Raw genomic sequence first — 57,671 nt, forward strand, 5'->3', positions numbered from 1 at the left:
ACCGCTCTCGGCATTCCGCTCACCAGCTTCGATACCTGGGCACAGCAACATCTTTCGCACCAATCGTGATCAACGACGGGTTTCGATCGTCAGTCCGCCCGCGGTGACCGCGCGGATATGGTCACCGGCGAGCAGGTCGTGCGGGTAGCCGAGGTCGATCGCGCTGGCCTCGTCGAGGCGCGCCAGTTGCGCGGCGGTGAGCTCGACCTCCAGCGCAGCAAGATTCCCCCTCAGCTGCGCTGGCGTGCGAGCACCGATCACGGGTGCGGTTACGCCGGGATTGCGCAGGTTCCAGGCCAGCGCGACCTGCGCGGGTGTGCGCTCCACCTCCTCGGCGACCTCCCGCACGACGTCGGCGATGGCGAGCGTGCGTTCGGTGACCATGCCCAAGTTCGCGTTGAAACTCTTGCGGGTGCTTTCGCCGGAGTCAGCACTCGTCGCGGCCAAGTCGACGCGGCTGTACTTGCCCGAAAGCACACCACCGCCCAGCGGTGAGAACGGGGTGACGCCCAGCCCCATCGCGCGTGCCATCGGAATCAGGTCGCGTTCCGCGCCCCGGTTGATCAGGCTGTATTCGACCTGCAACGCGACAAGCGGTGACCAGCCGCGCAGGTCGGCGATCGCCTGCATGCGCGAGATCTCCCAAGCCGGGGCGCTGGAGATCCCCACATAGAGCACCTTGCCCTGCCGCACCAAGTCGTCGAGGCCGCGCAGGATCTCCTCGACCGGAGTCGTGAAGTCCCACACGTGCAGCAGGAGCAGGTCGAGGTAGTCCGTGTCCAGTTGGCGCAGACTGGATTCCACCGAAGCGAACAGGTTCTTACGGTGCGCGCCACCGGAATTCGGGTCACCCGGTCGACGTTGCGTCGTGTATTTCGTGGCCAGTACCAGGCTTTCACGCTTGCCACGAATCAGTTCGCCCAACATCTTTTCGGAACCGCCGTAGGCGCTGGCGGTATCGATGAAGTTGCCGCCGCGCTCGAGATAGCTGGCGAACAGCGTACGAGCGTCGTCTTGTGCTGCCCCCCAACCCAATTCGTTACCGAAGGTCGCGGTGCCGAGCGCCAGCGGAGAAACCCGCAGCCCCGAGCGGCCGAGCAATCGGTAGGAGTCGAGGGTGGTCGGCTTCGCGTCCTGCTGCTGGATTGTGGACATCCCACGGGTCCTTTCGATGGCGTGCGCGTCGGCTCGACCGAAGAAGAATTGACGGATACCGAGCGCGATTTATCGCTCGCGGTGCGCATCTCGTCGAGCTGTTTCACGGTATGTCCGGGGAAGAAGTCGAAGCAAAGACCAAAAATCAGCGGACGGTAGAGGAAATGCCTATACCGACGTCCCCATTCGATCGCCGCATGACCGTGCGCCGCGCACACCACCGGGTCACGGTGCCCGGCGAAGCCCCGCCGCACTGTGCGCTGCGATATTCGACGTATGCGTTCGTTCGAGGCCCGGAGTTTCACCGCCGATCGCCCGTGGGGCGCCCTCGACATCACCGAAATGGACACCGCCACGGTCCGTCCGCACTGGACCGACCACCCTTATGTCCGGCACGTCAACGACGGACCCGAGGTCTTCGTCGTGCTCGACGGCGCGGTCGATGTGCACTACCGCGAGCACGGCGAACAACGAGTAGAACGCCTCGTCCCCGGGCGTATCCGCTATGCGGAGGTGGGCGACGAGCACGTCGCCTACCCGGGTGCTCGAGGCGCGAATTCTAGTCATCGAACACCGAACACCGAACGCCTGAGACTCGGCTCGACGCGCGAGGACCGAGAACATCACTGCGGTGACGGCGTATCCCGTCCGACGATCGCTCGCGGCGCGATCGGCTCGTGGCAATGGCTGCACGCCAAGTACGGAACCGTGTCGTGATCGCATTCAGTATGCAGGAGAATAACCGGCGGTTCGCTCATCAGGTGAGCGTCACCCCAGCTCAACAGCGCGAGAATGACCGGGAGCAGATCCCGGCCCGCGGTCGTCAGATGATATTCGTAGCGCGGCGGTCGATCGCTGTAGCGGCGTTGTTCGACGATTCCGTGCTCGCGGAGCAGGCCGAGTCGGTCACTGAGGATGTTCTTCGCGATCCCGAGTTCGGTGCGCAGCTCGTCGAACCGATGCAGTCCCTTGAACGCGAACAGGGAACGCACGATCATCAACGTCCACCGGTCGCCGACGATCTCGACGGTCCGAGCGATCGAGCAATTCATCGTGGCCAAGCTCGTCTCACGCATTCGACCGGCTACCTCCGTTCCTCTCGTCTGTGATCTTGCCCGAGTCACACACTTCCAGTAGGTTTTGAATTGCAACCCACTCTACCGTTGCCGAACCTCGGCGATCCCGCCCGAGCCCGAACAATCCGATGTCACCGCGAAAGGACCACCCGTGCCCACCCCCCTTTGGCTGGACGACATCCACGTCGGAGACCGCTTCCGCACCGACACCTACGACCTCACCGCCGAAGCGATCATCGCCTTCGCCACCGACTGGGACCCCCAGCCCTTCCATCTCGGCGAGGACACCGCCCGCGACACCTTCTTCCAAGGACTCGCCGCCAGCGGCTGGCAGACCGCCGCCATCACCATGCGCCTGCTGGTCACCACCGGTTTCCCCCTGGCCACCGGCATCATCGGCGCCGCCATCGACCTCACCTGGCCCACCCCCACCCGCCCCGGCGACCAACTGCACGTCGAACTGGAAGTCACCGACGTGCGCGAATCCAAGTCCACCCCCGGCCGCGGCTTCATCACCACGAAATACGACACGGTGAACCAACACGGCGACGTCCGCCAACACACCACCGGACGACTGCTGGCCTTCACGAAGCCGCAGTGAGCTCCCCGAGTAGACCACTGAACACGGCACTCGCCCAACACATCTTGTCTGTGTGTGAGGGGAACACAGGGCCTACTCTTTAGCACGCGGCCGGACGCTGTCGTGCCCTAACCCTGACCATCCCCGCATGCGCGGGGAGCGCTGGATCATCGTCTCCACAGTGCGCCGCTGGATCGGCCCACCCCCGCGTGCGCGGGGAGCACCCATCACAGCTTGGTCAACCTTCGATCACGTGCGGCCCACCCCTGCGTGCGCGGGGAGCACTCGGTGACGGGCCGGTCGGGTGCGTCGGTGTGCGGCCCACCCCTGCGTGCGCGGGGAGCACACGGTGGAGCACCGTGTCGCCAGCGCGGACGGCGGCCCACCCCTGCGTGCGCGGGGAGCACGGGATCTTCCGCTCGCCCTTCTCCGCTAACTTCGGCCCACCCCTGCGTGCGCGGGGAGCACTAGTGGGCGCGGATACTGTTGCCACACAGCATGGGCCCACCCCTGCGTGCGCGGGGAGCACTCCAGACCGAATCGGTCAAGCTGGGCAACGACAGGCCCACCCCTGCGTGCGCGGGGAGCACCTCCGTGTTCTGCGGACGCGGAGCACCGACCCGGGCCCACCCCTGCGTGCGCGGGGCGCACAACCCCAACGCCCGCAACGCCGATAGGCCACGCGGCCCACCCCTGCGTGCGCGGGGCGCACACTTCTTGACCAGCACGTTTACAGCACAGATCAGCGTTTTACCTTCGGTTTGTTTCGACCCCCATTCAAGAAATCATAATGCCGGGAATCCATGACGGTGCGACGCGCATCGAGCTGACCCGGAGCGAGCGTGGTTGCGGCAATGCGTTTTCGGTCAATGCCCGCTGGCGTCGACTGACGAGTGCGCGGCCCCGAAGACGGCCCGAGCCGACTAAGTACGTGCTGCCGCCGCGACATCCTCCGGCGCGGAGGCGATTACCGCGTCGAGTGCCGTGCGCGAAGTGCGCATGTCTTCGATGGCGGCGGTGAGGCGGTCGCGTTCGTTGCGTAGGTCCGCGATCAGGTCGGGGCAGGTGGGGATGAGTCGGTCACCGTCGTCGCGCAGGCACGGGAGGATTGTGGCGATGGTTGCGGTGTTCAGGCCCGCGGCGAGCAGGGTGCGGATGCGGCGGACGACGGCGATGTCCGTGTCGGTGTATTCGCGGTAGCCGCTGGGGCGGCGGTCGGGGTGCAGCAGGCCCTGTTGTTCGTAGTAGCGCAGCAGTCGCTCGTGCACGCCGGTGCGGCGGGACAACTCGCCGATACGCATGGACCGTCCGGACTTTGACTCTGACATCAATGTCAGAGTTTACCGTAGCGGGCATGAGCCGAGCACACAGAGGAGACCGCTGATGGAGACCGGAATCTTCACCGCGGTCACCGACGAAACCATGGGCCCCGCCGAACTGGCGCAGGAGATCGAGACGCGCGGATTCGAATCGCTGTTCGTGCCGGAGCACACCCACATTCCCGCGACCGTCCGCACGCCGAATCCGGGTGGCGGTGCGATCCCGCACGACTACTACCGGGCCTTCGACCCGTTCATCACGTTGGCGGTGGCCGCGGGAGCCACCCGGCGCCTGCGCCTCGGCACGGCGGTCACGCTCCTCGTGCAACGCGATCCCATCCTCACCGCCAAGGAGATCGCGAGTCTGGATGTCGCCTCGGGCGGACGCGTCGAGGTCGGGTTCGGCGTCGGTTGGCTGCGCGAGGAAATGCGCAATCACGGCACCGACCCGCGCACCCGCGTAGCACTGCAACGCGAACGGATCCTCGCCATGCAGGCGATCTGGTCGCAGGATCGCGCCGAATTCCATGGCCGATTCACCGATTTCGACCCCCTGTATTCCTGGCCGAAACCGGAGCAACTCCCACACCCCCCGATCTGGCTGGGCGGCTGGGGCGCCTCCACGCACGAACGCATCCTCGACCATGCCGACGGCTGGCTGGCACCGGTCGGCATACCCTTCGACGAACTCGAGCGCGGCTTCACCGAGCTACAGAACTTGGCCCACCGCCATGACCGCGCCCCGATTCCCACCATCGCCACCGTCTTCGACCCCCAACCCGGAGACCTGAACCGCCTGGCGGACATCGGAATTCACCGCGCCCTGCTCGGCATAGTCCCGGTCCAGCCCCGCGACCGCACACTCCACCTGCTGGATCATCTCGCAGAACTGGCAGGCGCAGTGCGATGACGACCCGAATTCGCCGCGTCCAGCAGCAAGCGCAGAGATCGGAGGGGCAGAACCCCACCCGTAGTCGTGGCCCGTTACGTCGATCATCGACCCCGAGGTGGTCACGCGTCAGTCGTATCCGGCCCCTTACGCCGATCACCGACCCCCGAGGTGGTCACCCGTTGGCCGTATCCAGCCCTTCGCGCCGATAGCCTGCTCCGGGGTGGTCACCCGGCAGCAGCGGCCCGGCGCCGGTCAATCGCTCACGGAGCGTGGCGGTTTCGGTGTTCGACGGTACTCGACCGCGACGGCGCAGTTCCGGCACGACCAGTCGTGCGAAGTCCTCGAAGGTGCCCGGCGTGGTCACGTAAGCCAGGTTGAATCCGTCGATATCGGCTTCGTCGACCCACCGTTCCAATTCGTCGGCGATCTCGGTGGGCGAACCGGTCACCACCGGGCCACGGCCACCGATTCCGATGTCGGCGGCCAACTCTCGTGGCGTCCAGGCGCGGCCACCACCTTCGGAGGTGAACGCGGCCAAGGCCGAGCGGTTCGCGTCGGTCTCGACGTAGCGCAGCGGTTCATCCGGGTCGTATTCGGACAGGTCGACTCCGGTCCAGCCACCGAACAGCGCGAACGCACCTTCGACGCTCACCAACTCCTGATAGGACCGCAGCTTCTCCTGGGCGGCCTCGCTCGTTTCGGCGACCACCGGAGTCAACATCGTGAACACCTTGATAGAGCGCGGATCTCGGCCCGCCGCTTCGGCGGCCTCGCGCAGCGCACGCACCGGCCCGCGCACCACCTCCGGTGACGGTCCGGACACGAACACCGCCTCCGCATGACCTGCCGCGAACCGCACCCCGCGCGGGGATGCGCCGGCTTGAAAAAGCACCGGGGTGCGCTGGGGTGAAGGCTCGCACAGGAACGCGCCGGGCACCGTGAAGTACTTGCCCTTGTGCTCGATATCGTGCACCTTCGCCGGGTCGGTGTACACGCCACGTTCCTGGTCGCGCACCACGGCGTCGGACTCCCACGAACCTTCCCAGAGTTTGTAGCAGACTTCGAGGTACTCCTCGGCGATCTCGTAACGCTGGTCGTGCGGAATCTGCCTGTCCAAGCCGAGATTTCGCGCCGCGCTGTCCAGGTACGAGGTAACGATGTTCCAGGCGACCCGACCTTCGGTGAGATGGTCGAGGGTCGAGATCCTGCGGGCGAACGCATACGGCTGTTCATAGGTGAGCGACACCGTGACACCGAAACCGAGCTTCTCGGTCACCGCGGCCATGGCCGAGATCGCCAAGGTCGGGTCGTTCACCGGGAACTGCGCGGCATCGGCGACGGCCGCGTCCCGGGAGCCGCCGTACACGTCGTAGGTGCCGAGCACGTCGGCGAGGAACAGCGCGTCGAACCCGCCTTCCTCGAGCGTGCGCGCCAATTCGGTCCAGTAGCCGAGTGTGTTGTAGCGGTGACCCTGATCTTCCGGATGACGCCAGAGTCCGGCCGATTGGTGGCCGATACAGGCCATGTCGAAGGCGTTGAGGTAGATCCTGCTCATGGCGTGCCACCGATCTCGTCTCGAAATGTTTCCCTGGCCAGGCGTGCCGCGACGGCGGTCAGCGCCGAGAGCACCGCGAAATACACCACGATCAGCCAGGGACTTCCACCACCGGCGACCAGCAAAGCGGCGGCGATGAGCGGTGCGAACCCACCCGAAAGCACGGCGCCGATCTGGTAGCCGAGCGAGGCGCCGCTGTAGCGGACCCTGGTATCGAACAGTTCACCGAACCACGCGGCCTGCGGTCCATACATCGCGTCGTGCATGACATTCACGCCGAAAACAATCGAAAGCACCACGGCCACTTCTGATCCCGCTTCGGCCGCGAAGAAGAACAGGGCCAGCGCGACCAGGCCACCCAGCGCACCGAAGACATACGGTGGTCGGCGGCCGACGCGGTCGGACAGCCACGCCCACAACGGAGTACTCACCAACCCGATGGCCGAGGCGATCAACACGGCGACCAGTCCGACTTGACTGTCCTTGCCGAACTTGTCTTGCAGATACGTCAGCGAATACGTGGTGAGCAGTACGAACAACGCGATCTGCGAGAGCCGTAATCCGGTGGTGAGCACAACGTTTCGCGGCTGGCTGCGCAGCACTTCGACCACCGGCATGCGCGCGATCTCGCCGCGCTCCTTCACCCGCGCGAAGACCTCGGAGTCGTTGAGCCGCAAGCGAATCAGCAGACCAATCGCCACCAGAACCACGCTGAGCAGGAACGGGATCCGCCAGCCGACGTCGAGAAAAGCATCCTCGCCGAACGCCGCTCGCGTCAGGTAGAACACGCCCGTCGCCAGCAGCATCCCCGCAGGTGATCCGAGCTGCGTGAAACTACCGAACACACCGCGCCTGCCCGGCGGCGCGTGTTCCACCGACAACAGTGCCGCACCACCCCATTCCGCACCGACGGCCAATCCCTGCAACAACCGCAAGGTGGCGAGCAACGCGGGCGCGAGCAGCCCGACCTGAGAGTAGGTAGGCAGCAGCCCTATGGCCGCGGTGGCGACGCCCATCAGCAGTAACGCGCCGACGAGCACCGTTTTACGGCCGAGCCGGTCGCCCAGATGTCCGGCCACGATCGCCCCGATCGGTCGGGCGCCGAAGCCCGCCGCATAGGTGGCGAACGAGGCCAGGGTGCCCGCGGTGGAGGAGATATTCGGGAAGAACAGCGGTTTGAACACCAGCGCGGTGGCCGTGGCATACAGGTAGAAGTCGTACCACTCGATGGTCGTCCCGATCATGCTGCCCAGCACCACGGAACGTCGACTCGTTCGGGGTGCGTCACCCGCGTTGGTGACGGGCGGATCGGTGATAGTCACCGCGGTCAATATAGAGACCGACCAGAACGCCGAGGAGGGTTCGCATCGGGCAGATTACAAACCTGGTGACGCTGTGCCGCCATACTCGCGGACCCGCATCTCCGAGTTCAGGAAGCTCGCATACAGAAGGGGTGCCCGGCGGGACTCGCATAAACTCCAGACCCCGTGGCGGACAACGCCTTATCACCCAACGGCCGTAGTCGCCGGGCACCCGCCTCCACCGCCAGCCGATCGGCTGCGGCGAGGTCGTCGACGGACAGGTCGACATGCATTTGCTGCGAGCGCCCGTCCGGCCACTGCGGCGGAACATGTTCGGGTGCCTGCTGGATCACGACCACCGGTGAACCGGCGATCCGCAAGAAATGATGGGTAGGCGTCTTGTGAATGGTGCCGCCGAGTATCCGGTGCCAGAAGAAACTTTCGGACTCGAGGTCGGCGGCATCAACGATTACCGCGCTGAGGGTGATGGTCATGTTCGCCGAGCTCGACCGCAGTCTGCTTGGCCGGTTTGCCTGCCCGGACCGGGGCGGTCGCTCGGGTCCGGAACTCGGTGGGATAAGCGCGTGGCACGCGGGACAGCCTTTCGGTAAGGCTGTCAGTCAGCAACCGGAGTTGGAACCCAACCAGTGGGGCAGGTCACACTGGCACCTTCCCGTGCAGCATCCCCGGTTGTTTCGAGCGAAGCTGTGCGGTTGGTCGTATCGCAGCTCCGCGCAGGGCTTGCCGGGCAGACATCCCATCACTGTTCGGAGCCCGGCACGGTCGGTCTTCGATTCCTCGCGTCGACACGCAAGCGGCAATTTCGATCGTCTGCACACCGGAGACATCGCGCGCGCCGTCAGCACGTATCGAGCGAAATGTCCCCGATCCGTGCCGGATTGTCCTCCGAACCAACAGTTATTCGGGGTGGGTGGTGTCTATGGATTCGTTTTTGATGTCGTTGCCGCTCGCGTTCGCGGCGGTCGTGGATTCGGTTGAGGGCGTGGGTGAGTAGTTCAGCGGCGTGGTGGCGGTGGTTGATTTTTGGGGTTGCGGTGGGATCGATGTGAGCGGGTGCGATCCAGGCGGTGCGGCCGGGGTACTGGGAATGCTGGTCCATGGCCACGGTTTTCCAGCCGCCGGGGCCGTCGTGGATCAAGGCGTGGCAGGCGTCGCAGGCGAGGGTTTCGTTGGTGATGTCGGTGGGGCCGTCTTTGGCGTAGTCGCGGACGTGGTGGGTGGCGCAGAGGCTGGCTGGTGCGTCGCAGCCGGGGCGGGAGCAGCCTCGGAGGGTGGCGATCAAGGCCATGCGTTGTTCACGGGTAGCGAAGCGTTTGGTGAGTCCGAAATGCAGTGGGGCACCGGCGTGATCGAATACCGCGAGGAATGGTCGTGAGGTTTGGGCGAGTTCCAGTGCTTCGCTCATGGGGACGGTACCGCCGGTTGCCGTGGTGGCGACGCCGGCCGCTTTTTCTACATCGGCGACGTTCATCGTGAGGATGGTCGAGACCGGGACACCGCGGTGGGTTCCCCAGTGCTGACCGGTGTTGTCGGGGTGCAGGATGGCCAAGAGGGCGTCGTGGGTGCGTTGGGCTGCGCTGCGTCGGTCTCGGCGTGCGGCGGCTGCCAGTGCGTCGCGGTTGGTGGTCGTGTCGCCGATGACAGTGTTGCCGTTGACGATTCCCGGCGCACCGGGGTCGTCCGGGTTGTTCATTCCCGGCCTGGCGTGTTTCGCGACGAGTGGGTCCAGCAATGCGCGGAGGGTGGGGGTGATTTCTCCGGTGATCGGGGACATGCCGTCGGCGCGCTGGCGGCCGATGGTGATGCCTCGCATGCGTTGACGGTCGTGGTCGTCGGTGAGCGTGCCGTCGGGGTCGAGGTGAGCGCGGATCTCGGCGCCTACCTTCGGAATGTCGTCGGGGATGCTGGTGCGCGCGAAATCGCTGAGGATTTCTTCTGCCGCTTGCCTTTCAGCGATCGGGGTGAGTGCGGGTATACGCTTCATCTCCTGGGCGATCCGACGGGCGTGATCGGCGGAGATCGCACCATCGGCCAGGGCGATTGCGGTGTGCGGCAATTCGGGCTCACGGGGGCTGCCATCGAGAGCATGCCAGCTCCCCAAGGACTTCGCCGCCGCGACGCGTGCGCCAGCCTCGGCGTGAGACAGGCGCAAGGTCTGCATCAGCAGCTTCTTCACCGTTCCGGCACCGGCCTCGTCGGGTATCCCTCGATCGGAGACGTCGATGACAGACGCGACACTGATCGCCGCCACTATCCTTGCCGCGGTTTCGATATCGCACAGTAATTCCAGGGCCTGCTCATTCGACAAACTTGTACGGTCCACGTCGCGCAATGCGGTAATGGCAGCCAGCAATTCGGAACCTGCTCGGCGCGGTGTGTTGAATTGCTCCCCCATGCCGTTATATTACCCTTCGCTATCACTTTGCGCCAGGGAATTCTGTTGTGAATCAGTATGTTTCAGACTTGGATGCATTTCACACAAGAGCAAGCTGGTTCGACGATCGACAGTCACGCACAAAGCGGGCCACTCCCCCAGATCTCGGCACCGGTGTGCATTGAACTGAACCAGTGATCAATTGACCGCCGCACCTGAGGATACGACCGCTGGGCGACGGAGTAGTCCTCGTCGGTATCGGACAACCCAGCCGAGCCCAGACTGCCGCGATCGTCGGCCAGTTTCGCGGCAGCGCAGCGCTACGAGTACCTAGAGGTGTTGCCGAGCAACACAATTGGCTGCCCTCCGAGGGCCAATCCCGCAACCCACGCCACTCGCAGATCGCCTCTCGTAATAGTAAGTTTGCCGGGTGAGTTTCAGATTGGCCGCATACGCCGTTTGCATCGATGATGATCGAGTACTTCTCGCCCGACACATAGACCGGAGCGGTGAGTCCAGCTGGACCCTCCCCGGTGGCGGGGTAGAACACTTGGAGGATCCATTCGACACGGTCACACGGGAACTCGGCGAAGAGGCCGGATACCAGGGGGTTGTAGAGCGACTGCTCGGCGTGGATTCGCGGGGCATTCCGGCCGCGGCTGCGAGAGCCGGATTCGAGCACCAGAACGTGGGGATCTTCTACGAAGTGCGCATCACCGGTGGCGAGCTCCGACCCGAACCCAATGGTGAGACCGCAGAAGCGATCTGGACGCCGCTCGCCGAGGTAGCCGACCTGCGCCGCTCATCACTAGTCGACACCGGCCTCGCTCTCACCCAAACCCGTCCGCCGACCGGGCATGTCGCTCCGGTCGCCGTTGGCGGGCTGATCGTGCACTGACAGCGATGGGATACTGGACGCGAACTCCACTCCAGCCGCCCTGGAACGAGATGCTCGTCGGCCGCGTCGTTGAGAATTGATGTGGGAACGCATCATCGAGTTCGTTACCGAGAGACGCTCACCGATCAAACTCACCGAAAGACCCTGTCGCTCAGATGCTCCCCGGGAATCAAGGCGGCGGCCAGCTATCCGTGAACAGGCAACGAAACACGCGAGGTCGAGGCCATGTCAGTCAATGGCCGGTGATCGGTATGGTCCCGATCACCGTTTCTGGATGCGGTAGCACCGAGACGAGTTCGCGGAGCGTGTCTTCGGGGACAGAGGCGCATGAGTCACTTCCACCAGGGCACTCGGCGAGCCTATTGCAGGACAGGCCCTAGCTAGGCACGTGTTCGGGATGGCATCTCTGTGTGCTCGGTGTGGAACTCGAACATGTTCGCGCTGACCGTATTCTGCGGGAAACGGTCGCGGACGATGCCGATCCGCCGTACACCTTAGGACTCAGCGACAGGACCGCGATCGCCTACGCAACGATCGCGCGGACCCTGGCGCCACGCCCCCAGCGAGCTGCCAGCAGGGCCGTGCGGTCAGCTGCCGGATACAGTGACAGCAGGGGCCTTCCACGTTCCGTCGAGAATGAGGTCGTCAGGCCAATAAGCACGCAGGTAGAGCGTGAATTCTTCCGGGGGCGCCGGTAGCCAGTTGGTGAGCTGCTTCGGATCGCTTGGCCCGGCACCGCCGACAGTCAGGGTCAAAGACCCGTCGCCACCGTAGGTGAGATCTTGGTTCTTGGTGCCCAGCGAGAAGCGGTCGAGCTCGTTGGGGTGGAAGAAATGGTGCTTGTTGTAGACCGTCAGCGACCAGAAACCCCGGACCGGTGGGAGTTCGCCGGTCGGGAAGTGCACGGTGTAGGTGCGGGCCCCGTGCAGGCGTTGGCCGGTGTCGTCGAGATCCTGGTAGTAGTAGGCGGTTTCGTTCGCAGTGTTGACGAAGATGTTCGATTTGGCGATCGCGGTGCGCGAGAGATAGTCGGTGCCGAACGCGGCGCCGTTGCGCTGAGTGGTCCAGTGGCGGCCAACGGGCAGGCCGATATTGCGGAACTCGAACAGTTCGCTCACCACGTCGTTGGCCTCGATCGCCGTCTGCCGCAGTACGTCCGCGAGGGTTTCATCGTGCTCGGCTGCGGTCAGCACCGCGCGAAACCACGAGTACAGCGCTTCCTCGCCGGGGCGGGCAGGAACCTCGTCAAGCACCTCGGCCAGGGCGGGAAAGAATTTCTCGGGGTCGACCCACTGCGTTTCTTCCTGGTTCCCGGTCGCTTCGCCGCCGCCGTAGGACGGTGCCTGTGACCAGTCGACCACCTCGAAGTGACCGTCGAACTCCGACAGCGGGTACATGCCGATCCGGTCCACCAGCGCCGCGATCGCCGCACGATCCTGCGGGGTGTCGTCGAGAAAGACCCGCGGGATCACCACACCGCAGCGCGTGTCGAACCGGAACACTCCGGTGATTTCCTCGGGCACCGAGCCATCCCCGGATTCGGGGGCAAGCAGATAGAACCCAGGCGCGGTCCCATACATTTTGCCCAGCCGGACGAAGGAATCGGTGCGCTGATCGACCACCTGATACACCCAGAACCGGTCACCGAAATCGGGCACCTGCACCACAGACGGCCCACGCTCGGCGTCCAGGACACCGAAACCATAGACCACATCCTGGTTCGGGCACGCCACGATGCGTTCCTCAGGACGGACATAGTCCCGCAACATCCCGACCGTGCCGGGAGGACCGGCGGGCACGATCCCGGCCAGCAACCCAGGCGCCGGAAGCTGCTCCATGAACGCCCTCCGGTTGTGCAGATTCATCAACGGCCAACCCCACAGATACGCCACCCGACCCACCGCTCGTGCGTACTCCGCCGTCATCTGCTGGTCCCCGAGATCACTGGCACCGGCCACGGCTCACCCCTCTCCACAAAGCGTTCGCTGGCCTCTTACGGACCGACCGTAGAACGAGAACCGCCCGGCGCGGCTCACCCACACCGGGTGAACGACAGCTGGAGTCCCCTGCAAAACCCTGCACACAACCACGACCATTCGCCAGTGAACCCGCGCGACTCGGGCGAGCAAGATATGCAAAAACTCGGGGGGATCATCCCCGCACGCGCGGGGAGCACGGGTCACCTGCATGATTAGGCATTACAGTTCCCGGATCATCCCCGCACGCGCGGGGAGCACACCTGGCCGCGGTGCGGTATGTAGTTCGTGTTGGGATCATCCCCGCACGCGCGGGGAGCACAGGTTGTCGGCGCGGAGGTCAGCGGCGATGCTGGGATCATCCCCGCACGCGCGGGGAGCACCTCGAGCTGTCCAACCGGACCGCGCTCGGCGCCGGATCATCCCCGCACGCGCGGGGAGCACACCGGGCGCACGATCACCCTGGACCTGACCACCGGATCATCCCCGCACGCGCGGGGAGCACGACGGCCGCAATGGCAGTCGGATCACGAACTTCGGATCATCCCCGCACGCGCGGGGAGCACCGCAACGCCCGCAGCGGCGCTCGGTGCGAATGCGGATCATCCCCGCACGCGCGGGGAGCACTCGTACAGGGCGTCCCCGAGTTCGGCTCGCGCCGGATCATCCCCGCACGCGCGGGGAGCACGCCCACGGGGAGTTTGAGCCGTCCTCGGCGCGCGGATCATCCCCGCACGCGCGGGGAGCACCGGGCGGTACTCGACCGGGTAGGCCGTGATGCCGGATCATCCCCGCACGCGCGGGGAGCACACCGGGCGCACGATCACCCTGGACCTGACCACCGGATCATCCCCGCACGCGCGGGGAGCACGACGGCCGCAATGGCAGTCGGATCACGAACTTCGGATCATCCCCGCACGCGCGGGGAGCACGGGGGTGGCGGTGCCGGTGGGTCGGCGGGTGGAGGACCATCCCCGCACGCGCGGGGAGCACACCGCGACGGCGACATCGAGCCAGTTCGTGGAGGGACCATCCCCGCACGCGCGGGGAGCACCGTGCCCGCGCCCGATACCCAGTGACTTTCCCGGGACCATCCCCGCACGCGCGGGGAGCACACTTCTTGACCTGCGTGTTTGCAGCGCAGATTGCCGTTTTACAATCGGTTTGTTTCGGTCGACCGGGCGTGAAGGCTCAGGATTGCTTCGGTTTGAACTTTCGTCGGGTTTGGCGGCGGCGCCAGACTGTGTCGGACTGGTGTTCGGCGTTGGTCGAGGAGCGGGTCGTCGCGGTGGTGGGGGCTTGGGCTGACGGTATGTAGTCGAGGGCAGTTCGGCGGCGCATGAGGACGAGGCCGTCATGGTCTACCGGGGTCCAGTCGTGGCCGTGGACCTGGAAGGCGAGGCGTTGTTCGTTGCGTGCGGCGTAGACCATCAGGGCTCTGCCTTCGGCTACGAACTCGATGATGCGTTCCCACATCAGTTCTCGGATTCGTGGCGAGATATTACCGACGAACACACCCGGACTGATCTCGAGCAACCATCGTGTGAGGTGACCACGCAATCCGGGCGGCACGGCGGTCAGTACGACAATCGTCAAAATTCGTCTCCGTGCCCGGCGCCATACCCCACTCCGCCTGCCACGACACCTGTGCGGCCGTCCCAGAGTGAGAGGACGTCGAATTCGATCTCGTCGAAATCCGCGGTGTCCACTTCGCTTTCATCGCGCAGTAGGCGTTGGATATCGCGCGCGCAGCGCGACAGCAGTTTCCCGTCGTACACGGCGTCCCGAACGCGACGCCGTGCGACGGCACCGATGTCCTCGGTTTCTTCGACAGCGATATCGAAGGCGAGCGGAATACTGATCTCGGCCTTGTACAGGTCGGCGATGTCGTAGACGAACGACCGATGCTGGCCGGTGTGCACGAAACCGAGTGCTGGTGAGCAACCGAGCGCAACGATAACCGAGTGCACAATTCCGTACAGTGCGGAATTGGCTGCCGAGAGTGCTTGGTTCACGGGCTCACCGGATTCCCAATCGTCGACATCGTATTCACGGCGCTTCCATTCGACTCCGGTGCGCTCGGACTGCTCGCGATACACCGCACGCACTCGAGCGCCCTCCCGGCCGCGCAACTGCTGCATGAGTAGTCCTGACACGTCTTCGCCGGGAAACCGCATGGCGTACATCGCCCGCGCGACCCGCAGCCGCGATCGCGCATTGCTCACGGCTTCGGCTTGCGCCTCCAGCAGCCGCGACGACCGTGACAACGCGACACCGTGCGCGTAATAGCGGACGCCGCGCTCCCCCACCCACACAACACTCGACCCACTGTCGGACATCAATGAAATCGCCTGGTGGGTAACGGTTGTCCCCGGTCCGAGCATGAGCACACCCACAGACGCGGCGGGGATGTGGACCGTGCCGCGCTCGTCGGTGGCGGTGATCGCGTTGCTGTCCCGGTTCACCACGCACCGGTCCAGGTACAGGAACGAGACGCGATCGGAGATGCGAACGAGTTCTTTGGATTCCGATACGCGGCGACCGATCGTGCTCATTTCGAGTCGGTTACGTGGGCGAGAGTGAGCAACCCACAACCGTAGGATTTGGCACGGCCGAGACCGAAGGAGAGCGTATTACGCAGTGCGGCAGCGTCGGTCACTTCGAGGACACCTTCGAATGTCGCGGTGGACAAGGTCACGCGCCCACCGTCTCGGTGGAATCGCCGCACTCCCCTGTCGATGACGGCGAGTTCGAATTCTTCGTCGGTCGCGTCCTTTCCGCTTCGGGGCAGAATCCGAAACCCGTTGCGTTCGGCTCGGTCGAGCAACCATTTCTCCTGCTGACGCACGGTGACATGGCCTAGTGGTTTGGTGTCGGTCCACCCTTCGCGGCGCCCGGAACGCACCGGGTTGGCGGTCAGTCGGAATTGCCACCGCTGGCCGGGTGCGAGTCGTTGCAACAGCAGGTCGTAGGGCTTCGTGTCCCAGGTCTCGGTGGTCGGCCAACCCGCCTGCTCGACGATGTGGGTGAGATCGGGCTTGTCCGGGCTCGCGATGAACAGCACCACACGTGCCGACCCGTAGTTGTCGATGCGCCACAGAATTCGCCCCTCCTCGGTTGCCGTGGCGTCCGGAAAACCGCTGCACACCGCCGCGTGCAGCGCCTGCGGTGAGGACAGCAGCAGTCGTGCACCGCGACGACGAGGATTGATCGGCATTCGCGTCAGGAACATCTCAGCCCTCCACTGCCGGCATGGGGTCGTGCTCGACGGCAGCCGTTTCGGTGCCGAGCGGGTTGTCCACCTCGACGCTGCCTCTGGTGATCGCCCGCCATTCGTATTGCCGCCGATTGGGATCGAAACTCAACGGTGTGTCCCGAATCGTTTCGGTGACCGGCTCGTCGCTGCCGGCGTCCCGGATAGTCGCCAGGCGAACGGTTTTCGCGTGGGTGCGCCGCTGGGTGCGAGGACTCGCGAGCCACGGTCGCACAGCCAACGCGGTATCGAGGTCTTCCTCGAACACGCCCAGAGCTATCGGACCCGCCGGCGGGCAGGAGCGTCGACCGAGGTAGAGCGGGAACCGCGGGCTGCGAAGGGCGGCATCGATAGCGGCGAGGAGACTGTCCTCACCCTCGAGCAGCGCGAGATACACCGCATCGGACATGTAGTACCGATACGACAGCGGCAACGAACTCCAACTGAGGGAGCCGTCGCGTTCGCGTTTGCGCCGCTGCGCGGTATGGAAATCGCGTACGAGTTGGCCCGGCTGGTCGATGCGCACACCGAACCGCAAGCCGAGCAAGGTTTCCAAGGGGTCGCTGCGCCGAAGACCCTGTGCCGCCGCGACGAGTCCGATGATCCCGCTTTTGGTCGGCGCGGTCTCGGTGTCGCGGCGCACGAATCTACTTCCCGCACCCCATGATTGCAGTGGTCCTGCTAATCGCAGGGCGACAACACTCACGGACGTGCTCCGAGTCTTTCGTCGACCAGCGCGCCTACCAGCGAAACCAGCTGGTCGAATGCGACGTTCGTGCCGAGATCGTCGAGCCCCGAGGTGTCGGACCCGACTCGGGTCACCCAGCTCGCGACCGGAGTTTCACCGTAAGCGCGTTCGATCTCGCGTGCCTCGTCGCGCAGCGCGTCGACCGCACGCTTCACCCGGCCACCGGTATTCGCTTCTCGCACTGGGGTTTCGAATGCTCCGACCAGATTGATCGGTTGGCTGTCGCGCACGAGCACGAGCACGCCCTCTGGCAGGGTTCGGTTGGCGAAGGTGTTCTGCTTGCCGGTCGGCATCGACCGTGCGAACGCGGCGACGAACGCTTCCACGGCCTTACGTGTCGCCGCCGTGTCACCGAGGTTGTCCTGCAACCGATTCACGTCGACAGTCGCGTACCGGTACAGGGTGGATGAGTTGAATTCGACGGTGCCGATCATGCCCGCACCGGTTTCGTTCTCGCCGATGCGGTCGTCGACGGCAGTGAAGTAGTCGAATTCGGTTTCCACCGGGTGCACGCTGATGGCGTGCGCGACTTGCACAGCCGCGTCGACGTTCAGGTCGGCTTGGTCGGCGACCATCCGGCCGAACAGAGCGATGTCCACCGAGTGGTCGCGGTCGGCGAGTTCCTTGACCTTGGCTTCGCGCAACGCCTTTGGCACGTCGTCGGCGTCGGCCACGGCTACCGCGGCTTCGGCGAGCGCCTCGATCTGGTGCTTGCTGAAGAACACCAGGTACCCGGCCTCCTCCGTCGCGTCCTTCTTCGGGGCCTTGACGGTGATGCCGACCTCTTTCAGCACCTGCGACGCCAGCGTGAGCGATCGCTCTGCCAAATGCTCCGCTTTGTTGGTGATCTCAGCGGCAAGCAGTTCCACCACCCTGCGGGTGCGCACACCCAGGTCGGAGCCGTTCAAATGCCCTTCGAAGGCCACTCGTGTAGCGCGTTTCCATGCCTGACTCGACACCCTCGCGCGCCGCACACCACCGTAGATAGCCGTTTTAGGGCTGCCGGTGTCGTCGCGGTTGAGGTTGCTCGGTGGGACGGTCTGCAGGATGTGGAGTTCGATCAGAGTTCTCATCAGATTCCCTGTTCTTCGGTGGGTTCGATCGAGGCGGATTCGGGGTTCTTGGTGATGCGATAGAAGTCACGGCCCCAAGCCAGGCGCACTCGCTGCGCGCGTCCGGGGGTCAGCAGCGCGGAAAGGTCGTCGGCGAATCGCGCGTAGTCGAATCCTTTTTTGGCCGCACGTAATTGGGTGATCAAGCCGCGAATGTGTACCAGCACTTCATCGATCGACTGCGCCGTGGCCACCGCCATGAATCGAACGGCCACGGCGTCGGCGCTACGGCCTTCCTGCTGCGCGAGGATTCCGACCGCCCTGCCGAAGGACGTATCAGCTACGTGCGCACGCACCGACAACGATTGCTGGTGGGCGGCGAACAGCGTCAACGCCGCATGCGCTGCCTGCTCGGGGATGCTCGGCTCCCCGTCGTCGAACTCGTCCAGCGCGTGCAGTGACTTCGGCACTGCGGCAATCGTGAGATCCCAGATCTCCGGGACGCTTCCCGCGGGCTTGCCGAGACCTCGGCGTAGCTTCGCCAGCTCGGCGCGCGCCGAGGACGAACCGCGTAGGTATTCCTCTTGCATACGGTTCAGTCGCCAATCCAGCGCCGCACCGAGCGTGCCCAAGCGGCGGTAGGGCTTTGATTGCTGCTCGGTCGTCTGCTCCGCTGTGGTCATGCCACCTCTTTCTTTGCTGTCTCGGGCTCGGCCGGGACGTGTGCGAGCGGGAGTGCCTTGCGCAGTGCGGCGGCGAGCCACAATTCGGCGCGAGAAACGTTCATGAGGTGACCGCGAACCTCCCGACCGACCCAGGCCGAAGGCGGTGCCGCCGAAACCGATTGCGCGGTCACCGGATAGGTAGCCGCGCGGACGCGCCTCTGCCATTCGGTGCGTGCCACGTCGAGGTCGGTATCGGGGGTGAGCGCGGCAAGCCATTCGCGATATGGCGCGTCCAATGCCGCGTACAGGCCTTGCCTGGCCGTATCTCCCGCACCGGATTTCGGTGCCGCCCCCGCCGCCTGGGCGATGTTCTCGGCGAAGCTCCAGATGGCGAAGGCGGCCTGCTCGGCGTCGACTACGGCGTTCGTCGCGGTCTGAGCCGCGGCGGGGCGGTCGGTGCGCAGCAGGGTCACCGACATGGGCAGGAGGTCGTGGACGATCTCATCGAAGGTCGCACTTTGCGAACCGTATTCGACACCCATGATTCGGATTCGAGGCGTATACCGCTGTGGCAGTATCTCTTTCGCTGTCAGATCACCGATCCATTGGAGCACACCGGGCACAAGACGCGGTTGCGGATCGCTGCCTCGGGCGTTGCCGCGCCCCGCTGTCGCCGGGAGCATCGCGCCGATACCTCGCCACACCGATCGGTCAGGGTCGTGCAGCAGCGGCATGTACACCACCTGCTTGAATTTCTTCGACTGCGGTTCGCTGTAGCGCCACGCGGTGTGCGGGTCCATGTCGTGACGATTCTGCGGTTGGATCTTGTCACCGTTGGCCAGCACTACACCGGTGACGCCGTCGCGATCGCCGACCAATCGAATCCGACGTGTCTGCCAGGTGTACAGGTCGATGGCACCACGTGGGGGACGTTCTTCCCACCGTGCGGTGTCCCCACCTCGTTCCCACGGCGGGAGATCGTCGGTGCCGCCGAGGCGGACATAGGGGTTGTCCTCGTAGGCAACAAGATTCAGCAGCACGGTTTCGCGGATATTCCCGCCCTGCGGGAGCACTCCACCGATCTGTCCCGACCATCCCGTGCCGATCGGGTATCCCTTGCCGCTCTTCACCGACGGATCGCCCACAGCGCCCGATTTGATGCCTGATGGATCGAACGCGTGCGTATGAACCAACCAGCGCGCCGCCTCGGCCGCATCGATCCGACGCAGATTCGACGCCGACCGCGTCGTGAACAGCGGCCGCCCGTTCGGCACATCCGCGACGAGCTTGCTCAATGGCGACACCTCGTCCTTCGCTGTGCGCAGTTCAGGCACCTGGAAAAACGGACGTTCGGCGTCGAAGAGGTCGAATCGCTGCCGCATCGGCTCGACATAGGCGCGCACCTCGTCTACGGGCAGTGCGCCGGAATTCCACAGCCGTTCCCACTCGTCCACGTCGGCAGGACCGTCTAAGGCTCGATGCAGAATCGCCAGCAATAACCGCGTGATCGCGAAGGCCTGCGTCGCGACTTCACCGCCGATCGTCGTCAGATCTTCTGCGCTGTCGAATAATTCGAGGATCGAGACCTCCGTCTCACGCCCGTCGGCGCCGAGCGTGATGATCCAGGGGTCGTCGAGAAGGTTGAAACCGCGGTCGTCGTTCACGGATTGCTCGATTCTGTTGTCGAGGATGAGTCGCGCTGTACTTCCAGACCGGTTTTCGGGTCGTAACGAACGGCGCGGCCGGCGATCTCGCCGTTGCCGTTTTCGTCGATGACCAGGACGGGTAGGCGATAGATCAATGGCGAGAACTCCCACACCTCGGGGGTCACGGCCCAGAGAGCCGCCTCGGCGGATTCGTTGCTGAATTCCAGTGGCAGGCGCAGCGAGCAGGATGCGACGATCTTGGCGATGTCGTCAGTCGGTGTCGCGTCACGTGGGACAGGGCGAGCAGCCTCGCCACCGGAAAGCCAACCGGGAGTGAACCATTCACCGGATGTCGTTTCTACGACGACGATCACTTCCAAGCTCGGCGCGCCGTCACGGACCTGCCCCTGCCCTTGTGCTTGGTCATCAGCCTCACCGACACTCGCCGAGACCCACCCGATAATCGGATTTCCGTTCTTAGCAGGCTCTCTCAGCTGGAATTTCTCGGCGTTCGCGGTTCGTTTCGCCGAACTGCCGAGCCACTTCTGCCACGCGAGCAGCATCTGTTCCTGCCACGACTCCGGACCGATCGCGGCACTGGAATACGCATCCTGAACCAGGGGCGCGATGTCATCGGGCAGGTCGATGGTGTCACCCAGGTGCGGCAGTAAGACTGCGGCGGCGCGCAGCAACGCATGCTCGCCATACACGTACCGGCTGGCCGAAGCTTCCAGTTCGGGGAGATCGCCGAGCGCTATTCCAGAGATAAACGCCTGTGCGGCACGAAGTTTCCGAGGGCGTTCGCGGCCACCATGTCGATGCAGCCGCCCCATCCTTTGCAGCACGAGGTCGATGGGCGCCAGATCCGTGACGAGCAAATCGAAGTCGACGTCGAGCGATTGTTCGACTACCTGCGAGGCGACCACGATCTGACGCCTCGGCCGACGCGCACGCCCCGGTGGGCCGAAACGCTCGAGCAGTTCACCATCCTTGCGCATGCGGTCGACCGAGAGGAAACGCGAGTGCGCGACCGTGACTTCGCCGGGAAAGTGGCGCTCGAGCTCTGCGGCTGTGTCGAGCACCCTGCGCACCGTATTGCGCACGATCAGTGCGCATCCACCATCCGACAACGCATCACGCAGCAGTTCAACGAGACGGTCGTGGTCGTTGTCCACTTCTCCGCCGAGCACATCGACGCGCACAGTGGTGCCGCGCCCTGACGGTTCGACCACCCGACTGTGCACCGCCGTGCCGGAACACCACGACAGAATCGGATAGCCCGTGACCTCGGCGATTTCCGTGTCGATCGTACGGTCGACGCCGCGCCGGTACGCGTGGAGGAGTTCGCGACGGCGGTCGGACGGCAGCGTCGCCGACAGCGCGATCACCGGCACGCGGTACGCGCCGAGCCACGTAAGCACCCGCAGGAGGTAGGAATTCATGAACACGTCGTAGGCGTGCACCTCGTCCAGCAGCACCACCTTTCCCGCCAACGCGAGGTGACGCAACATCAGGTGGCGCGACTTCAAGCCGGCGAACAGCAACTGGTCGATGGTGCCCACCGAGAAGTTCGCGAGCTGAGCCTTTTTGCGCCCCGCCAGCCAGGAGTGCGCGACCACACTATGGCGGGCATGCCTGCGGCCTTTGTGCTCGTGCGGCACGGTTTCGTCGCACCCGATTTCCGCTGACCGGAAATGACCGTCGCGAACCAGACCTTGAAACAGCTTGTTGAATCGAGCTTTTCCGTGCCCGAGAGTAATCGCGCCATCCACCTGCTGCCCTTCGGAGCCCATGGCGTCGATCCAGTCCACCACACGGTCGAACATCGCGTCGCTGGTCGCCTGTGTGGGCAAGGCGACCATCAATCCGCCTGAACCCCAACGGTGTGCGAAGATCTCCGCAGCCGCCAACGCGGCTTCGGTTTTCCCCTCACCCATCGGCGCCTCGACGACCAGCAACCCCGGATCATCCATCGCTCGTGCGACCTCGCAAGCGGCCACCTGAACCGGGCGCGGCTTCGCACCTTCTGGCAACGAGAACCGCATCGCGAAAAGCTCATTGATCTCACTCGGCGGCTCGGACGGCGCCCAGGGGCGCGGCAATGCGAGTTCCCGCAGCACTCGGCGAGAACGTCGTGGGTCGACCACGACCTCGGGCAGGCCGGCCGGGTGAAACGGAAGCATCGCCTCGTTGCTGGCTATCCAGTCGGACATGATGACGATCGCGGTGGCCAGCACTTGGAATCGCTGCGAGAGCCTCAGCTCACGCCATTGCTCCAGCCTTTCAGCAGCACCCGTGCGTACTGCCATGCGGTGCAGCAGTTCTCGCTGCACCCGCAGCCACGCGCCGGTGCCGAACAACGCCGGATAGCTCTCCGGTAGCAAGCTGTCGTCCGCATCGGGTGGCGCTCCGTGATGGCCACCGAGCACCACACCCCACGCCGCCGCCCACCGCCGCGACCACCCCTGCTCAACCAACCACCGAATCAGGAGATGGTGTCCAGCAACCGTGTGGTGCGCCTCTTGTCGCTCGAGCAGTTCCCGCCGATTGGTCGGCATATACAGCCCGTGCTCACGCATCCGCTGCGCGAGTCCCTCGTTCTGAATGGCGAATGCGGGGGTCGCCTTGCCGAGGTCGTGCACCCCCGCCAGAAACCGCACAGCACAACGCGCCGACTCCACGTCGCTGAACTCTTGCTCGAACAGTCGAACCACGCTCGGCGCCAACCATTCATCGAACAAGAACCCCGCGATATCAGCCGAATCATCCATGTGCTGCCACAACGGAAGCCACCCGCCACCCTCATTCGGCGACTTGGCCCACACCGCTCTCGACGCCCCACACAACTCCACGTTTCCCCGTCGAATACTCAGCGCCCGCAGGCGATCCCAAGCACATCCGAGCCCCCCGACAGGCGCTGGTGCTTTACCCAGCAATAATGATCACAAAACCCCAGCTTGGCAACGATTTACGAACAATCACGAGCGACTTCTTTTATAGCGACTGCCCCAGAACACTCGGGCCTCAGCGGACGACTCGATGAAGGACGCAGACCGTGCGAAGAAACATCGGTCCCCCGCGGCGACGGCAGCCCATAGCGGCGCCAGCGACCCAGCCGCAGATCCCGTGCAGGCACCGACGATATACCAAGCCGGTAGCGCACCGAAGATGACCGTGATCGCTGCTGACACCGTGAGGATGATCAACGCCCTCGGGGAGAGAAGCGTCTCGCCCCCGGGAGCCCTGAAAGCCTGTGCGGCCCAGCTTGTTATGGGAGGATCATCCCCGCGTGCGGGGAGCACCTCCCGCACTGGCTGCGACACCTCAGCGCACCGGGATCATCCCCGCGTGCGCGGGGAGCACACGAGCAGACGGACGACCTCGGTCGTTTCGCGTGGATCATCCCCGCGTGCGCGGGGAGCACGGGGTGGTCGCACAAGAGATCTCGGTGATGACCGGATCATCCCCGCGTGCGCGGGGAGCACCACTCGCACTCCGAATGGATCGCACATGCGTGTGGATCATCCCCGCGTGCGCGGGGAGCACAGCGCGAGACGCGCGGAGTCGAGCGCTTCTTGCGGATCATCCCCGCGTGCGCGGGGAGCACTCCGGTTCGGTGACTCGCTGCGACTCCACCTTCGGATCATCCCCGCGTGCGCGGGGAGCACCGGCTGGTAGATCGCGATGTCCGATGCGGTTGCGGATCATCCCCGCGTGCGCGGGGAGCACCTGCTCGTTGGTGCGCCGTCGCTGGCGCCGCTGGGATCATCCCCGCGTGCGCGGGGAGCACACTTCTTGACCTGGTTGTTTAGAGCCGGAACCACCATTTCTCATTCGGTTTGTTTCGACCCCCTTCTCATTGGGCCGATCACGAATTCGGCGTCTACACCGTAGCGGATAGCTACGGCCGCAGGTCCCCGGAACGCGCTTCGACAATGTGCCGAGCACCTGAAACCGGCGCGCCGAAGCTTGCCGCGTAGGTGGCGAAGGACGCGAGAGCGCCTGCGGTGGACGAAATATTCGGGAAGAACAGCGGTTTGAACTACAACGCGGTGGCGGTGGCATCAAGGGAGAAGTCGTACCACTCGATGGTTGTCCCGACCATGCTGCCCAGCAACACGATTCGCCTGCTCGTTCGTAGTGCCTCGTCCAGAGTCGAGACGGGCGGATCGACGATAGTCACCGTGGAAGCTATCGCGGCCCGGTTCCGTCGCGAACCGGGAGTTCTCATCGGCCTGATCGCAACATTATCGACCGGGCTTCGTCGCGACATACTCTGCTCGCGCAAGTATTCGCGGACTTCCCGCGCCGTTCGGCGGCGGGCGCGCATCGGACGACCGCTTCGTCAGTCCGAGCCGTACAGAGGGTCGATCCAGTACTGGGTATCACGCCCATAGTGCGGCGTCGAATACGCTCGCTCCCATTGCGCGCCAGGAGCCATGAGCTCAGACCACGGCGCGACCTCGACGTAGATCACCCGCATCGAGTTCAACGACCCGGCATGCAGAGCCGGTCCGTCCGTCGTCACGGCGTTCGAGGCAACGGCGACCTCGAAATTTCGCTCCAGCGCCGCACGAACGGTGGCCTCCACGCACACGTTGGTTTGCACTCCGCACACGATCAGCCGCTCCGCACCGAGATCGCGCAAAACCGGTTCGAGTTCGGTGTAGGCGAAGAAACTATGCCTGGTCTTTTCCAAGACAAGGTCACCCGGAGCGGGGGCGACCGCATCCATGATCTGGGCGCGCCACTGTTTGTCCGCTCGCGACAACACCGGCACCCGGTCCGCGCGACTGGCACGATGCCGAGCTGATCTCGGTGTCTGCACGCGCGCCGGAACCTGCCGTGAATAGATCACCTGAACCTCACGCGCCCGCGCCGCACCGATCAACGAATGACACTCCGCCACAACCTCTTCCAGCCGCCACAGCGGCGGCCACCCGTAGGCGTCCCGAACATCCTGAACCAGATACGAGTTCTGCATATCCATGACGAGCAAAACCAACGACCCCACGCGCACCCCTCCAATACCGAAACACGCCCTACCCCACCCGCCCAGTATGAGCCGACCCCCCACCCCTCGCGCCACAATCGGGCAGGCCCGAACGGCTCACCAAGATCACCAGGGCCTGGTGGCGGCATCGGCCCGTAGGAACGCCGAGGTGTCCTGATGATCTTGGTTTCATTGGAAATGTATGGCTGCCGGAAGCATGCGGGACCGGGTTGACTGAGAGTTTTGATGCGCGGTTGCCTGGTCGGGATCATCCCCGCACGCACGGGGAGCACCTCCAGCGCGCCCGGCTGCCCGCGAAGCAGAGGGGATCATCCCCGCGCGCACGGGGAGCACGCTGGACGGGCGCACTGCACGCCCCCATCAAAGGATCGTCCCCGCGCACGGGGAGCACCCGAGGCGCCCGCCCCGCGCTACATCGCCGTCAGGATCATCCCCGCGCGTACGGGGAGCACGACCAGATGCAGGTCACTGTCACCCCGAGCAGCGGATCATCCCCGCGCGCACGGGGAGCACATCCGGCACCGGTATCGCCGGGCAGTCCGTCACGGATCATCCCCGCACGCGCGGGGAGCACATCGTGGTGGCTTTGCACTGGTGGCAGGACGGCGGATCATCCCCGCACGCGCGGGGAGCACATGCCGTCGCCGCCTTCGATCGCGGCGCGATGCGGATCATCCCCGCACGCGCGGGGAGCACATGTTGTCATCGTTGTAGGTGATGTCACCCGACGGATCATCCCCGCACGCGCGGGGAGCACGTCCGACGGGACACGCTCACGCAGCGCCAGCACGGATCATCCCCGCACGCGCGGGGAGCACAGCCACCTCCCGAAATACCTCCATCTCCTGCGCGGATCATCCCCGCACGCGCGGGGAGCACGTTCCCAAGTGCATCGTGCGAGTCCCGGTGTATGGATCATCCCCGCACGCGCGGGGAGCACATTCCTGAGGCAACTCCGGGTCACACTCCAGGCGGATCATCCCCGCACGCGCGGGGAGCACCCAACGCAGCAGATCAGCGGTGGTCGACCACAGGGATCATCCCCGCACGCGCGGGGAGCACTTGAGTTGCCGCCACTTCTCCATCGCGATGCCCGGATCATCCCCGCACGCGCGGGGAGCACACGAATCCAGCTCGGCGCCGATCTTGGTGGTCGGGATCATCCCCGCACGCGCGGGGAGCACGTTACGAACTTCTTAACATAGGCGATTGCTCGGGGATCATCCCCGCACGCGCGGGGAGCACCGCAGGGCGTCGCCGATGGCCTCCTTGATCGCGGGATCATCCCCGCACGCGCGGGGAGCACAACCGCGTTGTCACGCCCGGCCCGTAGATGAGCGGATCATCCCCGCACGCGCGGGGAGCACGTCTCCTCATGGCGGGTCGGGTCATTGCTGGTCGGATCATCCCCGCACGCGCGGGGAGCACCACTCGTGATCGCACCCGCTTCGTTGACGTTGAGGATCATCCCCGCACGCGCGGGGAGCACACTTCCTGACCAGCCGGTTTACAAACTGAATCACCGTTTCACATTCGGTTTGTTTTGACCGAAAAGGTCGGTTACACAGTGAAGCCCAACGCGCGCAGCTGTTCCCGGCCGTCTTCGGTGATCTTGTCTGGGCCCCACGGTGGAACCCAGACCCAGTTGATCTTCAAGTCTTCGGCTAGGCCGGAGCGGATCAGGGCGTTGCGGGACTGTTCCTCGATGACGTCGGTCAGCGGGCAGGCGGCCGAGGTCAGGGTCATGTCCAAGGTGACGATGTTCTCGGGGTCGACGCTCATGCCGTAGACCAGGCCGAGGTCAACGACGTTGATGCCGAGTTCGGGGTCGACGACGTCGCGCATCGCCTCCTCGAGGTTCTCGAGCTGCTCTACCTCTTCGGCGGAGAGTTCGACCTGGTCTGTGGTCGCTGTTTCGGAGGGTGTGTCAGTCATGCCGGTTTCCCATCGTTCGCTCGGCGTCTTCGGCCGACGTTATCCGCACCACCGCGTCCTTGAACGCCATCCAGCCCAGCAGCGCGCATTTCACGCGTGCGGGGTACTTGGCGACACCCGCGAACGCGATACCGTCGCCGATCATGTCTTCGTCACCTTCGACGGTGCCGCGGCTGGAGATCATCTCACTGAACGAATCGACCACCTTCAAAGCCTGCTGCACCGGCAGGCCGATGACCTGGTCGGTGAGGACCGAGGTCGCGGCCTGGCTGATCGAGCAGCCCTGGCCGTCGTAGGAGACATCGGTGACGTCACCGTTGTCGTCCAGGTTGACGCGCAAGGTGATTTCGTCACCGCAGGTGGGGTTCACGTGGTGCACTTCGGCACCGAACGGCTCCCGCAGCCCGCGATGATGCGGATGCTTGTAGTGGTCCAGGATCACTTCCTGGTACATCTGCTCCATACGCATGTCTTATGCAACCCCAAAGAACGTCTTGGCCTTCCGCACGGCCGCGACCAGTGCGTCCACCTCGTCGACGGTGTTGTAGACGGCGAACGACGCGCGCACGGTCGCGGTGATGCCGAGCCTGCGCATCAACGGCCACGCGCAATGGTGACCGACGCGAATCGCGACACCTTCGTCGTCCAGGATCTGGCCGACATCATGGGCGTGAATTCCGTCGACGACGAACGACACCGCGCCACCACGGTCCACGTTCTCGGTGGGCCCGACGATGCGCACACCGTCGATCGCGCCGAGACCTTCCAGCGCCGCGCCGACAAGCGTATGTTCGTGCGCCGCAACAGCATCCATGCCGATATTTTCGAGGTACCGCACGGCGGCACCCAATCCGACCACCTGCGAGGTCATCGGTACACCGGCCTCGAACCGCTGCGGCGGCGCCGCGTAGGTGGTGGCCTCCATGGTGACGGTTTCGATCATCGACCCGCCGGTAATGAACGGTGGTGTCTGCGCGAGCAATTCGCGCCGACCGAAGAGCACACCGACACCGGAGGGACCGAGCATCTTGTGTCCGGAGAACGCTGCGAAATCGATGCCGAGTTCTCGGAAGTTCACCGGCATATGCGGCACGGACTGGCAGGCGTCGAGCACGGTGAGCGCGCCGACCGCCCGTGCCCTGCGCACGATTTCGTCGACATCGGCCACAGCGCCGGTCACGTTCGACTGGTGGGTGAACGCGACAACCTTGGTGGCAGGCGACAATTCGAGCGAGTCGAGATCGATGCGACCGTCGTCGGTGATGCCGTACCACTTCAGGGTGGCGCCGGTCCTGCGCGCGAGTTCTTGCCACGGAACGAGATTCGCGTGATGCTCCAGTTCGGTGATCACGATCTCGTCGCCGGGCCCCACGTGGTACGGGAACCGGTCGTCACCGAAGGAGTAGGTCACCAGGTTCAGCGATTCGGTCGCGTTCTTGGTGAACACGATCTCGTCGGCCTCGACACCCACGAACCGCGCGACATCGGCGCGCGCGTCCTCGTAGGCGTCGGTGGCTTCCTCGGCGAGCTGGTGCGCGCCACGGTGCACCGCGGAGTTGTGGGTGATCAGGAAGTCCCGCTCGGCGTCGAGCACCTGTAGCGGTCGTTGCGAGGTCGCGCCGGAGTCCAGGTACACCAACGGTTTCCCGTCCCGAACCGTGCGGCTCAGGATCGGGAAGTCGGCCCGGATGCGGGCGACGTCGATGGTACGGACGGTCGCGGTCATATCAGGCTCCAGCGGTCGCGGACTGAGTGAAGCGCACGTAGCCGTTGGCGTCGAGTTCCTCGGCGAGTTCCGGGCCGCCCTCGGCGACGATGCGGCCACCGACGAACACGTGCACGAACTGTGGCTCGATGTAGCGCAGGATGCGGGTGTAGTGGGTGATCAGCAGCACGCCACCGTCTTCGCGCTCCTTGTATCGGTTGACGCCGTCGGACACCACGCGCAGCGCGTCGACGTCGAGGCCGGAGTCGGTCTCGTCGAGGATGGCGATCTTCGGCTTGAGCAGGCCCAATTGCAGGATCTCGTGGCGCTTCTTCTCGCCACCGGAGAAGCCTTCGTTCACGCTGCGGTCGGCGAAGGCGGAGTCGATCTCCAGCTCGCCCATCGAGGTCTTCACTTCCTTGACCCAGGTACGCAGCTTGGGTGCCTCGCCACGCACGGCGGTCGCCGCGGTGCGCAGGAAGTTCGACATCGAGACGCCGGGCACCTCGACGGGGTACTGCATGGCCAGGAACAGGCCGGCCCGCGCGCGCTCGTCGACGCTCATGGCGAGCACGTCTTCGCCGTCGAGGGTGATCGAGCCCTGGGTCACCGTGTACTTCGGGTGTCCCGCGATCGCGTAGGACAGCGTGGACTTGCCGGAGCCGTTGGGGCCCATGATGGCGTGCGTCTCACCGGACCGCACGGTCAGGTTCACACCGTTGAGGATCTTGATCGGCTCGCCGGACTCGTCCGGGTTGGCGACCTCGGCGTGCAGATCTTTGACTTCCAGGGTGGTCATCGATTCGAATTCCTTTGCGGAGTAAGCGGTTCGGGTGTCAGGAGCCGATCGCGGCGAGCTCGGCCTCGATGGCCGCCTCCAGCCGCTCTCGGATCTCGGGCACCGCGATCTTCTGGATCACTTCGTGGAAGAAGCCGCGCACCACCAGACGGCGGGCCGCATCCTCCGGGATACCGCGAGCACGCAGGTAGAACAGCTGCTCGTCATCGAAACGGCCGGTGGCGCTGGCGTGTCCGGCACCGATGATCTCGCCGGTCTCGATCTCCAGGTTCGGCACCGAATCAGCGCGCGCGCCATCGGTGAGTACCAGGTTGCGATTCAGCTCGAAGGTCTCGGTGTCTTCGGCGGCGGCACGGATGAGCACGTCACCGATCCACACGGTGCGCGCGTCACCCTTGTGCGACTGCGGATCACCTTGCAGCGCGCCCTTGTACACCACGTTCGACTTGCAGTTGGGTACCGTGTGATCGACGAGCAGACGCTGCTCGAAGTGCTGACCGGCGTCGGCGAAGTAGAGGCCGAGCAGTTCGGCGTCGCCGCCGGGGCCGTCGTAGCGAACCGTGGCGGTGAAGCGCACCAGCTCGCCACCGAGGGTGACCGCGATGTGGCGCAGCGTGGCGTCGCGACCCACCTTGACGTGGTGGGCTGCCGCGTTCAGCGCGTCGTCGGCCCAGTCCTGCACCGTGACGACGGTGAGCTTGGCGCTGTCACCGAGCACGAATTCCACGTTCTCGGCGTAGGTTCCGCTGCCGCGCTGATCGATGACGACCGTGGCGACCGCGAAGTTCGCCAGCCGAACCTGTGTGTGCCCGTAGGCGGTCTTGCCCTCGCCCGGTCCGGTCACCGTCACCACGATGGGTTCTGCGACCTCGGTTTCGGTGCCGACCGAAATCACGGTCGCCTTCTCGAAACCCGAATACGCTTGTGCCGCAACACGGTCGCTCGGAACACCGGCTGCACCGAGGCGAGCATCCGTGCGCTCTACGGTCTCGACCCGCACGCCCTCGACCGGCCGCACCTCGACCGTCGCGTCGCCGTCGCGCACCGCGGACCCGTCGTGCAGACCACGCATCCGGCGCAGCGGGGTGAACCGCCACGCCTCGTCGCGACCCGACGGCACCTCGAACGCGTCCACATCGAACGAGGAGAACACCTCGCCCTTGTTGATCGCGGCGCCCGCGCCAGGGTTCTGTACCGGGCTCTCGCCCTCGACAGCGCCCTTCACACCTGTCGCCATCAGCCGACGGCCCCTTCCATTTGCAGCTCGATGAGCCGGTTCAGTTCCAACGCGTATTCCATCGGCAGTTCCTTGGCGATGGGCTCGACGAAGCCACGCACCACCATCGCCATCGCCTCGTCCTCGCTCAGGCCGCGGCTCATCAGATAGAACAGCTGGTCGGCGGAAACCTTGGAAACGGTCGCCTCGTGACCCATCGTCACGTCGTCCTCACGGATGTCGACGTAGGGATAGGTGTCCGACCTACTCACCGTATCGACAAGCAGCGCATCACATTTCACCGACGACTTGGAGCCGTGCGCGCCCTTGTTCACCTGAACGAGCCCGCGATAGGAGGCGCGGCCACCGGCACGCGCCACCGACTTGCTGATGATCTCCGAGGAGGTGTGCGGCGCCAGGTGCAGCATCTTCGCACCCGTGTCCTGGTGCTGACCCGCTCCGGCGAACGCCACCGAAAGCACGGAGCCGCTCGCGTACTCGCCGGTCATCCAGACCGCCGGGTACTTCATGGTGACCTTGGAACCGATATTGCCGTCGACCCACTCCATGGTCGCGCCCGCCTCGGCCTTGGCCCGCTTGGTGACCAGGTTGTAGACGTTGTTCGACCAGTTCTGAATGGTGGTGTAGCGGCAGCGGCCGCCCTTCTTCACGATGATCTCGACCACCGCGGAGTGCAGCGAATCCGACTTGTAGATCGGCGCGGTGCAACCCTCGACGTAATGCACGTAGGCATCCTCGTCGACGATGATCAGCGTGCGCTCGAACTGACCCATGTTCTCGGTATTGATCCGGAAGTACGCCTGCAACGGGATGTCGACGTGCACGCCCGGCGGCACGTAGATGAACGAACCACCCGACCACACAGCGGTATTCAGCGCGGAGAACTTGTTGTCACCGGCGGGGATCACCGTGCCGAAGTACTTCTGGAAGATCTCCGGGTGCTCCTTGAGCGCGGTATCGGTGTCGAGGAAGATGACACCCTGCTGCTCCAGGTCCTCGCGGATCTGGTGGTAGACCACTTCGCTCTCGTACTGCGCGGCGACACCGGAGACCAGGCGCTGCTTCTCCGCTTCCGGGATACCCAGCTTGTCGTAGGTGTTCTTGATGTCGGCGGGCAGGTCGTCCCAGGTGGCGGCCTGCTGCTCGGTCGAGCGCACGAAGTACTTGATGTTGTCGAAGTCGATGCCGTCGAGGTTGGAACCCCAGTTCGGCATGGGCTTGCGATCGAAGATCCGTAGCGCCTTGAGCCGAACGTCGAGCATCCAGTCGGGCTCGCTCTTCTTGCCCGAGATGTCGCGGACGACCGCCTCGGACAGACCTCGCTGGGCGCTGGCGCCTGCCACGTCCGAGTCGGCCCAGCCGTAACCGTAGTTACCCAGCGAAGCGATGGTCTCTTCCTGGGTGAGCGGTTGCGCCTGATCGGTGGTCGTCGTCATTCGGCGCTCCTTCCGGAGTCGTTCGTACGTACCGCTGCGGGCTGTGCAGCGGCTGAGGGGGAGGTTCGCGCTGCCGTCGCGGTGGCCGACCGTGCGACCGCCGTCAACGGGACATGGGTGGTGCAGGCGCAATCGCCGTTGGCGATCGTCGCCAGCCGCTGCACATGGGTGCCGAGCAGCTCCTTGAACGCCTCGAGTTCCGCCTCGCACAGCTGCGGAAACTCTTCGGCCACATGGGAAACCGGGCAATGGTGCTGGCAGATCTGCACGCCGGCTCCGACCTTGCGGGTGGAGGCGGCGAATCCGGCTTCGGTGAACGCCTCGGCGATCTCCTCGGCCTTGTCGATGGTGTGACCGGCCTCGGTGCGCGCCGATTCGGCACTGTCGCGGTCGACCGGCGCGATCCCTGCGACCACGCGTTGCGCCCGCTTGCGCGCGAATTCGGCGATGGCCGCTTCGCCGCCGATCTCGCCGAGCTGCCGGATGGCGGCGCCGGCCAGATCGTCATAGGCGTGACCGAGCTGTCCGCGACCAGCAGCGGTGAGCTGGTACTGCTTGGCGGGGCGACCGCGTCCCTTCTGCTGCCACGGTGCCGAGCGACCGGCGCGGGCCTGACCAGAATCGATCAATGCGTCCAGGTGTCGGCGGACGCCCGCGGGTGCGAGACCGAGGGTGTCACCGATCGCCGTCGCGGTAATCGGGCCGCGTTCCAGCAGCAGCTGCACGATCGCCGCCCTGGTGTGGCCTTCCGCGGTCGCGGGTGCAGCACTCGACCCGGTGCCAGCCTTGCGACCAGCCCCTTCATCGTCGTTCCGCAAACCCACGGTTTTCACAACATCAGTGTGGCGGAATTCGTTCCCGAAATCTAATAAGGGTCCCCTGGCTAGCGGCGACTCTGTGACGTCCGCGTCGCCGAGGATCAACACCCGCGCGGCGCCCCGGTCAACCGAACGACGGCAACGCGGGCCGGGTAGTCGAGCGCCCAACGACCGGATCGCAGAGGCCCACCGATGCGCACGTCGACGCGCTGACCTGCGAAGCAAACGGTAGCGGCCCGGTGGCACACCCGCGCGGCATCCATCAACCGACCAGGCGCGACACACGAAAGAACAACTCAGCACACCTCCCGAATTTCGCTCAGTGCGATCGGTCACACCGCGCCCGAACTCGTCGGAAAATCGCGCACGCACCACGCGGTCGCGACCGGAGAACACCACGAACCCGCCGCGAACTAGGCTTCCTCGCGTGGCGGTACTGGACGGCGCGTGGCGCACGACACTGGCATTCGGGCGCCGGGCTCTGGGGTTGGAGGTGCCCGCCGCCGATCATTCGATCGCCGAACTGCACCGCGACGAGTCCGAGTTACCCGGCCTCAATCGCAAAGACCTGACCCAACTCGACCGAATTCGGCTGATGGGCGCCACCGGGACGGTGCTGATGGCGATCAGCGCGCTCGGCATCGGCGCGCAACCCGTGCATCAGAACCCCACCTCCGGTGTGCGCGTCCTCGGCATCTTCGCCAGGGCACACACGGGCTCGCTGGCCATGTGCATGGTCGGCACGGTGCTGGTGGTGCTCGGCTGGCTGTTGCTCGGCCGATTCGCGGTCGGCGGCATCGGCGGAGCACCGCTGCGGCGACTGACCCGTTCACAGATGGACCGCACGCTCCTGCTGTGGATCGTGCCGCTCAGCGTCGCGCCGCCGCTGTTCAGCAACGACGTGTACTCGTATCTGGCACAGAGCGAAATCGCCGCGCGCGGTATCGATCCGTACGTCGAAGGACCCGTGGCCGGGCTCGGCATCGACAATGTGCTGACCAACAACGTGCCGACCATCTGGCGCGACACCCCCGCCCCTTACGGACCACTGTTTCTGTGGCTCGGGCGCGGTATCGCCGAGCTGACCGGCGACAACATCATCGCGGGCGTCTGGGTGCACCGGATTCTGGCGCTGGTCGGCGTCGCGCTGTTCGTCTGGGCGTTGCCGCGCCTGTCCGCACGCTGCGGTGTCGCGCCGGTGAGCGCGCTGTGGCTCGGCGCGGCCAACCCGCTGGTGCTGTTCCACCTCGTCGGCGGCGTGCACAACGACGCGCTCATGCTCGGGCTGATGCTCGCCGGAATGGAGCTGTGCCTGCGCGCCATCGAGGACACCCGCCCCTTCGACAGACGTGCTTACGCACTGTTGATCGGAGGTGCCGTTGTCATCACCTTGTCGTCGTCGGTCAAATTGGTCTCCATCCTCGCCCTCGGCTTCGTCGGCATGGCACTGGCCAGACGCTGGGGCGCCACCCTGGCCTCGGTCGCGAAATCGGCCGCCCTGCTCGGCGTATTCGCCATCGCCACAACACTTCTCGTGAGTTGGATCAGCGGGCTCGGCTTCGGCTGGATCTACACCCTGAATACCGCCAGCGTCGTGCGGAGTTGGATGTCGATACCCACGGTGCTCGGCATCATCACCGGATTCGGCGGTGTCCTCCTCGGACTCGGCGACCACACCACCGCGCTGCTCAGCATCACTCGACCCATCGCCGCCGTCGTCGCGGCCTTCTTCATCGTGCGCATGCTGGTCGCGACCGGCACCGGGCGCTTGCACGCCGTCGGCGCGCTCGGCGTGGCATTCGGCGCGCTCGTGCTGCTGTTCCCCGTCGTGCAGCCCTGGTATCTGCTGTGGCCGATCGTGCCGCTGGCCGCATGGGCGACCCGGCCGACATTCCGCGTACCCGCGGTCGCGTTCTCCGCGGTGGTCAGCGTGATCCTGATGCCGCGCGGCGCCAACCTCGAGGTATTCCAGATCGTCGGGGCCGCGGTCGCCACCGTTATCGTCACCGCGCTGTTCATTGTGCTCACCCGGCATTCGCTGCCATGGCGCGGCCAGGAAGGGGTGTCGGCTCCGTCACAGACGCCCACGTCTTACGGTGTGACACCGTGACCGTTGCCTCCGGACCCGCCGTCAGAGTCGATGGCGTCGTCAAGCGATTCGGTGAGACCACCGCGGTGGACGGACTCGGCTTCGACGTCGAACGAGCCCAGGTCCTCGCGCTACTCGGACCCAATGGCGCCGGTAAGACCACCACCGTCGAGATGTGCGAAGGATTCGTCACCCCCGACGCGGGTTCGGTCCGCGTGCTCGGACTCGACCCGATCACCGATTCCGACCGGCTGCGCCCGCGAATCGGCGTGATGCTGCAAGGCGGCGGCGCCTACCCGGGCGCACGGGCGGGCGAGATGCTCGAACTGGTGGCCGCCTACTCCGCACACCCACTCGACCCCGAATGGCTGCTGCGCACCCTCGGCCTCCAGGACAATCGACGCACCCCGTATCGCCGCCTGTCCGGTGGGCAACAGCAACGCCTCGCCCTGGCGTGCGCACTGGTCGGCAAGCCGGAGATCGTGTTCCTCGACGAACCGACGGCGGGCCTGGACGCGCAGGCACGGCTGATCGTGTGGGAGCTGATCGACGCGCTGCGCCGCGACGGCGTCAGTGTGCTACTCACCACGCACATGATGGACGAGGCCGAACAACTCGCCGACCAACTGGTGATCATCGACCGAGGCCGCATCGTCGCCTCCGGCACACCCGCCGAGGTGACCGCGCACGGCGCTGCGGGCCAACTGCGGTTCTGCGCGTCCCCGCACCTCGACATCGCGCTGCTGCAAACCGCACTGCCCGAAGGGTTTTCGCCTCGCGAGACCGCACCGGGCAACTACCTCGTCGAGGGCGAGATCAATCCACAGGTGCTCGCGACCGTCACGGCGTGGTGTGCGCGGATGAACGTGCTCGCCACCGATATCAGGATCGACCAGCGTCGACTCGAGGACGTCTTCCTGGAACTCACCGGACGGGACCTGCGCGGATGACCACCGAATCGACCACCGAACGCTTCGCGCCCGGCACCTTCACCGCCGACCCGCGACCGAGTTCGCGCGCCGCGATGCTCGTCGCGCAGACCCGGCTCGAGCTGATCCTGTTGCTGCGCAACGGCGAACAGCTCCTGCTCACCATGCTCATCCCGATCACCCTGCTGGTGGGACTGAGCCTGCTGCCCTTCGGGGACCTCGGCACCGACCGAGTCGACAAGATCGTGCCCGCCGTGATGATGGTCGCGGTGATGTCGACCGCGTTCACCGGTCAGGCGATCGCGGTGGGATTCGATCGTCGTTACGGTGCGCTGAAACGCCTGGGCGCCACGGCTTTACCACGTTGGGGCATCATCACCGGCAAGTGTTCGGCGGTGCTGATCGTGGTCGTATTGCAGGCGGTGTTGCTCGGCGCGATCGGATTCGCGCTCGGCTGGCGGCCGGCATTCGTAGGGCTGGTCCTCGGAGCGGTGGTGATCGCGCTCGGCACAGCCACATTCGCCGCCATGGGATTGTTGCTCGGCGGGACGTTGAAGGCCGAAGTGGTGCTGGCGCTGGCGAACATTCTGTGGTTCGTCATGCTCGGCATCGCCAGTATCGTGTTCGCCTCGGACGATCTGCCTTCGGCGTTGAGTGTCATCGCGCGATTGGTGCCGTCGGGTGCATTGGCGGTGACGCTCGAGGAGGCGATGCGCAGCAGTATCGATTGGTTCGGGGTGATCGTGCTTGGCGTGTGGGGGCTGGTGACAGGATATCTGGCGACCCGGTTCTTCCGGTTCCACTGAGTTTTCTTTCGGTTCCACCGAGTTTTCGGCGGGTTGCGCTGAGGGTTCGGGGGATGGTTAGTCTCTCGCGGTAATGCGGGGGCTTGTGCGAGGACGCTCGAGGGTGGGTGCTGATGTGCGAGCGAGCGAGCTACACGACGCAGGGTGACGCGCGAGACGCGATTCATGTCCCGAGACCCCTGCAATCACTCGCCCAGTGAAACCCCACGATCCCAACAAAACCCAGCCACCCCCACGAGCCGCCCTAACACGTGTTCCGAGCGTCAGCGAGACCGGTACGGTAAGTTCGCGGCCGTCTCGCTGTTGAGTGCCCGTTTCGTAAGCGACGAAGGAGCAAGAAACGGGCACTCAACAGCGAGACTCTCAGGGCCGCGAACCACGCGGCGCCAGCCGCCAAAAACACAGCGAGGAAGCACTCGCCCCCGCGTATCACCCCGCCGCCTAACGCAGTGCTGGTTCCTCGCCCCCGCACATCACCCCCGCATACCGTCTCGCGTAGTCCCGCTTGTCGCCCCGCGCAGCCGACGTCGTGCAGAAACTTCGGGACCTGATGGTCGTGGATCAAACCATTCCTGTGGAAATACCGGCCAGGTCAGTCGGGCCAGCGGCGTGTAGTGGGACCGTTGCCGACGAGATCAGGCGAGCATCTCCCGTTTCTGGGACCTGGCGTTTCGGACCATGCGGCAACGACAGGGTGTAGTATTCCGGGTGTGAGCGCCTCGAAGCGCCGGGCTACCATCTTTGGCGTGCTGTATCGCGCGTTTCTTCGACTTGTCGACCGGCTGCCGCTGCCTTCGTTGCGCGCGCAGCGGCTCACCGCTTTCGCCGTCATCCTCACGCAGTCCGGTATCGCGGTTACCGGGGCGGTTGTGCGGGTCACGGCGTCGGGGCTCGGCTGTCCCACCTGGCCGCAGTGCTTTCCCGGCAGCTTCACGCCCATCGGCGTCTCCGAAGTGCCGGTACTGCATCAGTCCGTGGAATTCGGCAATCGGCTACTCACCTTCGGCGTCACCCTGTTCGCCGCGCTGATCGTGCTCGCCGTGACCCGCGCTCGACGACGGCGCGAGGTCATCGGTTGGGCGTGGCTGATGCCGGGCGGCACAGTTTTACAGGCCGTGATCGGCGGCATCACCGTGCGTACCGGACTGCTCTGGTGGACAGTATCGATTCACCTGCTCGCCTCCATGCTGATGGTGTGGCTCGCGGTCGTGCTCTACGCCAAGATCGACCAACCCGACGACGGCGTCGATACCGTCCAGGTGCCCGCTCCCCTGCGCTGGCTCACCGCGCTCAGCGGCGTCGTGATGACCGGTGTCCTCATCGCGGGCACCCTGGTGACCGGGGCTGGCCCGCACGCGGGCGACAAGAGCATCGAACGTCAGGTCGAGCGCCTCCAGGTGGAGATCGTCACCTTGGTACACATCCACGCCGAATTCCTCATCGCCTACCTTGCCCTCTTGGTCGGCCTCGCCTTCGCCCTCTTCGCCGTCGGCATCACCCCCGCCATCCGCGCCAGGCTGTTCGTTCTGCTCGCGGTGGTCTGTTCCCAAGGACTCGTCGGCGTCGTGCAGTACTTCACCGAAGTCCCCGCCGCCCTGGTAGTAATCCACGTAGGCGGCGCCACCGCCTGCGTGGCCGCCACCGCCGCCCTCTGGGCCGCCCTACGCATCAAAGAACCACTCCCCGTCCCCACATCCAACGCCCCCACCCACGCCGCCTGACCGCCGCCAGAAAATCGCGACATCCCCCACCCCCAACGCACGAACCCAGATGCGGCGAACCTTGCAGCTCCGAACCGAGCACAGAGCTGACCCCCACCACACGAACCCAACTCAGCCCTCCCGCTAGCCGCCGAAACACGTGTTCCGAGCGTCAGCGAGACCGGCACGGCAAGTTCACGGCCGCCTCGCCGCCCGAGTATCCGGTTTCGCAGGCGCGCACCCCCGGCTACCCGGCGAAACCGCCACCGTCCGTGCCTAACTCAACCCTCCCCACGAACCGCCGAAACACGCGTTCCCAGTGCCAGCGAGACCGACACAACAAGTTCACCGCCGCCTCGCTGCCCGAGCGCCCGGTTCGTAGGCGCGCACCCCGACTACCCGGTGAAACCACCACCGCCCGTGCCCAACTCAACCCACCCCACAAGCCGCCCAAACACGCGTTCCCAGTACCAGCGAGACCGACACGGCAAGTACACGACCGTCTCGCCGCCCGAGCGCCCGGTTCGTAGGCGCGCACCCCGACTACCCGGTGAAACCACCACCGCCCATACCGAACTCAACCCACCCCACAAGCCGCCCAAACACCTGTTCCGAGCGTCAGCGAGACCGACACGGCAAGTTCACGGCCGTCTCGCAGTCGAGTACCCGTTTCGAGACGCACCCCGGCTACCCGGTGAAACCACCACCGCCCACACCCAACTCAACCCACCCCACAAGCCGCCGAAACACGTGTTCCCAGTGCCAGCGAGACCGACACGGCAAGTGCACGGCCGTCTCGCGTTCAAGTACCCGTTTCGAGGCGCACCCCGGCTGCCCGGTGAAACCACCACCGCCCACACCCAACTCAACCCTCCCCACGAACCGCCCAAACACGTGTTCCGAGCGCAGCGAGACCGGCACGGTAAGTTCGCGGCCGTCTCGCTGTTGAGTGCCCGTTTCGTAAGCGACGAAGGAGCAAGAAACGGGTACTCAACAGCGAGACTCAGGGCCGCGAACCACGCGGCGCCAGCCGCCAAAAACACAGCGAGGAGATCCACGCCCCCGCGTATCACCCCGTGGAGCCTTGTGTCTGGCATGAACCACACCCCGTACCCCCCGGCTTCTCCCCGTCAAACCCAACCACCACCCCCAACCCCCACTGTCTGCCCTGTAGTCTCACCCCCTCCGGCCCATTCGCACCGAGTTGCGGCCTGATCATGCGACGACCAGCGCGAACCAAAGGGGGCCAACCATGAGCCCAGGCGAGTCGAAACCCGATGCGGCACAGAGTTTCCCAGAAGCAGATCCGTACGCAAGCGGATTGCTCGACGTCGGCGACGGGAATCGAATCTATTGGGAAACCAGCGGAAACCCGCACGGCAAACCGGCACTCGTCGTCCACGGCGGCCCGGGGAGCGGTGGTACACGAGGTTCCCGAAAGAACTTCGACCCCACTATGTTTCGGATTATCCTGTGGGATCAACGCGGCTGCGGCGAAAGCCTGCCGAATGCCGCCGACCCGTCGGTGTCACTCGCCGAAAACACCACCGCACACCTGATCGCCGATATGGAGCGCCTGCGCGAGCACCTCGGCATCGAGCAGTGGCTGCTCTACGGCGGATCATGGGGATCGACGCTGATTCTCGCCTACGCCGAACAGTATCCGGAGCGGGTGAGCGAGATTGTGCTGGTCGGCGTCACGATGACCCGACAGGAAGAGACCGACTGGCTATATCGTGGTGTCGGCCGCTTCCTGCCCGGGCCTTGGGAGGCGTTCCGTGACGGCGTACTGGAAGCCGAGCGCGACAACCTGGTCGCTGCCTACAGTCGCCTGTTCGACAACCCCGACCCGCAGGTCCGCCTCGACGCCGCGCGGCGGTGGTGCGCATGGGAAGACGCCGTCATCGCCCACGAAACACTGGGCAGCCCTGGCGCGTACAGCGCGAAGCCCGGTAACGCCCTGCTCGCCATGACCCGCATCTGTGCGCACTATTTCGCCAACAACGCCTTCCTGCCGGACGGGAAGCTGTTGGCCGACGCACATCGCCTCACCGGCATCCCCGGCGTTCTCATCCACGGCCGACTCGACCTCGGCAGCCCGCTCTACACGGCCTGGCAGTTGGCGACGGCGTGGCCGGACGCACGCTTGCAGGTCATCGACGATTCCGGGCACACCGGCAGTCCGAGGATGCGCGCCGCCGTCCTCGAGGCGGTCGCCGGTTTCGCACCCGTCGGTTGAGGCACCGAAGCCGCCGACCAGTTCGTTATGGCTTCGTGTCCCGCCGGGTTATGCCGCACAACGGCGGTCGATGGGCCACGACGCGCGGTCGAGCGGGCCGAGAAGATCCGTGCGAGGTTTCCGTGTCGATACCCGGGGTACGGCCGCAGGGCGCACAACCATCATCGAGGAAAGAAAGGCAGCCATGAAAAAGCTACTTGCAGTTCCTCTCACCGCCCTGGCACTGACCTTCGGCGGAGTCGCCACTGCCCAGGCCGACGTCACGCAGCCCACCCCCGCGTACGCGCAGACCTCGCAGACCACGACGACGATCGCCGCGAACGACAACGACGACAACGGCAGCGACAAGACCGGACTCTGGGGCTTGCTCGGCCTGCTCGGCCTGCTCGGTCTGATCCCGATCAAGCGCAAGCCGTCGGGGCCCGACACCACGAACTACGGAAACGTCGGCCGCACCACCAGGCCGTGATCGCCGACGGCTGCCCGGTCGGTCACCGCGGCCGACCGGGCACGCCGTTGCGTTGGGGGCGCGGGTGCACTCAGGCAGGTTCGGTCGCGTTCGGTCCGATCCATTGATCCAGTGACCGATCCAATGCGCCCGTGGCCATTCGAGTGGCCAGCCACGTATTCAACTCGGCGGCGAGCACCGGGGCGTCCTTGCGGATCAAGATCACCTTGCCGAACGAGTCGAAGGGCTGCTCGGGGTGCAGGACGCGCAGATCCGGGTGCTGACGAACACGGAAGCGCCCCTCGACGGAGTCGGTGACGAACACATCCGCCCTGCCCTGCTCGATCTCACCGAAGATGCTGAGATTGTCCGGCCACAACGTGAGCTGCGCGTTCGGGAAGTTCTTGCGTGCGAATTCCTCGTTGGTACCACCACGATTCGCGATCACCCGCACCTCGGGCCGGTTGATCTGCTCGACGGTCGAATAATCGGTGGGGTCGGAATGACGCGCGATGGGCGTCTTGCCGTCGGTGCCGTAGGTGAGGGAGAAGTCCGCGAACGCGCGTCGCGTCGGCTGATCGGAGATGCCGCCGACCGCGAGATCGCAGTCGAGCGCGGCGAAGTCGGTCTTCATTCCCGCCCAGGTCACCGGGACGAAGGTGATCGGCCGGTGGAGAACATCGGCGAAGCCACGGGCCAGATCGATATCCACGCCGCGGTATCCGCCGTCGGGATCGGCGATGGCGTACGGCGGGTAGTCACCCGGCGTGCAGACGCGTAATGCGTTCGGATCGGCCGCTTCCTGCGCTGAGGACGGAACCGCCAGGGCAAGCACGGTGGCCGCCGCGAACGCTGCGGCCGCGACCCTGCCGACGATGTGGGTCACGCGCGCGCTCAACGCTCGTTACGCGCTTTCGGGAAGCGCTTCTGGTGGGCGACCCAGCCCGCCATCTTCGCCCAGTGCCCCTTGCGCGGGGTGACGATCGAGACGAGTTCACGGTTCCACTCGTCGGCTTCGGTGAGGCCGTCGACACGGTTCACCAGTTCTTTGGCGGTCGCGAGGTCGGCGACGACGCGGTCGCCGAGGATGCCGTCTTCGCCGACCAGCGTGACTCGCACACCGAGCCGACCGATCGGCTGCAAGACGGCCGTGGCCGACTTGCCGTGGGCGGCGACGAACGCCTTGACGGACTGCACGATCGCGCCGGGAACCTGCACCGGGGCCGTGTCGGTCTGAGCACTCATGCACCGCAGTTTACCGACCGGTAGGCAACGGTCCAGCCCCAGCTGGGTGGTAGAACTGGGAACCATGCGCGCCATCCAGGTATCCGAGCACGGTGGTCCCGAGGTTTTGCGGTACGTCGAGCTGCCCGACCCGAGTATCGGGCCGGGCCAGTTGCTTGTCGATACCGAGGCGATCGGCATCAATTTCATCGATACCTATGTACGCACCGGCCGGTATCCACGCGCGGTGCCCTACGTTCCCGGCGCGGAGGCGACCGGTGTGGTCGCCGAGATCGGTTCGGGCGTCACCGATTTCGCGGTCGGCGACCGAGTGGTGTGGGGCACGGGTGGCGACAGCTACGCCGAGCGGGTCGCGGTGTCCTCGGCCAGCGCGATCAAGGTGCCCGACGGCGTCGAACCCGCGGTCGCGGCCTCGGCGCTGCTGCAAGGCATGACGGCGCACTACTTGCTCGAGTCGGTCCATACCCCGGATCGCGGGGAAAGCGTGCTGGTGCACGCGGGCGCGGGTGGTGTCGGACTGATCCTCACCCAACTGGCGGCCGCGAAGGGTGCCAGGGTGATCACGACAGTGTCGACCGACGAGAAGGAACAGCTCTCGCGCGCGGCGGGCGCCGCCGACGTGCTGCGCTACGGCGACGACCTCGCCGACCGGGTGCGCGAGCTCACCGACGGCGTTGGCGTCGCAGCGGTGTACGACGGTGTCGGCGCCGCCACCTTCGAGGCCAGCCTCGCGTCGTTGCGGGTGCGCGGCACGCTCGCCCTGTTCGGCGCCGCGAGCGGGCCGGTACCCGCGTTCGATCTGCAACGCCTCGGTGGGGCGGGTTCGCTGTTCGTCACGCGGCCGACCTTGGCGAATTACGCCCGGGATCGCGCCGAATTGACCTGGCGCGCAGGCGAGATCCTCGACGCCATCGCGAACGGCACGCTGCGGGTCCGAGTCGGCGCGACTTACCCCCTCGCCGAAGCCGAACGCGCACACCGTGATCTGGAAGGCAGGGCGACCACGGGCTCGATCGTGCTGCTGCCCTGACGAGGTACGTCGACCGGGGCTCCGCCGCGAACTCGGACGCCGCCGCGCACAGCGACTCGGCCTGCCTCAGGTGTCTCCGTAGTCCCGTCCGGTGAGGCCGCGGTAGACGAACCGCGTCAGCCCTTCGATCGCCGCCTCGTCATCGAGCTCGACCACACCTTCCTCCACGGCCTGGATCAGGCTGGTGACCAAGAGGAACATCATCGACAGGCTCGCGTCGGGCGTACTGGGCAGTCGAAGCCCCTTGGCCGCGAAGCCGTCGAGATGGTCGGCCAGTTCGTCACGTTGCCGCGCGCCGAAATCGGCTGCCTGCCTGGCGAAGTCGTCATCGACGAGCGCCGCTTGTTGAATCGAGCGGAAGACTGCCCAGTGCCGACGAGCCGCAGTCCAGTACGTGCTGATGTGGAAGCGAATCGCGTCCGGGTCGGTGAAGTCGGCGTTGTGTTCCTCGGTTCGCGCCGCGAGGTCCCCCTCCGCCGCCACATCGTCGAGCAGCGCCCTGAGCAGTTCCTCTTTGCTCGCGAAGTGGTTGTAGAACGACCCGGCCGCCCGGTTGGCCGTGGCGGTGATGTCGGCGATCTTGGTGTTCAGGAAACCACGCTCGGCGAACAGGCGCCTGGCCGCAGCCTTCAGCGCCAATTCGGTCTCGGCGGACTTCTCCTTGCGACTCAGCGACAACCAGCTCACCTCCTTGACAAGGAAAGGTATCAACTCCAATACTGAACTCGCATTCACTGAATATCAATTCATTTATGGAGACAGCTCATGGAACCACTGGTCCTCATCGCGGGAGCGGGCCCCACCGGCCTCACCCTCGCGCTCGATCTCGCCCGCAGAAGCCTCCCGGTGCGAATCGTCGAGCGCGCCCCCGCCCACCCCCGCGGCTCACGGGGCGACGGCATCCAACCGCGCACCCTCGAGGTGTTCGACGACCTCGGCGTGCTCGACGCCGTACACGCCGCAGGTCGACCACCAGCCCCGATGCGGGTATTCCTCGACGGCGAATTCGTCATGGAACGCACGATGGGCGACACCGTCGCGCCCACGCCGGACGTGCCGTATCCCAACGGGTGGGTGCTCGGCCAGGCCGACACCGAGGCGATACTGCGCGAGCGCCTCGCCGAACTCGGGGTCGCCGTCGAACTCGACACCGCACTGACCACCGTCGAACAAGACGCCGGTGGCGTGCGCGCCACCCTGGTACACGGCGCCGACGCCGAGGAAACCGTGCACGCCGCCTACCTGATCGGCGCCGACGGCGGCAAGAGCACCGTGCGCCGAGCCCTGGGCATCCCGTTCGAAGGCAGCACCGACGAGTCGATCCGCATGCTGCTCGGCGATGTGCGCGCCGACGGACTCGACCACGAACACGGCTACTGGTTCGCCGCCGCCGACAAACCGATGGCGGGAATCGCGTTGTCCCCTTTACCGGGCGGGCGCAGCTTCCAGTTCGCCGCGCCGCACAGCGGTACCGACGAACCGACCCTGACGAGCCTGCAACGCGCGGTCGACACCTACGCGGCGGGCATGGACATCACACTGACCGAACTCAGCTGGGCAACCACATGGCGGCCGAATATTCGTCTCGCGCAACGCTTCCGCGACGGACGGGTGCTACTGGCAGGGGACGCCGCGCACGCGCATCCGCCGACCGGCGGTCAGGGCATGAACACCGGCGTCCAGGACGCCTACAACCTGGGCTGGAAGCTGGCCGCCGCCCTCGACGGCGACGAAGCACCGCTGGCGACCTACGAATCCGAGCGCAGAACCGTTGCCGCACGCGTACTCGGCATCAGCAGCGCATTGCTGAACAAGCTGGTCGACGGCGACGAGGACGCGATGCGGCGCGGTCCGGAAACACAGCAACTCGACATCAGCTACCGCGACCCGGCCGAGCGGGGACCGCTGGTCTCCGGTGATCGCGCACCCGACGCACCGCTGAAGGACGCCGCTGGACGCCCGATTCGACTGTTCGATCTGTTCCGTGGGCCGCACTGGACCCTGTTGTGCTTCGGTGAACCAGCGCCACTACCCACCGCATCCGACGTGCACGCGTACGCGGTGCTGCGGCCGGGCACCACCGCCGAGGGCTCACATGTGTTCGACACCGACGGCCACGCGTTCACGGCCTACGCCGCGACGCCCGGCCGCGAAATCCTCATTCGACCCGACGGATACCTCGCCTACCTCGCCGGATGACACCGGCGCGGCCGGAAATTGGAGTTGGAGCGTGCCGTGGCGAATTTGTTGCAGGACGCGGACCGGTACGGCGGCGGTGTCGTCGCGGTGACCGCGGAACTCGTCGGTGACGAAGTATCGATCACCGTCGACGACGCGGGGCCCGGCGGGCCGGAGGCCGACCGTGCGCGCATCTTCGAACGCTGCACCGCTCAGCTGAACCAGCTGCCGATGGTGTCCCAGCCGAGCACCGAATCCACCGCGAGCCCGCAGAACACCACCGCGAGGTAGTTGTTCGATTGCAGGAACAGCCGCAGCGGCTTCACCGATTCGCCGCGGCGTACACCGGCATACAGCTGGTGGGCCATCAGCAGGAACCACGCTCCCGCCACCAGCGCCACGGCCGTGTAGATCACGCCGGTGGCGGGAGCGAGAGCCAAGGTGGTGAGCACGGTGAGCCAGGTGTAGATGACGATCTGCTTGGTGACCGTCTGCTCGGTGGCCACCACCGGCAGCATGGGAACACCCGCCGCGCGGTAGTCCTCCTTGTAGCGCATGGCCAACGCCCAGGTGTGCGGCGGCGTCCAGAAGAAGATGACACCGAACAGCGCGATCGCGGGCCAGCCGATGGTGCCGGTCACCGCCGACCAGCCGACCAGCGCGGGCATGCATCCGGCCGCACCGCCCCACACCACGTTCTGCGCGGTGCGCCGCTTGAGGCCGAGGGTGTACACGAACACGTAGAACAGGATGGTCGCGACGACCAGCACGCCGCTGAGCAGATTCGCCTGCCACCACAGCCACGCGAACGAGCCGATGCCGAGCGCCACCCCGAACACGAACGCCTGCCGCGTCGAGACCGCGTCCCTGGCCAGCGGACGCTTGGCCGTGCGCTTCATGACCTTGTCGATATCGGCGTCGGCCACGCAGTTGAGCGTGTTGGCGCTGGCCGCGCCCATCCAGCCGCCGAACAAGGTGACCAAGATCAGCCGAATGTCGACGGTGCCTCGATCGGCCAACAGCATCGTCGGAATCGTCGCGACGAGCAGCAGCTCGATGACCCTCGGCTTGGTGAGCGCGATGTAGGCGAGGCCGCGTCGCGTGAGCCTGGACGGCAGGCCGGGACCGGTGAATCGGTCGGCCAGCACCGTCGAGGAGGAGCCGTGCGCGCTGTCGCCGCCCGGCTTCTGCCCAATCCGCACTGTTTCTCCCTCACAACGCCGTGCACCGCATGAGTACTGGAACCGTATGGAACCGCAGCGCGCTCGATAACGCTGGTACGGGTGCACAGCTCCGTGCGGCGCGCCATCTACTACAGAGCATGGTAGACCCACGCGGATCGGCCACTCGCGCTCGCCCCGCGTGTAACGCGCGAGGTGTAAACGGCCACCATGCGGGTACCGCAGGTTCGCGGGCCGGGTAGAACACACGCGAGGGTTACCGCCATGTAGTTCGGTGGGCACCTCTACGCTAGGTGGGAAATCTCGGTGTGCAAGCCCGAATTACCGCGCGTACCAGGCGCGCACACCACAAACGCCGTCGACGAACCAATGTCAGGAGAACCACGGTCGTGTCAGTCACAGACGACATCCGCGCCCTCACTCAGCCGAACCATCCGGACGACTGGACTGATCTGGACACCAAGGCGGTCGACACTGTTCGGGTGCTCGCCGCGGACGCGGTGCAGAACGCCGGCAACGGCCACCCTGGCACCGCGATGAGCCTCGCACCGTTGGCCTACAGCCTCTACCAGCGCACGATGCGGCACGACCCCGCCGACCCCTCGTGGGTGGGCAGGGACCGGTTCGTGTTGTCGTGCGGCCACTCCAGCCTCACCCAGTACATCCAGCTGTACCTGGCCGGGTACGGGCTCGAGCTCGACGACCTGCGCAAGCTGCGGCAGTGGGGTTCGCTGACCCCCGGACACCCCGAGTTCCGGCACACCGACGGCGTCGAGATCACTACCGGCCCACTCGGTCAGGGCCTGGCGTCCTCGGTGGGTATGGCGATGGCGGCCCGCCGCGAGCGCGGCCTGTTCGACCCGAACGCCGCACCCGGCACCAGCCCGTTCGATCACTTCGTCTACGTGATCGGCTCCGACGGCGACTTCGAGGAAGGTGTCACCGCCGAAGCATCCTCGCTCGCGGGCACCCAGCAGCTCGGCAATCTGGTCGTGATCTACGACGACAACAAGATCTCCATCGAAGACGACACCACCATCGCCTTCACCGAGGACGTCGCCGCCCGCTACGTCGCGTACGGCTGGCACGTCCAGGTGGTAGAGGGTGGCGAGGATGTCGTCGCGATCGAGGCGGCACTGACCGCGGCACGCGCGGAGACCGGCAAGCCCTCGATCATCGTGCTGCGCACCATCATCGGCTACCCGGCGCCCGGCAAGATGAACACCGGCGCCGCGCACGGCGCCGCACTGGGTGCCGAGGAGGTCGCCGGTGCGAAGAAGGCGCTCGGCTTCGACCCGGAGCAGACCTTCCAGGTGGACGACGCGGTGATCGCGCACACCCGCAAGGCGCTCGAACGTGGCGCCGACGCGCACAAGCAGTGGCAGCAGAGCTTCGACGCGTGGGCACAGGCCAACCCGGAGAACAAGGCGCTGTTCGACCGCTTGCGCAACCGCGACCTGCCCGAGGGCTGGACGGCGAATCTGCCGACCTACGCACCGGACCCGAAGGGTGTGGCCACTCGCAAGGCCTCCGGCAAGACGCTGGCCGCGCTCGGCCCTGTCCTGCCGGAGCTGTGGGGCGGCTCGGCCGACCTGGCCGAGTCCAACAACACCACCATCCCGGACGCCGCGAGCTTCGGCCCCGAATCCATTTCGACCGGCATGTGGAAGGCCGACCCGTACGGCCGCACGCTGCACTTCGGTGTCCGCGAGCACGCCATGGGCGCGATCCTCAACGGCATCGCGCTGCACGGACCGACCCGCCCATACGGCGCGACGTTCCTGGTTTTCAGCGATTACATGCGTCCCGCGGTGCGGCTGGCCTCGCTGATGCGGGTGCCGGCGATCTACGTCTGGACCCACGACTCGATCGGTCTCGGCGAGGACGGACCGACCCACCAGCCGATCGAGCACCTCGCGGCACTGCGCGCCATCCCCGGCCTGAACGTGGTGCGTCCCGGTGACGCCAACGAGACGGTCTACGCCTGGCGCACGATCCTGGAACGCGACAGCAGCGAGCACTCCTCGCACTTCTCGGTCTCCGAGCCGCCGCACCAGGATGGACCTTCGGCGCTCGCACTGACCCGGCAGGATCTGCCGGTCCAGGAGGGAACCAGCTACGAGGGTGTCCGCAAGGGTGGCTACATCCTCGCCGAGGCCTCGTCGGGCGCCCCGCAGTTGATCCTCATCGCCACCGGCTCCGAGCTCCAACTCGCCGTCGCCGCGCGGATTACGCTGGAGGAGCAGGGCATCGCTACCCGCGTGGTCTCGATGCCGTGCGTGGAGTGGTTCGACGCACAGGACAAGGCATACCGGGACGAGGTCCTTCCGCCCTCGATCAAGGCTCGGGTCGCCGTCGAGGCGGGGATCGCGATGCCGTGGCACCGCTTCGCCGGTGACGCGGGCGAGATCGTCTCGATCGAGCACTTCGGTGCTTCGGCCCCCTACCAGACCCTGTTCCGCGAATTCGGCTTCACGCAGGAAGCTGTCGTCGCCGCGGCGCAGCGCACGCTCGACAACGTGAAGGGATAGTGCCCATGGCACAGAATGAGAATCTGGCGGCCCTCTCGGCCTCGGGTGTTTCGGTGTGGCTCGACGATTTGTCCAGGGACCGGATCCAATCCGGGAATCTGGCCGAGCTGATCGCCACCCGCAGCGTCGTCGGCGTCACCACCAATCCGACCATTTTCCAGGGCGCGCTGAGCAAGGGCACCGCCTACGACGCGCAGGTGAAAGACCTTGCCGCCCAGGGCGCCGACGTCGATTCCGCGATCCGCACGATCACCACCGATGACGTGCGCGCGGCCTGCGATGTTTTCGCCGAGACGTTCGCCGCCACCGACGGCGTCGACGGCAGGGTCTCCATCGAGGTCGATCCGCGCCTGGCCTTCGACGCGGACAAGACCACCGCGCAGGCGATCGAACTATGGAAGATCGTCGACCGGCCCAACCTGTTCATCAAGATCCCGGCGACCGAAGCGGCGTTGCCCTCGATCACCGCGGTGCTCGCCGAGGGCATCAGCGTGAACGTCACGCTGATCTTCTCCGTGCAGCGCTACCGCCAGGTGATGGGCGCCTACCTCGACGGCATCCGCAAGGCCGGGATCGCCGAGCACGACACGGCCAAGATCCATTCCGTCGCTTCGTTCTTCGTGTCCAGGGTGGACACCGAGATCGACAAGCGGCTCGAAGACATCGGCACGCCGGAAGCGCTCGCGCTGCGCGGCAAGGCCGGGGTCGCGAACGCGCGTTTGGCCTACGCCGAGTACCAGGACGTGTTCGACGGTGGTAAGCACACCTCCACCTACACGCACCTGTCGGCCTCGGGTGCGAATCGGCAACGGCCGCTGTGGGCTTCGACGGGCGTGAAGAACCCGGAGTACTCCGACACGCTGTATGTCGTTGATCTGGCCGCGCCCAACACGGTGAACACGGTGCCGGAGAAGACGCTCGAAGCGGTCGCCGACCATGGCGAGGTGCGCGGCGACGCCGTTACCGGCACCGCGCAGCAGGCGCAGGAGGTGTTCGACCAACTGGTCGCGGTCGGCATCGATCTCGACGACGTGTTCGCGGTGCTCGAGCGCGAGGGCGTGGACAAGTTCGAGAAGTCCTGGGAAGAGCTTCTTTCCGCGACGGCCGAAGAGTTGCGCACCACCGGGAGCAACTGAACCGATGGCAGGCACAGCGGCGACCGGAAAGACGGCCGAGACCGGGTGGCAGAACCCGCTTCGCGACGAGCAGGACAAACGGGTTCCGCATATCGCGGGACCGTGCAGCATGGTGATCTTCGGGGTCACCGGTGATCTTTCCAGGAAAAAGCTGATGCCCGCCATCTACGACCTGGCGAACCGGGGGTTGCTGCCCCCCGGTTTCGCCCTGGTCGGTTTCGCCAGACGGGATTACGCCGACCAGGATTTCGCCGACGTCGTGTTGGAGGCGGTGCGCGAGCATTCGCGCACACCTTTCCGTCAGGAGGTCTGGGACCATCTGGCGGAGGGAATCCGGTTCGTCCAGGGCAGTTTCGACGACAGCGCGGCCTTCGCGACGCTCGCCGACACCCTCGCACGGCTGGACGCCGAACGCGGCACCGGCGGCAATCACGCTTTCTACCTGTCGATTCCACCGAACATGTTCCCGGTGGTGCTCGACCAACTCTCCGCGCACGATCTCGCCAAACCCGCCACCCAGGACGCCGAGGGGCGTAAGCCGTGGCGGCGCGTGGTGATCGAAAAGCCCTTCGGGCACGACCTCGCCAGCGCGCAAGAGTTGAACGCACTGGTCAACGGCGTTTTCCCGGAAGAGACCGTGTTCCGCATCGACCACTATCTCGGCAAAGAGACGGTGCAGAACATCTTGGCGTTGCGCTTCGCCAACCAGCTCTACGATCCGATCTGGAACGCCAACTACGTCGACCATGTGCAGATCACCATGGCCGAAGACATCGGATTGGGCGGGCGCGCAGGCTATTACGACGGCATCGGCGCCGCGCGTGACGTCATCCAGAATCATCTGTTGCAGCTGCTCGCGTTGACCGCGATGGAGGAGCCGATCAGCTTCCAGCCGACGCAGTTGCAGCTGGAGAAGATCAAGGTGCTCTCGGCCACCAAACTGGTCGCGCCGCTGGACGAGACCACCGCACGTGGTCAGTACGCGCAGGGGTGGCAGGGTGGTCAGCCCGTGGTCGGCTTGCTCGACGAGGAGGGTTTCGACCCGAAGTCGACGACCGAGACCTACGCGGCGATCACCCTGGAGGTCGATACCAGGCGATGGGCGGGTGTGCCGTTCTACCTGCGCACCGGAAAACGTTTGGGGCGCAGGGTGACCGAGATCGCGGTGGTGTTCAAGCGGGCACCGCACCTGCCGTTCGACCAGACCATGACCGAGGAGCTCGGGCAGAACGCGCTGGTCATTCGCATCCAGCCGGACGAGGGCGTCACCACCCGATTCGGGTCGAAGGTGCCTGGGTCGGGCATGGAGGTACGCGATGTGAATATGGATTTCAGTTACGGCGAGGCGTTCACCGAGTCCTCCCCCGAGGCCTACGAACGCCTGATCCTGGACGTGCTGTTGGGGGTGCCGTCACTGTTCCCGGTGAACGCGGAGGTCGAATTGGCTTGGGAGATCCTCGATCCGGTGCTCGAACATTGGGCGGCCGAAGGTAAACCGGAATCCTATGAGGCGGGAACCTGGGGTCCTGCCTCCGCGGACGAGATGTTGGCCCGCACCGGTCGCACCTGGCGGCGCGCATGATCGTCGACATGCCGGAGACCAGTACCGGCGAGGTGACCAAGCGCATCGTGCACCTGCGCGAAGCCAATGGCGTCACCACCATGGGCCGGGTGCTCACCCTGGTGGTGTGCACGCTGGACAGTTCCGAGGCCGAAGACGCGATCGATGCCGCCAACGACGCGAGCCGGGAGCATCCGTGCCGGGTCGTGGTGCTGGCGCGCGGTGATCGCGACGCCGAAACTCGACTGGACGCGCAGATCAGGGTCGGCGGCGACGCGGGTGCCGCCGAGGTCATCGTGCTGCGATTGCAGGGCGATCTGATCAATCATGAGAGCAGCGTGGTGATCCCGTTCCTGCTGCCCGACACCCCGGTGGTCGCCTGGTGGCCGCGCGGTGCCCCGGAGTTTCCTTCGAAGGACTCGGTGGGGCGGCTGGCGACGCGACGGATCACCGACGCCACTTTCGCCCCCGACCCGCGCGCGACGATCGCCAGGCGCGTGGACTCCTACGCCGAAGGCGACACCGATCTGGCGTGGAGCCGGATCACCTACTGGCGCGCACTGTTGGCGGCCGCACTGGATGTGCCGCCGTTCGAGCAGGTGGAGTCGGTGTCGGTGTCGGGCCTGCGCGACGAGCCCGCGTTGGACATCCTGGCGGGCTGGCTGGCCGATCGATTGCACTGCCCGGTGTATCGCCGCGTCGGCGACCTTCGGGTGGAGTTGACGCGGGCGACGGTGTCGATCGCGATCGAACGCCCGCAGACCGGAGTCACCGCGACGTTGACGCGCACCGGCGATCCCGATCAGAAGATCGCGTTGGCGCGCAGGGACGCTCGCGATTGCTTGGTGGAGGAACTACGCAGGCTCGACGCCGACGAGATCTACGCCGCGGCGCTCACCGGAATCGAAAAGGTGATCTATGACTGAGCAGACGAGTCCAAGGGACGCGAGCGACACCGTCGAGGTGCACAGCGACACCGCGTCGTTGATCGAGGCCGCCGCCACCAGATTCGTGGATGTGGTGGTCGCGGCACAGCGTGCGCGCGGGTCGGCGTCGGTGGTCGTCACCGGCGGTGGTACCGGGATCGGCCTGCTGAAACGAGTCCGCGAGGCACCGGGCGACATCGATTTCGACAAGCTCGACGTGTTCTGGGGTGACGAACGATTCGTCCCCGCCGACGACGCCGAACGCAACGACAAACAAGCCCGCGAAGCACTGCTGGATCATGTCCCGGTCGATCCGGCGCGGATCCACCCGGTCGCGGCCTCCGACAGCGAATACCCCGATCCGGTGGAGGCGGCCGCCGAGTACTCCGCCGATGTGCACGCCTACCTGACCGAACACGGCGCCTTCGACCTACACCTGCTCGGCATGGGCGGCGAGGGCCACGTGAACTCACTGTTCCCCGACACCGACGCGGTCCGTGAAGACCACGAACTCGTTGTCGCGGTACTCAATTCACCCAAACCCCCACCGGTCCGCGTCACCCTCACCCTCCCCGCTGTCCGCAAGTCTCGACACGTGGTCCTGGTAGTCGGCGGTGCCGCGAAAGCCGACGCCGTCGCCGCCGCGGTAGCCGGAGCCGAACCGGTCGACATCCCCGCCGCCGGCGCGGCGGGCATCGAGTCCACCACCTGGCTCCTCGACCAGGACGCGGCTTCGGCCTTGGCCTTGGACTGACCCGCCGAGATCACCAGGACACCACGCCGGTCTCGTTTTCGCGGAGTCCGCATGTCCCGCGCCCGCACTGCACAACGCCGAGACCTCGCTACGCTCGAAACAGCACCGCGGTCGCCCGACGGAAGCCTGGAACAACCACCACCTGTCTGTCCCGGTTCCCTGAGTAGATCGTCAGCTGATCGAGCGGGACTCGCCGCAGACAGATTTCGCGGTTGCGGCCTTCGCTCGACACCCGCAAGTCCGGTAGCAACATCGGAGGATGCATGCACGCGAGTGAGAGAGCACCGGCCAGTGGTCACGCCCGGAGTAGCGCTTCCGGGTTCGCACAGGATTACGGGCGGTTCGCGCAGGCGCGAGGGACCGAGTCGCCAGCAGATTCGAGTCCGGCAGCGGGACCTTGCCGCAAGCGACCATGGTGGTGGCGATGACCGACGCAGGGCGCGAACTGGACCAACGGTTCCGCTGCGAGGTCGCGCTCGCGACGCCGGAGCCGCCGAGCGCCGAGCGCGAATTCCTCGCACCAGAACTCACCGGCGCGGACTGCCTCGACCTCTTCGACGCACAGGCGACAAGCCGCCACCTCGACCTCGCCGCGCGCCGACTCGGTGCCGCCAAACGCGGTTTCTACAGCATCGGTTCCTCGGGGCACGAGGGCAATGTCGCGCTGGCCTTCGCTCTTCGTGACACCGATCCTGTTCTGCCGCACTACCGTTCGGGCGCGTTGTATGTGCAGCGCACGCGCGGAGTTCCCGGCCTGAACCCGATCAGGGACGTCCTGCTCGGCGTGGTGGCCGCGGCGGCCGATCCGATCTCCGGCGGGCGGCACAAGGTGTTCGGCAGCAAGCGCGCGCACATCATTCCACAGACGTCCACGATCGCCTCGCAGCTGCCGCGCGCGGTGGGGTTGGCGTTCGCCGTCGATCGTGCGGCGCGGCTGGGGATCACGAACGAGTGGCCCTCGGATGCGGTGGTGCTGTGCGGCTTCGGTGACGCGTCCGCCAACCATTCCACGGCGGTCGGCGCGGTGAACACCGCGACGCACACCGCGCGGCAAGGGATCGGAATGCCGATCTTGTTCGTCTGCGAGGACAACGGCATCGGAATCAGCGTGCCGACCCCGCCGGGCTGGATCGAGGATGCCTACGGAAACCGCACGGGCCTACAGTATTTCGAAGCCGACGGCGGCGATCTGCGTGACGCGGTCACCACGGCGATCGCGGCGACACGATGGGTGCGTACCCGCCGAGCACCCGCATTCCTGCGGCTGCGCACGGTGCGCCTACTCGGTCACGCCGGTTCCGATATGGAGAGCGCCTACCGCCGCAGTACCGACATCGCCGCCGACCTGGGCCGGGACCCGGTGCTGGCGACAGCGCGGCTGCTGATCGCCGCGGGCGTGGCCACCCCACCAGGGGTGCTCGCGCGCTACGACGCGATCGCCCGCGAGGTCGCCGACACGGCCGAGACCGTCTCGTACGAAGCAACTCTGGGGTCCGCGATCGAGGTGATCGCACCGCTCGCACCCTCGCGCCCCGAGTTCGTGCGTGCCGACGTACTGGATACCACCCCCATGGCTTCGGCCGCAGCATCTGAAGTCGACGCCGCCTCCGAACCGACAACAGCGCGACCGTCGGCACCCGGGCTGAACACGCCACGCGCCGCATGGGACACGAAACCGGCAGCGCCCCAGGCTGGTTCCGACGCGGCATCGAAAACAACCACCACAAACATGGGCGACTCGGTACCCCTTACCAATGCTGATGCGCCAGCGGCGGCAGGCACGAAAAAGACAACGCACCCGACTGAAGCCGAGGCACCGCCGCAGTCAGCGATCACACAGGACGAGACAGCAGCACCCGCCACTGACCCCACTACGCCACCGGCACCAACGACCGCAGGCACGACACCCCCCACTGAAGCCGGTGTACCGGCGCAACCAGCGATCACAAACAAGAAGGCAGCAGCACCGATCACTGGTCCAAGTACGACATCGTCATCGCCCATCGCATCGACGAAACCATCAGCGCCGCTTGCGGATTACAGCACGCCGACGACTTCTACCGCCGCGCGCACGAAAACAGGGGCCTCTGTCGCTGATCCCGATGCGTCATCGACATCACCCACCGCGAGCGCGAAAAATGCGGCGCCCGCTACTGATTCCGCAGGAGCACCGCGCACTCTCGCCCAGGCGATCAATCACACGTTGGCGCTCATGCTCGAGCACTCCCCCGACCTTCTCGTCTTCGGCGAAGACGTCGGCCGCAAGGGTGGGGTCTACGGCGTCACCAAGACCCTGCGTCGGCGTTTCGGTGCGCGCAGGGTCTTCGACACCCTGCTGGACGAGCAGAGCGTGCTCGGTACCGCCCTGGGCGCGGGGCTCGCGGGGTTCGTGCCCGTGCCGGAGATCCAGTATCTGGCCTACGTGCACAATGCCGCCGACCAATTGCGTGGCGAGGCCGCCACACTGTCGTTCTTCTCGGCGGGGCAATACCGCAATCCGATGGTGGTGCGCATCGCGGGCTATGCCTATCAGAAGGGGTTCGGCGGGCATTTCCACAACGACAATTCCGTGGCCGCACTGCGTGATATACCCGGCCTCGTCGTCGCTTCCCCCGCACGCGCCGACGACGCGGCCGCGATGTTGCGCACGTGTGTGTCGGCGGCGCGGGTGGACGGACGAGTCTGCGTCTTCCTCGAGCCGATCGCCCTTTACCACACCCGTGACCTGCATGAAGACGGCGACGAAGGGTGGCTGGCCGCCACCGACACCGAGCATGTCGAGCTCGGCCGCGCCCGCGTCTACGGCGCGGGCACGGATCTGACGATCGTCAGCTTCGCCAATGGTGTGCCGATGAGTCTGCGTGTGGCCCAACGGCTTTCCGCACGCGGGGTGCGAGTCCGGGTGCTCGACCTACGCTGGCTGGCCCCGCTGCCGATCGACGATCTGCGCGAGCACGCCGAGGCCACCGGTCGAGTACTCGTCGCGGACGAGACCCGGCGCAGCGGCGGCGTGTCCGAGGCCGTGTGCACCGCCATGATCGACACCGGGTTCGCCGGCCGCATCGCGCGGGTCACCAGCGCGGACAGTTTCGTTCCCCTCGGACCGGCGGCCACGGCGGTGCTGCTGAACGAAACCATGATCGAAGAAGCCGCGCTGCGCCTGGTATCGGGCGCCCGGTAGCCCGAAGGTCAGTAGAAGAACCCGGCGATCCCCCGTCCAGGGCGCGCCTGCGCTTCCCGCACCCACGCCATGCACGATTCGATCGCCGCGAGCAGCTCATGGTCGATCCCGCCGCGCTGGTCGGGCGTGGTCGATTCCCATTGCACCAAGGCTTCAGCGCACCGTTCGGGACTCCACTCACCGTAGCCGGGCAGCTCGTCGGGTTGTGGGAGCGCCGAGGGCAGTGCGAGATACATGAACTCCTGCACGCTGATCGCCTTGATACCGAGGGCCGCCATCGCG

49 protein-coding genes, 1 pseudogene and 3 CRISPR repeat arrays (2 of these 53 running past the window's edge) are annotated in these 57,671 nt (G+C 65.9%); of the genes and pseudogenes, 20 read left to right on the forward strand and 30 right to left on the reverse strand.

Annotated features, from left to right (window positions below):
* Positions 1 to 69 carry the final stretch of an NmrA/HSCARG family protein gene (locus ABEA50_RS13565; protein WP_345495682.1) on the forward strand. It extends 855 nt beyond the left edge of the window, so the window shows 69 of its 924 coding nt (coding positions 856-924); the start codon falls outside the window, past its left edge; the stop codon is at positions 67 to 69.
* On the opposite strand, the gene ABEA50_RS13570 is transcribed toward ABEA50_RS13565, so the two are convergent.
* On the reverse strand, positions 70 to 1,155 hold the full coding sequence (locus ABEA50_RS13570) for an aldo/keto reductase (protein ID WP_345495684.1): 1,086 nt from the start codon (positions 1,153 to 1,155) through the stop codon (positions 70 to 72).
* A gap of 276 nt (positions 1,156 to 1,431) precedes the next feature.
* Here ABEA50_RS13570 and ABEA50_RS13575 point away from each other — a divergent pair, with 276 nt between their 5' ends.
* Positions 1,432 to 1,872, forward strand: coding sequence for a hypothetical protein (locus ABEA50_RS13575; RefSeq protein ID WP_345495685.1), 441 nt, complete (start codon positions 1,432 to 1,434; stop codon positions 1,870 to 1,872).
* Here ABEA50_RS13575 and ABEA50_RS13580 read toward each other — a convergent pair.
* A complete protein-coding gene (locus ABEA50_RS13580; protein WP_345495686.1) occupies positions 1,779 to 2,231 on the reverse strand; it encodes a winged helix-turn-helix transcriptional regulator in 453 nt (150 codons plus the stop codon). The two genes, ABEA50_RS13575 and ABEA50_RS13580, sit on opposite strands and share 94 nt — an antisense overlap.
* A gap of 151 nt (positions 2,232 to 2,382) precedes the next feature.
* Here ABEA50_RS13580 and ABEA50_RS13585 point away from each other — a divergent pair, with 151 nt between their 5' ends.
* Complete coding sequence (locus tag ABEA50_RS13585) at positions 2,383 to 2,832, forward strand: MaoC family dehydratase (protein WP_345495687.1); 450 nt, start codon at positions 2,383 to 2,385, stop codon at positions 2,830 to 2,832.
* 902 nt (positions 2,833 to 3,734) lie between these two features.
* Here ABEA50_RS13585 and ABEA50_RS13590 read toward each other — a convergent pair.
* Entirely contained in the window at positions 3,735 to 4,139 is a 405-nt protein-coding gene (locus ABEA50_RS13590) for a MerR family transcriptional regulator (protein ID WP_345495688.1), read from the reverse strand.
* 55 nt (positions 4,140 to 4,194) lie between these two features.
* Here ABEA50_RS13590 and ABEA50_RS13595 point away from each other — a divergent pair, with 55 nt between their 5' ends.
* A complete protein-coding gene (locus ABEA50_RS13595; RefSeq protein ID WP_345495689.1) occupies positions 4,195 to 5,040 on the forward strand; it encodes an LLM class F420-dependent oxidoreductase in 846 nt (281 codons plus the stop codon).
* Between the two features lie 154 nt (positions 5,041 to 5,194).
* Here ABEA50_RS13595 and ABEA50_RS13600 read toward each other — a convergent pair whose 3' ends face one another.
* From ABEA50_RS13600 to ABEA50_RS13615, 4 genes are all read right to left on the reverse strand, one after another.
* Positions 5,195 to 6,577: an LLM class flavin-dependent oxidoreductase gene (locus ABEA50_RS13600; protein ID WP_345495690.1), complete on the reverse strand. Its 1,383-nt coding sequence runs from the start codon at positions 6,575 to 6,577 to the stop codon at positions 5,195 to 5,197.
* Positions 6,574 to 7,821: an MFS transporter gene (locus ABEA50_RS13605; protein ID WP_345496551.1), complete on the reverse strand. Its 1,248-nt coding sequence runs from the start codon at positions 7,819 to 7,821 to the stop codon at positions 6,574 to 6,576. Before ABEA50_RS13605 ends, ABEA50_RS13600 begins: the two co-directional genes overlap by 4 nt.
* Positions 7,822 to 8,006: 185 nt before the next feature.
* Positions 8,007 to 8,372 (reverse strand): VOC family protein, encoded by a 366-nt coding sequence (locus tag ABEA50_RS13610; RefSeq protein ID WP_425577604.1) that lies wholly within the window; start codon positions 8,370 to 8,372, stop codon positions 8,007 to 8,009.
* Between the two features lie 365 nt (positions 8,373 to 8,737).
* On the reverse strand, positions 8,738 to 10,294 hold the full coding sequence (locus ABEA50_RS13615; protein ID WP_345495691.1) for an HNH endonuclease signature motif containing protein: 1,557 nt from the start codon (positions 10,292 to 10,294) through the stop codon (positions 8,738 to 8,740).
* Positions 10,295 to 10,703: 409 nt separating this feature from the next.
* Here ABEA50_RS13615 and ABEA50_RS13620 point away from each other — a divergent pair, with 409 nt between their 5' ends.
* Positions 10,704 to 11,171 carry an NUDIX hydrolase gene (locus ABEA50_RS13620; protein ID WP_345495692.1) on the forward strand — a complete coding sequence of 156 codons (468 nt, stop codon included), beginning with the start codon at positions 10,704 to 10,706 and terminating at the stop codon, positions 11,169 to 11,171.
* 587 nt (positions 11,172 to 11,758) lie between these two features.
* Here ABEA50_RS13620 and ABEA50_RS13625 read toward each other — a convergent pair.
* From ABEA50_RS13625 to ABEA50_RS13710, 18 genes and pseudogenes are all read right to left on the reverse strand, one after another.
* Positions 11,759 to 13,129 carry a DUF1214 domain-containing protein gene (locus ABEA50_RS13625; protein WP_345495694.1) on the reverse strand — a complete coding sequence of 457 codons (1,371 nt, stop codon included), beginning with the start codon at positions 13,127 to 13,129 and terminating at the stop codon, positions 11,759 to 11,761.
* A gap of 190 nt (positions 13,130 to 13,319) precedes the next feature.
* Positions 13,320 to 14,262: a CRISPR direct-repeat array (repeat unit 28 nt; unit sequence GGATCATCCCCGCACGCGCGGGGAGCAC).
* A 76-nt stretch (positions 14,263 to 14,338) separates the two neighbouring features.
* Positions 14,339 to 14,743, reverse strand: a complete 405-nt coding sequence (gene cas2e / locus ABEA50_RS13630; RefSeq protein WP_345495695.1) for a type I-E CRISPR-associated endoribonuclease Cas2e — start codon at positions 14,741 to 14,743, stop codon at positions 14,339 to 14,341.
* A complete protein-coding gene (cas1e, locus tag ABEA50_RS13635; RefSeq protein WP_345495696.1) occupies positions 14,740 to 15,702 on the reverse strand; it encodes a type I-E CRISPR-associated endonuclease Cas1e in 963 nt (320 codons plus the stop codon). The genes cas2e and cas1e overlap by 4 nt, the downstream gene beginning before the upstream one ends.
* Positions 15,699 to 16,379 carry a type I-E CRISPR-associated protein Cas6/Cse3/CasE gene (gene cas6e / locus ABEA50_RS13640; protein WP_345495697.1) on the reverse strand — a complete coding sequence of 227 codons (681 nt, stop codon included), beginning with the start codon at positions 16,377 to 16,379 and terminating at the stop codon, positions 15,699 to 15,701. The genes cas1e and cas6e overlap by 4 nt, the downstream gene beginning before the upstream one ends.
* 1 nt (position 16,380) lies before the next feature.
* On the reverse strand, positions 16,381 to 17,106 hold the full coding sequence (gene cas5e, locus ABEA50_RS13645) for a type I-E CRISPR-associated protein Cas5/CasD (RefSeq protein WP_345495698.1): 726 nt from the start codon (positions 17,104 to 17,106) through the stop codon (positions 16,381 to 16,383).
* Positions 17,103 to 18,221 (reverse strand): type I-E CRISPR-associated protein Cas7/Cse4/CasC, encoded by a 1,119-nt coding sequence (cas7e, locus tag ABEA50_RS13650; RefSeq protein ID WP_345495699.1) that lies wholly within the window; start codon positions 18,219 to 18,221, stop codon positions 17,103 to 17,105. Before cas7e ends, cas5e begins: the two co-directional genes overlap by 4 nt.
* Positions 18,221 to 18,883, reverse strand: coding sequence for a type I-E CRISPR-associated protein Cse2/CasB (gene casB / locus ABEA50_RS13655; RefSeq protein ID WP_345495700.1), 663 nt, complete (start codon positions 18,881 to 18,883; stop codon positions 18,221 to 18,223). The genes cas7e and casB overlap by 1 nt, the downstream gene beginning before the upstream one ends.
* Positions 18,880 to 20,529 carry a type I-E CRISPR-associated protein Cse1/CasA gene (gene casA, locus ABEA50_RS13660; RefSeq protein ID WP_345495702.1) on the reverse strand — a complete coding sequence of 550 codons (1,650 nt, stop codon included), beginning with the start codon at positions 20,527 to 20,529 and terminating at the stop codon, positions 18,880 to 18,882. Before casA ends, casB begins: the two co-directional genes overlap by 4 nt.
* Positions 20,526 to 23,363, reverse strand: a complete 2,838-nt coding sequence (gene cas3 / locus ABEA50_RS13665) for a CRISPR-associated helicase Cas3' (RefSeq protein ID WP_345495703.1) — start codon at positions 23,361 to 23,363, stop codon at positions 20,526 to 20,528. The genes casA and cas3 overlap by 4 nt, the downstream gene beginning before the upstream one ends.
* Before the next feature lie 483 nt (positions 23,364 to 23,846).
* Positions 23,847 to 24,301: direct repeats of the CRISPR family, unit length 28 nt; unit sequence GGATCATCCCCGCGTGCGCGGGGAGCAC.
* Positions 24,302 to 24,424: 123 nt separating this feature from the next.
* A pseudogene (locus ABEA50_RS13670) lies at positions 24,425 to 24,616 on the reverse strand (MFS transporter); the annotation flags it as partial.
* 240 nt (positions 24,617 to 24,856) lie between these two features.
* A complete protein-coding gene (locus tag ABEA50_RS13675) occupies positions 24,857 to 25,525 on the reverse strand; it encodes a cysteine hydrolase family protein (RefSeq protein WP_345495704.1) in 669 nt (222 codons plus the stop codon).
* A 424-nt stretch (positions 25,526 to 25,949) separates the two neighbouring features.
* Positions 25,950 to 27,014: a CRISPR direct-repeat array (repeat unit 28 nt; unit sequence GGATCATCCCCGCACGCGCGGGGAGCAC).
* A gap of 71 nt (positions 27,015 to 27,085) precedes the next feature.
* Entirely contained in the window at positions 27,086 to 27,460 is a 375-nt protein-coding gene (locus ABEA50_RS13680) for a metal-sulfur cluster assembly factor (protein WP_345495705.1), read from the reverse strand.
* Positions 27,453 to 27,929 carry a Fe-S cluster assembly sulfur transfer protein SufU gene (sufU, locus tag ABEA50_RS13685; protein ID WP_345495706.1) on the reverse strand — a complete coding sequence of 159 codons (477 nt, stop codon included), beginning with the start codon at positions 27,927 to 27,929 and terminating at the stop codon, positions 27,453 to 27,455. The genes ABEA50_RS13680 and sufU overlap by 8 nt, the downstream gene beginning before the upstream one ends.
* A 3-nt stretch (positions 27,930 to 27,932) precedes the next feature.
* Complete coding sequence (locus ABEA50_RS13690; RefSeq protein ID WP_345495707.1) at positions 27,933 to 29,186, reverse strand: cysteine desulfurase; 1,254 nt, start codon at positions 29,184 to 29,186, stop codon at positions 27,933 to 27,935.
* Between the two features lies 1 nt (position 29,187).
* A complete protein-coding gene (gene sufC, locus ABEA50_RS13695; RefSeq protein ID WP_345495708.1) occupies positions 29,188 to 29,964 on the reverse strand; it encodes a Fe-S cluster assembly ATPase SufC in 777 nt (258 codons plus the stop codon).
* Between the two features lie 37 nt (positions 29,965 to 30,001).
* Positions 30,002 to 31,201 carry a Fe-S cluster assembly protein SufD gene (gene sufD / locus ABEA50_RS13700; RefSeq protein WP_345495709.1) on the reverse strand — a complete coding sequence of 400 codons (1,200 nt, stop codon included), beginning with the start codon at positions 31,199 to 31,201 and terminating at the stop codon, positions 30,002 to 30,004.
* Complete coding sequence (gene sufB / locus ABEA50_RS13705) at positions 31,201 to 32,637, reverse strand: Fe-S cluster assembly protein SufB (protein ID WP_345495710.1); 1,437 nt, start codon at positions 32,635 to 32,637, stop codon at positions 31,201 to 31,203. The genes sufD and sufB overlap by 1 nt, the downstream gene beginning before the upstream one ends.
* Complete coding sequence (locus tag ABEA50_RS13710) at positions 32,634 to 33,470, reverse strand: helix-turn-helix transcriptional regulator (RefSeq protein WP_345495711.1); 837 nt, start codon at positions 33,468 to 33,470, stop codon at positions 32,634 to 32,636. The genes sufB and ABEA50_RS13710 overlap by 4 nt, the downstream gene beginning before the upstream one ends.
* Before the next feature lie 412 nt (positions 33,471 to 33,882).
* Between ABEA50_RS13710 and mptB the strand changes: the two genes are divergently transcribed.
* The 6 genes from mptB to ABEA50_RS13740 all read left to right on the forward strand — a co-directional run bounded on the left by mptB (position 33,883) and on the right by ABEA50_RS13740 (position 41,687).
* Positions 33,883 to 35,565 (forward strand): polyprenol phosphomannose-dependent alpha 1,6 mannosyltransferase MptB, encoded by a 1,683-nt coding sequence (gene mptB, locus ABEA50_RS13715; RefSeq protein ID WP_345495712.1) that lies wholly within the window; start codon positions 33,883 to 33,885, stop codon positions 35,563 to 35,565.
* Positions 35,562 to 36,494 carry an ABC transporter ATP-binding protein gene (locus ABEA50_RS13720; protein ID WP_345495713.1) on the forward strand — a complete coding sequence of 311 codons (933 nt, stop codon included), beginning with the start codon at positions 35,562 to 35,564 and terminating at the stop codon, positions 36,492 to 36,494. Before mptB ends, ABEA50_RS13720 begins: the two co-directional genes overlap by 4 nt.
* Positions 36,491 to 37,279, forward strand: coding sequence for an ABC transporter permease (locus ABEA50_RS13725; RefSeq protein ID WP_345495714.1), 789 nt, complete (start codon positions 36,491 to 36,493; stop codon positions 37,277 to 37,279). The genes ABEA50_RS13720 and ABEA50_RS13725 overlap by 4 nt, the downstream gene beginning before the upstream one ends.
* A 746-nt stretch (positions 37,280 to 38,025) precedes the next feature.
* Positions 38,026 to 39,000 carry a COX15/CtaA family protein gene (locus ABEA50_RS13730; protein ID WP_345495715.1) on the forward strand — a complete coding sequence of 325 codons (975 nt, stop codon included), beginning with the start codon at positions 38,026 to 38,028 and terminating at the stop codon, positions 38,998 to 39,000.
* A 1,231-nt stretch (positions 39,001 to 40,231) separates the two neighbouring features.
* Entirely contained in the window at positions 40,232 to 41,218 is a 987-nt protein-coding gene (gene pip, locus ABEA50_RS13735) for a prolyl aminopeptidase (protein ID WP_345495716.1), read from the forward strand.
* A gap of 184 nt (positions 41,219 to 41,402) precedes the next feature.
* Positions 41,403 to 41,687: a WGxxGxxG family protein gene (locus ABEA50_RS13740; protein WP_345495717.1), complete on the forward strand. Its 285-nt coding sequence runs from the start codon at positions 41,403 to 41,405 to the stop codon at positions 41,685 to 41,687.
* A gap of 70 nt (positions 41,688 to 41,757) precedes the next feature.
* Here the strand turns inward: ABEA50_RS13740 and ABEA50_RS13745 are convergent, their stop codons facing one another.
* On the reverse strand, positions 41,758 to 42,552 hold the full coding sequence (locus ABEA50_RS13745) for a transporter substrate-binding domain-containing protein (RefSeq protein ID WP_345495718.1): 795 nt from the start codon (positions 42,550 to 42,552) through the stop codon (positions 41,758 to 41,760).
* An 8-nt stretch (positions 42,553 to 42,560) separates the two neighbouring features.
* The gene (locus tag ABEA50_RS13750; RefSeq protein ID WP_345495719.1) at positions 42,561 to 42,911 is read right to left on the reverse strand and encodes a hypothetical protein; all 351 of its coding nucleotides are present in this window, start codon (positions 42,909 to 42,911) and stop codon (positions 42,561 to 42,563) included.
* A 64-nt stretch (positions 42,912 to 42,975) separates the two neighbouring features.
* Here ABEA50_RS13750 and ABEA50_RS13755 point away from each other — a divergent pair, with 64 nt between their 5' ends.
* On the forward strand, positions 42,976 to 43,941 hold the full coding sequence (locus tag ABEA50_RS13755; protein ID WP_345496554.1) for a quinone oxidoreductase family protein: 966 nt from the start codon (positions 42,976 to 42,978) through the stop codon (positions 43,939 to 43,941).
* A gap of 66 nt (positions 43,942 to 44,007) precedes the next feature.
* Here ABEA50_RS13755 and ABEA50_RS13760 read toward each other — a convergent pair whose 3' ends face one another.
* The gene (locus ABEA50_RS13760; protein ID WP_345495720.1) at positions 44,008 to 44,658 is read right to left on the reverse strand and encodes a TetR/AcrR family transcriptional regulator; all 651 of its coding nucleotides are present in this window, start codon (positions 44,656 to 44,658) and stop codon (positions 44,008 to 44,010) included.
* 48 nt (positions 44,659 to 44,706) lie between these two features.
* Here ABEA50_RS13760 and ABEA50_RS13765 point away from each other — a divergent pair, with 48 nt between their 5' ends.
* The gene (locus ABEA50_RS13765) at positions 44,707 to 46,140 is read left to right on the forward strand and encodes an FAD-dependent monooxygenase (protein ID WP_345495721.1); all 1,434 of its coding nucleotides are present in this window, start codon (positions 44,707 to 44,709) and stop codon (positions 46,138 to 46,140) included.
* Between the two features lie 24 nt (positions 46,141 to 46,164).
* Entirely contained in the window at positions 46,165 to 46,410 is a 246-nt protein-coding gene (locus ABEA50_RS13770; protein ID WP_345495722.1) for an ATP-binding protein, read from the forward strand.
* Here the strand turns inward: ABEA50_RS13770 and ABEA50_RS13775 are convergent.
* The gene (locus tag ABEA50_RS13775) at positions 46,332 to 47,321 is read right to left on the reverse strand and encodes a heme o synthase (protein WP_425577605.1); all 990 of its coding nucleotides are present in this window, start codon (positions 47,319 to 47,321) and stop codon (positions 46,332 to 46,334) included. The genes ABEA50_RS13770 and ABEA50_RS13775 overlap by 79 nt on opposite strands.
* Positions 47,322 to 47,689: 368 nt before the next feature.
* Between ABEA50_RS13775 and tkt the strand changes: the two genes are divergently transcribed.
* The 6 genes from tkt (at position 47,690) to ABEA50_RS13805 (ending at position 57,389) form a co-directional block, all read left to right on the forward strand.
* The gene (gene tkt / locus ABEA50_RS13780) at positions 47,690 to 49,831 is read left to right on the forward strand and encodes a transketolase (protein WP_345495723.1); all 2,142 of its coding nucleotides are present in this window, start codon (positions 47,690 to 47,692) and stop codon (positions 49,829 to 49,831) included.
* A 5-nt stretch (positions 49,832 to 49,836) separates the two neighbouring features.
* Entirely contained in the window at positions 49,837 to 50,967 is a 1,131-nt protein-coding gene (gene tal, locus ABEA50_RS13785) for a transaldolase (RefSeq protein WP_345495724.1), read from the forward strand.
* Between the two features lie 4 nt (positions 50,968 to 50,971).
* A complete protein-coding gene (zwf, locus tag ABEA50_RS13790) occupies positions 50,972 to 52,549 on the forward strand; it encodes a glucose-6-phosphate dehydrogenase (protein WP_345495725.1) in 1,578 nt (525 codons plus the stop codon).
* On the forward strand, positions 52,546 to 53,454 hold the full coding sequence (gene opcA / locus ABEA50_RS13795) for a glucose-6-phosphate dehydrogenase assembly protein OpcA (RefSeq protein ID WP_345495726.1): 909 nt from the start codon (positions 52,546 to 52,548) through the stop codon (positions 53,452 to 53,454). The genes zwf and opcA overlap by 4 nt, the downstream gene beginning before the upstream one ends.
* Positions 53,447 to 54,208 carry a 6-phosphogluconolactonase gene (pgl, locus tag ABEA50_RS13800; RefSeq protein ID WP_345495727.1) on the forward strand — a complete coding sequence of 254 codons (762 nt, stop codon included), beginning with the start codon at positions 53,447 to 53,449 and terminating at the stop codon, positions 54,206 to 54,208. The genes opcA and pgl overlap by 8 nt, the downstream gene beginning before the upstream one ends.
* Before the next feature lie 424 nt (positions 54,209 to 54,632).
* Complete coding sequence (locus ABEA50_RS13805) at positions 54,633 to 57,389, forward strand: thiamine pyrophosphate-dependent enzyme (RefSeq protein WP_345495728.1); 2,757 nt, start codon at positions 54,633 to 54,635, stop codon at positions 57,387 to 57,389.
* 8 nt (positions 57,390 to 57,397) lie between these two features.
* Here the strand turns inward: ABEA50_RS13805 and ABEA50_RS13810 are convergent, their stop codons facing one another.
* Positions 57,398 to 57,671: the 3' end of a DUF7691 family protein gene (locus tag ABEA50_RS13810; RefSeq protein ID WP_345495729.1), read on the reverse strand. Its footprint extends 329 nt past the window's final position; 274 of the gene's 603 nt are visible here — the last part of the coding sequence; its start codon lies beyond the right edge, outside the window; its stop codon occupies positions 57,398 to 57,400.

This window comes from Nocardia callitridis, assembly GCF_039543305.1.
GTDB classification, from domain to species: domain Bacteria; phylum Actinomycetota; class Actinomycetes; order Mycobacteriales; family Mycobacteriaceae; genus Nocardia; species Nocardia callitridis.

Bases quoted from the DNA above. Each gene is read 5' to 3' on its own strand.
- ABEA50_RS13570 (WP_345495684.1), bottom strand. From the start codon at position 1,155: ATGTCCACAATCCAGCAGCAGGACGCGAAGCCGACCACCCTCGACTCC.
- ABEA50_RS13575 (WP_345495685.1), top strand. From the start codon at position 1,432: ATGCGTTCGTTCGAGGCCCGGAGTTTCACCGCCGATCGCCCGTGGGGC.
- ABEA50_RS13580 (WP_345495686.1), bottom strand. From the start codon at position 2,231: ATGCGTGAGACGAGCTTGGCCACGATGAATTGCTCGATCGCTCGGACC.
- ABEA50_RS13590 (WP_345495688.1), bottom strand. From the start codon at position 4,139: ATGTCAGAGTCAAAGTCCGGACGGTCCATGCGTATCGGCGAGTTGTCC.
- ABEA50_RS13595 (WP_345495689.1), top strand. From the start codon at position 4,195: ATGGAGACCGGAATCTTCACCGCGGTCACCGACGAAACCATGGGCCCC.
- ABEA50_RS13600 (WP_345495690.1), bottom strand. From the start codon at position 6,577: ATGAGCAGGATCTACCTCAACGCCTTCGACATGGCCTGTATCGGCCAC.
- ABEA50_RS13605 (WP_345496551.1), bottom strand. From the start codon at position 7,821: ATGATCGGGACGACCATCGAGTGGTACGACTTCTACCTGTATGCCACG.
- ABEA50_RS13610 (WP_425577604.1), bottom strand. From the start codon at position 8,372: ATGACCATCACCCTCAGCGCGGTAATCGTTGATGCCGCCGACCTCGAG.
- ABEA50_RS13615 (WP_345495691.1), bottom strand. From the start codon at position 10,294: ATGGGGGAGCAATTCAACACACCGCGCCGAGCAGGTTCCGAATTGCTG.
- cas1e (WP_345495696.1), bottom strand. From the start codon at position 15,702: ATGAGCACGATCGGTCGCCGCGTATCGGAATCCAAAGAACTCGTTCGC.
- cas6e (WP_345495697.1), bottom strand. From the start codon at position 16,379: ATGTTCCTGACGCGAATGCCGATCAATCCTCGTCGTCGCGGTGCACGA.
- cas7e (WP_345495699.1), bottom strand. From the start codon at position 18,221: ATGAGAACTCTGATCGAACTCCACATCCTGCAGACCGTCCCACCGAGC.
- casB (WP_345495700.1), bottom strand. From the start codon at position 18,883: ATGACCACAGCGGAGCAGACGACCGAGCAGCAATCAAAGCCCTACCGC.
- ABEA50_RS13680 (WP_345495705.1), bottom strand. From the start codon at position 27,460: ATGACTGACACACCCTCCGAAACAGCGACCACAGACCAGGTCGAACTC.
- sufU (WP_345495706.1), bottom strand. From the start codon at position 27,929: ATGCGTATGGAGCAGATGTACCAGGAAGTGATCCTGGACCACTACAAG.
- ABEA50_RS13690 (WP_345495707.1), bottom strand. From the start codon at position 29,186: ATGACCGCGACCGTCCGTACCATCGACGTCGCCCGCATCCGGGCCGAC.
- sufC (WP_345495708.1), bottom strand. From the start codon at position 29,964: ATGACCACCCTGGAAGTCAAAGATCTGCACGCCGAGGTCGCCAACCCG.
- sufD (WP_345495709.1), bottom strand. From the start codon at position 31,201: ATGGCGACAGGTGTGAAGGGCGCTGTCGAGGGCGAGAGCCCGGTACAG.
- sufB (WP_345495710.1), bottom strand. From the start codon at position 32,637: ATGACGACGACCACCGATCAGGCGCAACCGCTCACCCAGGAAGAGACC.
- ABEA50_RS13725 (WP_345495714.1), top strand. From the start codon at position 36,491: ATGACCACCGAATCGACCACCGAACGCTTCGCGCCCGGCACCTTCACC.
- pip (WP_345495716.1), top strand. From the start codon at position 40,232: ATGAGCCCAGGCGAGTCGAAACCCGATGCGGCACAGAGTTTCCCAGAA.
- ABEA50_RS13740 (WP_345495717.1), top strand. From the start codon at position 41,403: ATGAAAAAGCTACTTGCAGTTCCTCTCACCGCCCTGGCACTGACCTTC.
- ABEA50_RS13750 (WP_345495719.1), bottom strand. From the start codon at position 42,911: ATGAGTGCTCAGACCGACACGGCCCCGGTGCAGGTTCCCGGCGCGATC.
- ABEA50_RS13755 (WP_345496554.1), top strand. From the start codon at position 42,976: ATGCGCGCCATCCAGGTATCCGAGCACGGTGGTCCCGAGGTTTTGCGG.
- ABEA50_RS13765 (WP_345495721.1), top strand. From the start codon at position 44,707: ATGGAACCACTGGTCCTCATCGCGGGAGCGGGCCCCACCGGCCTCACC.
- tal (WP_345495724.1), top strand. From the start codon at position 49,837: ATGGCACAGAATGAGAATCTGGCGGCCCTCTCGGCCTCGGGTGTTTCG.
- zwf (WP_345495725.1), top strand. From the start codon at position 50,972: ATGGCAGGCACAGCGGCGACCGGAAAGACGGCCGAGACCGGGTGGCAG.
- opcA (WP_345495726.1), top strand. From the start codon at position 52,546: ATGATCGTCGACATGCCGGAGACCAGTACCGGCGAGGTGACCAAGCGC.
- pgl (WP_345495727.1), top strand. From the start codon at position 53,447: ATGACTGAGCAGACGAGTCCAAGGGACGCGAGCGACACCGTCGAGGTG.
- ABEA50_RS13805 (WP_345495728.1), top strand. From the start codon at position 54,633: ATGACCGACGCAGGGCGCGAACTGGACCAACGGTTCCGCTGCGAGGTC.